Raw genomic sequence first — 42,175 nt, forward strand, 5'->3', positions numbered from 1 at the left:
TAACTTAATTTGGCCTTTATGTCTTTTTATAACTTCCTGAACATAATTTAATCCGAGGCCGTAGCCTTTTACGCTATGTAAATCACCTTCAGGAACCCGGTAGAATTTTTTAAAAATACGGCGTTTTTCTTTATCTGAAATACCGCTCCCATTATCACTTATTACTATATATAAATCATTTTTCTTTGAAAAAGCTTTTAAACTAATAACAGGATCTTCAGCGTACTTTTTAGCATTATCCAGCAAATTGTTTATGGCATTTTCAAAATGGGACAGAGCAACTTTCATATTGTATGGTCCCGGTTCCAAATGGAAGTTGAAGTTAAAATTTTCCAGTTGCGAAAGCAATTTAAAATCTTCACACCATTGTAGAAGTTCCGGTCGCAAGTCTTTTTCTTCGAGTTGAATATACTTTTTCCTATTCTCCAGGCTGGCAAGGTCTAATACCTGCTCAATATGTTTATTTAAGCGAGCTACCTGTTTTCTAATTTGTAAAACTATGGGCTTTTTGCTTTCTTCTATATCTGCTTCCAGGATTTTTGTGGCGACCCCAATTGAAAAGACCGGAGTTTTAAGTTCGTGAGTGAGGTTGTTAATAAAATCGTTGGTAATGGTAATGAGGTTTCTTTGCCAATAAAACAATCGCAACATCCAAATCACCACAAAAATAATAATAGCAAGGAAAAGTAAGCCAGGGATTAGCAAGCCATGCAATTGCGATAAAAAATAGGAATTGAGATTTTTAAACTGAAGTTCAAGGGTGACTTCCTTTTCCAGCATTAGAGGAAGATAACCTTCTAATTTAATCGGGTATTTTATAATAGAATCTTTGCTGCTGAAAGTTGTTGGTGATATTAGCGTTAAACTATCATCTTCAGTGTAAAGATGGTAAGAGAAGTCGGTGTCAATTTTATTGGCGGCTAACCTATCTTTTACAAAATCATTTAAGAAATGACGGGAAGCATCCTGTAAACTGTCACGACTTAAACTAAAGTAGTTTTGGCCGGTAAGCGACTGTGCAATTAAAAAACTAAGCTGATTTTCCGCTGCAAGATCCTTTTTTAAATTGTTTCCGGCCCGTTCAATTTTCTGCTCAAACTGTACTTCAGCGAGGTTGAGTCCAATTCTTAAGTATTGATATTGTACCACGAATAATCCTACCACCGAAATGATAAATACTGCGATATAAATTTTTCTCCGTTTCAAATCGAGAACTATATTACTAAAATTTAGCTTTCAAGTTCGCAATTAGTCTTTTATTAATTCAATTAACCTTTCATTAATCTATTTGATTTTTCATTATCCAAAACCTGTACTAATTAAATCTACTTTGGTTCTTATCAATAATATAAACTACCTGTATGAAGTTAAATTGTAGCCTTTTTAGTGCATTATTATTCGGTTTATTTTTCCAACAAACAATAAACGCACAAGGCTGTGTGGCTATTAGACACTTTTCCTGTAGTATGGGGAATGAACTGGAAAGTAACTTGCTGGGGAAAGGGGATTTTCAGGTGGGGATGAATTACCGGTACTTTAAATCTTTTAGACACTTTAAGGGTACAGAAGAGGAACCGGACCGCGTTTCAAATAATACCGAAGTAATAAACTATTCCCATTCCTGGGATTTTAGTCTTAATTATGGTTTAACAGATAGATTATATGCCGGAATTACTATTCCCACCGTGCTTAACGAACGTTCTTCTTTGTATGAGCACGGACGTGAAGAAAGACATAAAACATTTTCGCGGGGACTTGCCGATATTAGATTGGGTGTTGGATATTGGCTTTTTGACCCCGTGGATCATGTAAATGGAAATTTAGCATTAGGACTTGGCTTAAAATTGCCTACCGGAAATTATAATGCGACTGATGTTTTTTATAACGTGGGTCCTGAAGGTTCGCCACAGGTGAGACCGGTAGATCAATCTATTCAGCCGGGAGATGGCGGTTTTGGGTTTACTGCTGATTTTCAGTTTTACCAGGCAATAAGCACAAATTTGTTTGTTTACGGAGGCGGATTTTATCTCTTTAATCCCAAGGAAACGAATGGAATTAGAACTTTTAGGGAAACCCTAAGTCCTATTTTGGAAAATGAATCCGTAATGTCGGTGCCAGATCAGTTTGCGTTGCGCATTGGTTTAGGTTATAGCTTATCACAAAATTTTTCTGCATCTCTTGGTGCCCGATTTGAAGGTGTTCCTGTAGAAGATGTGCTTGGCGGAAGCGGAGGATTTAGAAGGCCAGGAAACGTGCTTTCTATAGATCCCGGAATTTCTTATATGAAAAATAACTTTTCAATAAACTTAAATGTGCCTGTGGCGGTACGAAGAAACCGGCCACAAAGTGTTACCGATCTTGAAACTCAAATCGCAACCGGAGAACCCAGGAATGGAGATGCTGCATTTGCTGATTATCTAATAAATCTCGGGATCTCCTACCGAATAGGAGGAGGGAAGTCGATTTCAGAAATCGAGCCCGAGTCAAATTTACAGTTTGATTGATTAAGTCCTTATGGTGAATAATTAAACCAGGTTGAAAATAAGGCAAAAGCAAAAGCTCTGGAGTTCCGGGGCTTTTTCTTTGTGCAATAACGAGGGCTCTTACATTAATTTTTAAAGATACTGAAGGTCACAATTCGGGAGTGTAAAATAAATCTTAGTTTAGTACAATTGACTATAAAAGGTTTTCACAAAACTATTCAATTACCTATCCTATGAAAAGAATTTTATTCCTTACCCTGTTTTCTTTATTTTTTCTTTCTTCAGATTTGTTTGCGCAGGAAGCAATTCCTCGTTTACAACAAGTAGGAAATAAATATCAGTTGGTGGTTGATGGTAAGCCTTATCTTATGCTTGCGGGTGAGCTTGGAAATTCTACAGCGAGTACTATGGAATCCATGAAACCAGTTTGGCCAAGGCTGAAAGAATTAAACCTTAATACGGTGTTACTTCCTATTTACTGGGAGTTATTTGAACCAGAAGAAGGGAAATTTGATTATAAACTTATAGAAGATTTAATTCTGGAAGCTCGTAAGTATGATCTTAAACTTGTTGTACTCTGGTTTGGTTCCTGGAAGAATAGTATGTCCAGTCACGTACCTTCCTGGGTGAAGTTAAATCAAAAGAGATTCCCCAGGGCAGTAAGTAAAGAAGGGAAAAGCCAGGAGATTCTCACAGCTTTTTCAGAAAATAATATGAAGGCAGATTTGAATGCATACCAACATCTCCTTAAGTATATTAAAAAAATAGACTGCTCGCATCATACAGTTATACTTATGCAACCTGAAAATGAAATTGGAATGTTGCCCTCTGCCAGAGACTATCATTCCCTGGCAAATCAAAAATTTAAAGAAGAAGTTCCCAGGGAGCTATTGGATTATATAATCAATAATGAAGATATTTTAAATTCTGAATTTTCTGAAATTTGGAAGAATAATGGAGCCAGGGAACAAGGCAGCTGGGAAGAAGTTTTTGGAAAAGGACTTCATACGGATGAAATTTTTATGGCTTATTATTTTTCGCATTATGCCAATGAGGTTACAAAAGCAGGAAAAGAGGAATACCCGTTACCCGCATATGTTAATGCAGCACTAAACCGGCCAAATGTAAAACCGGGAGATTATCCCAGTGGAGGTCCGCTTCCCCATCTACTTGATATCTGGAAAGCAGGATCTCCTAATATCGATTTTTACGCTCCCGATTTTTATAACCCGAGGTTTAAACATTGGAACGATTTGTATGTAAGACAGGGGAATCCGTTATTCATACCCGAACATAATTTTGATAACACTGTAGCGGCAAAAGCTTTGTTCGCCATTGGGCACTACGAGGCCCTGGGATTTGCTCCATTTTCCGTAGAGCAAATACCCAGCGAAGCCTTCACGCCAAAAGAGCAGAAATTAGCGCAGGTGTATGAAATAATTCACCAAATAGAACCGATTTTAGAAGCCAATAGAGGACAAAATCGATTAGAAGGAGTTTTGCTCAATAAGGAAGTAAATGAAATGATATTTACCCTGGGAGACTATGAATTCACTGCAGAACATACCTTTAACCTTGGTTGGGAGCCCAACTCTAATGAGGATGTTTGGGAACCAGCTGGGGCAATTATTGTTCAAACAGCCGATAATGAATTTTTCTATGCGGGATATGGGGTTTCTTTAAAAATGAAAAACCTGAAAAAGCCAAATTCCAGGGTAGGAATTTTAAAAACAGATCGCGGATATTTTGAAGAAGGAAAATGGAAAGTTTTCCAGCATTTAAATGGCGATCAAACCCATCAGGGAAGGCATATTCGTTCTTTTATTGATGATGTTTCTATACAGAGGTTTACTTTATATGAGTATGATTAAATAAAAATTTATCCGATTTAATATGAAATGGAAAGGTGATATTAAACCTATTGGAATTAAAAATAGAAATTATTTCTGCCGATTAAAGAAGGGGGAAAACACCCTTTTTTAGTTTTAACGATCACATTATTATTGTGCCATCAAATGTGAGAATCGCAAAAAGATAATTACTATTTCCATAAACCTGGAGTTTAAATTCTAATTTAAATATGCTCTCTATAGTTGTTTCTTTATTTTTAAAAATTCTAGCTTTATTGTTGGTATTTTTTTAAAATAATAATTTCAAAACTTTTCTTATTGCTTACTTTGAAATTAATTGTTGGGCATCTACATCAGTCTTTCTTCTTAAAAATTTAAAAAGTATTTTAATCATTTTAAAGCTTTTTGACTCATCCCTGAGGAATCTCTTTTTTGATACACTGTCTTTTCAAAGTGGAATTATTAGGGGGGTAAGTGAGTTAATCTTATTGAAATTATTTGGTAGTTTCGGAAGCTTTTTCAGGGTCTAAACAACTCATAATTTTAATTGTAATTTTGGTATATGATAAAGGCAGTAATTATTGACGATGAAATAAATGCGCAAAGTTTACTGGAGAAAACCCTGGACAGGTATTTTCCAAATAAATTTAATATTGTTGAAAAATGCATTTCAGTAGATTCCGGGGTGCTTGCCATCAAAAAATACGAACCAGACCTGGTTTTTTTAGATATTCAAATGCCAGAAAAGAATGGATTTGAACTTTTCAAGCATTTCGAGGTGATAAATTTTGAAGTCATTTTCACCACTGCACATGATAAATTTGGCATTAAAGCAATTAAGCGTAGCGCGCTGGATTATTTATTGAAGCCAATTAATCATTTAGATTTAGCTGAAGCCGTAAAAAAGTTTGAAAAGAAAAATGAAAGGAATTTTGCTCAAAGAAAATTGTCTTTGCTTTTAGAAAATCTGAATGTAAATGACCAAAACGTAAGTAAAATTGCTTTTCCCACCCTTGAAGGGTTCGAACTAATCCATACCAATCAAATACTATATTGCAAGGCAGAAAGTAACTACTGCAGTATTAAAAAAATCGATGGTTCTGCAAAAACAGCTTCAAAGACCTTAAAATTTGTTGAAGAAGTACTTCCGGCTACTACTTTTAAAAGAATTCATAAAAGCTACGTCATCAATTTAAATTACGTGGTTAGATACCATAAGGCAAACAAGGAAATTGAATTAACCAACGGAGAGAAACTTCCTGTTTCTTTTCGAAAAGAAGAAGAGTTTATCAATGCCATTCTACAAAACCATTAAACTATTTCTCATAATATTTTTATGGTTTAATTTCGCCTTTTCTCAAAATTATCCCACTAAAAATTATACTGCAGCCAAAGATTTACCAAATAAGTCGGTTAGATCCATACTAATTGACAGTAAAAATAGTCTATGGATAGGTACTGAAAATGGTATAGTTAAAAAGGAGAATGACGAATTTCAATATTTCTTTGAAGAGGATGGCTTAGCTCAAAACAGCTGTTGGGCCATTGCAGAAGACAAAAACGGCAAATTATGGTTTGGTAGCTACGGAGAAGGGCTTAGTGTGTATGATGGTTATAAATTCAAAATTCTCTCAGAAAAAGATGGATTGGTTCACAACCAAATAACCAAACTGTTTACTTCCGGGAACTATATGTATGTAGGAACCAGTGATGGCGTTTCTCTTATAAATTTAAATACTTTCAAAGTAAATTCTTTAAAGACTCCGGCCGGGAAGGAGCTTTTCAGGGTTCAGGATTTTTTTGAATACCAAAACCAAATCTACGTGGTCACGTATAGATCTGGGATCTTCAGGATTCTAAATGAGGAGGAGCAGACCGCTTTGGTTAAAGTAAATAAGCATAAATTTATTTATTCCGTTTTCCCAGATAATGATAGTATTTACAGCAGTAATAAAGGTTTTTTCACGAAAAGTCATCTTCCCGATTACGTGAGTGAAAAGGATTCTATTCCTTTAGAAAAAAGCGGAACTTCCATTATCTGGGATTATGCAAAAACAGACGACCATAGAATTTTTACTGCGGCCTGGGGCATTTACGATACTAACGGAGGAATTTATGAATTGGTAGAGGAGCGATTAATATCCAGGGCTTCTGAATTTAATATATCTAGCAAAGAAGTTATTTCCCTGGCCTATGATTCAAAATTTGAAAAGTTATATGCAGGAACCCGGGATGCCGGGTTATTTGAAATAGCTTTAAATCCCCAGATTAAAATTCCTGAACTACCGGGTAAGAATATTATTGGATTTGCGAGAACAGAAAAAACTTCCGCAGTATTATTCCACGATGGAATCGTATTAAAAAGAGCTGGAAATGAGCAAAAGATTACTTTATCACAGTTTAAAAATTGGCAGGAAGAATATGTATTGAATACTGCCTTGCCTTTACCTAAACATAAAGATGATTTCTACGAACTGGATTATTCTACAAAGGCTGCCGATATCAATTTTTATGATATAAAAGTTTTTAAGGATACGTTTTGGATAAATACCAATATTGGAGTGTTTGCCATAAAAGATTCGGGGGAATTGCATCGGTATTTACCATTGCATTCAGAAGAGATCAATTTTACAAAAACGGGGAATCTTATAGAAACCAATCCTTACGGCGGCGTTAGAGTGTATAGTGACCTGGAACTTTTTAAATATACCCACTTTGAAAAGGAAAACCCTCAAACTCCTACTATGGTGGTGAGTAGTTTGCAGAGGGGAAATAAAACTTATTTTTTGTCTGTTTTTTCCGGTCTTTATGCCTGGGAGAATAATCGTTTTGAATCCTATTTAGAAAACGGAATATGGAGCGAAAAAAAATTAAAGCACATCACAGGTTTAGGAAGGGATCTCGCCATTTCAAATGAGTTCGGTGACGTGTTTATCGTTAATGATGATGAATCATTCAAAATTCAAAAGAAAATTCCCAGGGCCAAAATTCAGGGAAACTCTATTTCTTTTTTAGAGAATTACCAGGGAACTTTAATTATTGGCACAGAAAAAGGATTAACGCTCTACAAAAATGGCCGATATATATTTTTGGATAAAGAACAGGGCCTCGAGCAACCTTTACTGAGTGCTGAAGTGACTCAAAGCACTTTATCTATAGGAAGCAACAATGGGTTTTATAATATAGATCTTGATGCCGTAAAGGATTCAACTACTCTGGTAGATCAAATAGAACTGAAAGAAATTTTCATCAATAATAATAAATTTTCTTTGGGATCATCTGCTGAAAGAGAGAAGCTAAAATTGAAGTACAATGAAAATACAGTATTGCTTAAATTTAGCACAAACGCGCACCCTTATCCTAATAAATTAAAATATCAATACCGGTTAAATGAGGAGGAACCCTGGAGTCTTTCATTTTCCAGGCCAGAAATTTTCCTGCCTTCGCTACCAACAGATAATTACGAGCTAGAGGTGAAAGTATTAGATGAAAGTACAGGTTTAAGTTATACCCAGGCCTTACTAAATTTAACTGTGCTTCCGCCCTTTTGGAAAACCTGGTGGTTTGCCTTACTTAGTATAAGTATTATAGTTATGGTAGTTTATAGCTTTTATAAATTTCAAATAAGGCAGGCCAGAAAGTTTGAAGCACAAAAAGGCTTGATCCAAAAGCGTTTTGAAGAAACCAAAATGGAAGCTTTACTGGCGCAAATGAATCCGCATTTTATCTTTAACGCGATGAATTCGATTCAATATTATATTATGGAAAGTGATATAGATAAGGCCACTATATTTTTAGGAGATTTTTCAAAATTGATCAGGTTAAACCTGGATCACTGTACCAAGCCAACTATTTTATTGAGTGAGGAAATTGAATATTTGCAATCCTATATTAGGGTTGAAAATACACGATTTAATAATCGAATTAAGGTAATATTTGAAACAGATCCTTTAATTGATCCGCAGGCGATAGAAATCCCTACTATGCTTTTACAAACTTTCGTGGAAAATGTTTTTGTTCACGCTTTTCCACCTGGTGTAAGTAATCCAACCTTAAAAATTTCTTTTAAGATGCTTTCAGAAGATGTTCTGCAATGTAAAATAGAAGATAACGGAATTGGATTTTCTGAAAATTCATCTAATAAACTTCACGAGTCCAAAGGAGTTTCCCTCGTAAAAGAGCGATTAGCACTACTGGGTTACAATGTGAAGGAAGCAGTTGAAATAATTTCCGCTAAAAATGAAGGGACTTCTGTCTCCATTAAACTTGAAGTATAACGATAACTTTAAGATTCCATACGTTTACTAAACAAGCATGCGCCGCTTTAACAAAATCTTTAGTTTTATAACAAATTAGAGTAGGTGGCAGCTACACCTTAATTGGGTGGTTTTCAAAGAAAATATTATGAGTAGGGTCGTTCTATTTTTGAAGCTACAGTAGAGGTCACTTCTCTAATCTTTTTTTATTCTTTCTGATTGAAGTGCGTCTAAATCACTAGATCGCAAAATTTGGTTAGTTACTTATTTTACTTTGTATAGCGTTGTAACCAAAATTCCTTTAAAGCCGTGCGACTTAATTGATAATAACTGTTTCTCTTCCTCAACTAAAAAGTTAAACGGCGGCGCTAAAAGGTTTACACCACTTTGCTTTTTTAGTCTTATTCCCTGTCCTGAGATAATATCTTTATTGGGTTCAAAATCTTCTTTAGGTAAATGCTCTGTTAGAATAACATATTTATAGTCATATAACTTTTCCACTACACATTTTATTTCAGCATTCGATAAATGTTGTAGCACCTGTCTTAGAATTGCACAATCCCCTTTAGGCAAATTATCTTTTGCAATATCCAAAGTATGAAATTCTAAGTTATCGGCTTTAAACGCCTGTTTGTTATGAGTTATAAGATCTGGAACTATATCTATAGCTATATACTTTTGAGCGTACTTCACCAATTTTTTACCAATATTAAAATCGCCGCAACCCAGATCACAAACAACCGCTGGTGTTTCGATTTTTTCTAAGAAACCGGATACTATAGTTATATAGGGATTTACTACCTCAGGATGATGTGAGCCCAAACCAGAGTGAAATTCATATTTATTACCACCCCAAAGATTGTTTTCATAAATCTGCGCCATGGCAGCCTTTGTTGGCCACGGCTTTTTTATTTTTTTATTTTTTGTCATTTTAAATGATAAAAACCTGGTTATTATTCTATGGAATTGTATAGATCAAAGTAAAGAATAAAAACTGGGCCAGTTTATAGGTTTTTGGCTTTAAAATACCTTTTTTATCTTCATAATTTACTGGCGGTCTGTTATAAAGAAATTCTTACTTCCTAAGTTCTTATTTTTCATATTTTTTGTTTTGCACAGAAACCTATAGAAACCAAATGGCAGACCGAAGATTCTCTGAAGATCCTGGGACTTACTGAAATCCGCCAGAGAGATAGTTTCAGAAATAATCGATTAATCCCAACAGAAAATCAAGAAAAATACTAAAACGTTTTAGTATTTTTCTTAGTTTTATTGTTTCCGTTTAAAAATCAAAATAAAAAAGACAGAGGAGACATCATTAAAACTTGCTTTGCAGCAGAACTTTGAAGATTTACTTTTAGATCGTACTGTAATCCTCATAAAAACATTTCGGTAAACCAGCAAATTACCGGGAAACGTATTAGCCCAGGGAACTGAAATCCATAATTCAGAGGTTTGTTTCTGAATTTATTACTTATATAATTTAATTCAATTGAAAATTACCGAATAATGAAAAAAAGTATATTTTATCTATTTACGTTTTGTATCGTTTCATTTTGTATAACAGGGTGTAAGGTAAAGCAGGAATCATCTTCTTCGCCTGCTGAAGTTGTTATTAAGTCATTTCCTAAATTTTTAAATGAAGCTCATAGAGGGGCAAGCGGCCTTAAGCCTGAGAATACGATTGTTGCAATGACTAAAGCTATAGAAGAGGGAGCAAACGTAATTGAATTGGATGTACATATAAGTAAGGATAAAAAGGTAGTAGTGACCCATGATCCTCGTATAAATCGGTCAATTAGTTTATTGCCTAATGGTGAGGAATTGGAAGAGGGAAATGCTGAAGAATATGCTGTCTACCAGATGAATTATGCTGATATTCGAAAGTATGATGTAGGTAGCAAGTTTTACTCAAGAAATGGTCAAAAGACAACAAAAGCTCACATACCATTACTCAGTGTACTTATAGATTCGGTAGAGCAATTTGCTGCGGAAAATAAATATCCGAAAGTGATCTATAATATTGAGATTAAAGCAACTCCCGAAAAAGACGGGATTTATCAACCTGCTCCCCCAGAGTTTATAGACCTGATAATGGAAGTTATAAGAGAACAAGATTTAGGCTATGACAGGTATTATTTACAATCGTTTGATTTTAGACTGCTTCAGCAAATTAAGAAGGATTATCCTCAGGTTATAACTGCATTCTTAACCGGTAATAAAGAAAATTCACTGGAAGAAAATATAAATAAACTTGGGTTTACCCCCCAGATTTATAGTCCAAATTTTAATTTGGTAAAGCCAGATCTTGTAGAAAAAAGTCACAAAGCCGGGATGAAGCTTGTACCGTGGACAGTGAACGCGGAAGCTGATATGGAAAGATTAATTGACCTTGGTGTAGATGGAATTATTACTGATTACCCTAATCGGTTAAATCAATTAATACAACACTCAAAGTAAAAAAGTTCACATTTCTTCTGAATAAATAATTGAGGCTCAAATAATTTAAAACCCGTTTATTATCCATATTTTGATTAAATATTTCGGTTTTAGTTTAATAAATCATAACTCCTAAAATTAAAAATTATGAAGTTGATAAAAGTAAGTGTTTTCTCCTTTTTAGTACTATTCTCATATTCTATGTTTTCCCAATGGCAGCCTGCCGGGGATAAATTAAAAACGGAATGGGCGAGCGAGCTTGATCCTGAAAATATCTTACCAGAATATCCACGCCCAATTATGAAGCGTGAACAATGGAAAAATTTAAATGGCCTTTGGGACTACAGTATTACAGATAAAAATAGTGCTCCTTCTAAAATTAATGATGGAGAAATATTAGTGCCATTCGCGGTTGAATCCAGCCTATCTGGAGTAATGAAAAGGGTAGAACCGTCACAGGTTTTATGGTATAAAAGAAATTTCACCATACCAACAGAATGGGATGGTCAACGAATTAATTTAAATTTTGGTGCGGTAGATTGGAAAGCCGATGTATGGATAAACGATATAAAAATTGGAAGTCATACAGGAGGATATGTACCGTTTTCCTTTGATATAACTCCTTTTTTAACAAAAGGAGAGCAGGAAATAAGTGTGAAAGTGTGGGACCCTACAAATGAGGGGCCGCAGCCTAGAGGAAAACAAGTTAGAGAACCAGAAGGAATATATTATACACCTGTAACGGGCATATGGCAAACCGTATGGTTAGAACCAATGAACCCTAAAAGCTTTAAAAAAATCAATTTCACTCCTAATATTGATAATAACACGGTTAAATTGGAGGCCGAGACTACAAATTTAGAAACTGGAGATATTATTGAGGTTATAGTTTTAGAAGACGATAAAGAAATTACTAGGGCAAAATTCGCCGCTGGAGAAAGTTTAGAGATCCTATTGGAGGATCCAAAACTATGGTTTCCTGAGACTCCTTTTTTATACCGAACTATTGTTAAGCTAATAAGTAATAAAGAGACCGTAGATGAGGTAAAGAGCTATTTTGCAATGCGTAAAATTTCTAAAAAAAGAGATGAAAATGGGATAGTTAGAATGCAGTTAAATAATGAAGATTACTTTCATTTTGGGCCTTTGGACCAGGGTTGGTGGCCAGATGGTCTCTATACAGCTCCTACCGATGAAGCTTTGAAATACGATATTTTAAAGACAAAGGAGATGGGGTATAATATGATACGAAAACACGTTAAAGTTGAACCAGCTCGTTGGTATACCCATTGTGATGAACTGGGCATCTTAGTATGGCAGGATATGCCAAGCGGAGATGAACAAAAAGACTGGCAAATGCGGAAATATTTTGAGGGTAATGAATTGGTAAGGTCTAATGAATCAGAAGAAATTTTTAGAAAAGAGTGGCAGGAAATCCTTGATTATCTTATGCCATATCCAAGTATTGTTGTTTGGGTTCCATTTAATGAAGCCTGGGGGCAGTTTAAGACAAAAGAAATTACAGAATGGACCAGTAATTACGATTCAACCAGACTTATAAATTCTGCTAGTGGGGGGAACCATTTTCAAACAGGAGATATTCTGGATTTACATCAATACCCAGACCCGCAATTATATTTATACGATGCAAATAGGGTTACTGTTTTAGGCGAATATGGCGGAATTGGATTCCCTATGGAAGACCATCTTTGGGCAAGTGATAAAAATTGGGGTTATGTAGAATTTAAAAGTAGTAAGGAAGTTACTGATAAATATATTGAATATGCAGAAACCCTAAAAGATCTTGTTCGTTCCGGTTTTTCTGCTGCTGTATATACGCAAACCACAGATGTGGAAGGGGAGGTAAACGGTTTAATGACTTACGATCGTAAAAAAGATAAAATGAATATTAAAAGAATTAGAAAAGTAAATCAGGAAGTGATAAATATCCTGAAAGATTAGTTTTATGGTTTTCATAAAACTTGCTTTAAAGAAATAACATTTTGGAATTTGACTTTAAGAAAATATCGGTTTTTTAAATAAAGAGCCGAAATTTTCTTTTTATATCCTAATCGTAAAAATATGTAAAAAGCAAATTTTTCGGTTTTTTTCTTTATTTTACTTAAAGATTCTAATCAAAAAGGCATATTGATAGAGTTTTATTCCTCTAATAATAGTAATTTAATTAATTATTCTTATTTTCTTTGTTGAACAGTGAAATTTAATATTAATTAAATCCGGCTTAAGAAGATTTCAAGCCAGGGTGCATATTATTAACAGGGGCATATTTATGAAAAAAGCTAAAAAACATTCTGTAAAAGGAATTGCAGAAAAATTAAACATTTCACCTACTACTGTATCTTTTGTTCTTAATGGGAAAGCTAAAGAGAAGAAGATATCTGATGAGATGATAGAAAGGGTTTTAGCTTACGTAAAAGAAATAAATTATAAACCCAATCAACTTGCACAAAGTTTACGTACAGGAAAATCCAAGATTATAGTTTTTATGGTAGAAGATATTTCAAACCATTTCTTCGCCAGTATAGCCCGAAAAATAGAAGATCTGGCCTACGAACAGGATTATAAGGTACTCTTTTGTAGTAACGAGAATAAAGATAAAAAATCCAGGGATCTTATTCAGCTTTTTAAAGATAGACAGGTAGATGGGTATATTATAAACCCTAGTCCTGGGATAAAAAAGGATATAGAAGCTTTAATCCAGGAGGATATCCCTGTGATATTATTTGACCGTTATTTTCCAGGTTTAAAAACTCATTTTGTGGGTATAGATAATGAAGAAGCCTCCTACAAAGCGACGCTTCATTTAATTGAGAATGGTTTTAAAAAAATTGGGTTTATTACTCTTGCCACTACACAAACTCAAATGGCAAATAGAAAAAAAGGTTATTTAAAAGCTACAAAAGAGCATGGGCTCTCAGAGAGGGTTCTGGAAATTGAGTTTGAGGCAGGGAACCCCCAGAGTAAAAAAGAACTTATCAAAGAATTTATATTTAAGGAAGACCTTGATGCTATTTATTTTTCTACAAATTATCTAACACAAAGTGGATTGGAAGTTTTCAAAGAGAATTCACCAGAGCTTATTGATAAATTTGGTATTCTGACTTTTGACGATCACGAATTTTTTAAAATCCACACCCCTACAATTTCAGCAATAGCTCAGCCTAAAGATGCGATGGCTTCAGAACTAATGAAGTTAATGTTGATGCTACTTAAGAAGTCAACTAAAGATTTACCTCCTAAAGAGATTATATTAAAAACGGAGTTATTACCGCGTCAATCCACCCTTCTAAAAAATCATTAGTTAATTCCTTAGGAAATTTTCAGTCAAATTAACATTTTTTTAAACTAAAACGATTTAGTATATTAGCTTCAATCTTTTAGAAAGTATTATTGATAGCCGCATTAAATGCGACATAAAAATTATGTTATTATGAGAATTTTAGTTTTTGGAATCTTTTTTCTGAGCAGCCTTTTATTTTTAATTTCCTGCTCCACAGATAATGATAATCTTGAGGATATTCAGGAAGAGGAAGAAGAGGAACAACCTGTAGACCCTGGGGATGAAGAGGAAGATGAGGTAGATAATTGGGCAGAAGTTGCAGAAAACCTACAGGAAGAAACATATAGTGTTTATTTGGCCTCCAATGGAACTTTTCGGCAGGATAATGAAGGTAATGAGAACTTTAACTATTGGTGGAATGCTCATATGCTGGATGTTCTAATTGATGGTTACCAGAGAACAGGAGATGAGTCTTACCTTCCAAAAATGAAGTCTTTGCTGGAAGGAATTAAAATTAAAAATGGGAATAAATATGAAAACGTCTTTATAGACGATATGGAGTGGCTTGGGATTGCCTGTCTACGTGCTTACAAGCTTACGAATGATGAGCAATACAAGGAAGTGGCAGATTTGCTATGGGAAGAAGTGAAAAAAGGATGGAGTGATGTACACGGCGGAGGTATTGCCTGGAAAACAGATACTCCCAATAGTAAAAACGCCTGTTCTAACGGCCCAGCTGCAATATTTGCTCTTTATCTTTATGAAATTGACCAGGACCAGGAAGATTTGGAATGGGCAAAGAAAATTTACCAGTGGTTAAACGATACCCTGGTAGATCCGGAATCAGGTTTGGTATGGGATAACATAGATTACCAGGATGGAGAAGCAGTTATAAATCGTGACTGGATATTTACTTACAATGTGGGAACTTATATTGGTGCTGCAAACTTATTGCACCAGGCCACCGGGGAAGAAATGTACTTAGAGGATGCTATAAAATCTGCGAGTTCAGTTGTAGGACCCGGTCAAATAACTACGGGTGGAGTTTTAAAAAATGAAGGCCAGGGAGACGGCGGACTTTTTAAAGGAATATTAGTTAGATATTTCACGCAACTTACCCTTAATCCCAATACTCCAGATGATAAACAGGAAGAATTCAAAGAGTTTATTCAATTTAATGCAGAAACTCTGTATCACAATGGATTAACCACTGCAGGGCTTGCGGGGCCAAATTGGAATGACGAACCCAGTGGTCGTGTAGATTTATCTACCCAACTAAGTGGCGTTATGCTCATGGAAGCTAAAGCCCTTTTAGATAGACAATAGAATTTTAAAATAATATACATCCTAAAATGAACCTAGTACAACCCCTTTATTTCCAGACAGGAAAGTTTCTTTTATTTTTCTTGTCTTTTTTATTTATCTCCTGCAATTCTACTAATCAGGATAATGAAGAAGTAGAAGATGATGAGCCTCAAAAATCTTATACTTCAATGGTTAATCCATTTATAGGAACTGCTCCTTTAACCGATCCGGAATTTATAGGTTATACACCTCCAGAAGGATGGCGGGTTTGGGCGGGATTAGTGTTTCCGGGTTCTTCTTTGCCTAATGCAATGGTTCAACTTAGTCCTATAACTGAGTATGGTACCGGTGCTGGTTATGAATATGAAGATACCGAAATACTTGGATTTACCCACACCAATAAAGGGCACTGGAATTTATGTAATATTCCAATTCTTCCGGTTTCGGGGAATGCTAAAGCTCCATTTAAATCTTCATTTTCTCATAACACAGAATCTGCATCTCCTGGGTATTACGAAGTTAACCTGGACGATTATGGAATTAAAGTAAGACTTACCTCTACGTTGAGAAGCGGATTTCACGAGTACACTTATGAAAATGAAACGGATAGAAAGATCCTTTTTGATTTGGCTAAAGCAAATCACGGGGTATCTAACTGGGAAATAACACAAGAAGATGATTATTCAATATCCGGTTTTCAGCATGTGGGAGGCGATAAAATTCATTTTTATGCAGAAAGTAATGTCAATATAAAAAAGCTTGACGTGCAAAAAATGGGAGAAAAAGATGGCTACGCTATTTTAAGTTTAGAAGATGGGAAGAATCCTGTGAGCCTAAAAATTGGTTTATCTTATGTAAATACTGAAAATGCTGCTCAAAATTTAAAAGAAGAAATTGGTAAAGCTGATTTTGAGGAGATTAAAAAACGTGCGAATAATACCTGGGAAGATTTACTTAAAACTATTGAAGTTACAGGAGGAAATGAAAAACAAAACGAAATGTTTTATTCTTCATTTTACCGTTCTTTTTTATGGCCGGCACTTAGAAGCGATGTGAATGGTGAATTTAAAGATGTAAAAGGAGAAATTCAGAAAAAAGATTTTAATTACTATACCAACCCTTCTTTTTGGGATACTTACCGAAATAAACTGGTACTTTTAAGTATTGTTTCTCCTGAAGTAACTACCGATATTATTAAAACCTTAATTGATAAAGGTGAAAAAACAGGTTTTATCCCCACATTTTTTCACGGGGATCATGCAGCACCTTTCATTGCCGGGACTTATTTAAGAGGAAATTCAAGCTTTGATGTAGAAAAGGCTTATGAACTCTTACTGAATAACGCTTATAAAGATGGTGGTCCCAGGCCACATATTAAAGAATACATTGAGAAGGGTTATATTTCAGATCCAGACGTGAAGAACCCTGAAGTAGAAACCAAAGCCAAAGCTGGAGTTTCAAAAACTTTAGAGTATGCCTATGATGATTACTCTGTAGCACAATTAGCCAAAGCATTGGGCGATGAAGAAAAATATGAAGATTTAATAAAACGTTCTGAAAATTATAAAAACGTTTTTGATACTTCAACTAATTTTATGCGTGGAAGACTTGAAAACGGAGATTGGATTAGTCCATTTGATACCGAATATCCTTATTATGAATATATGTACCGTGAGGCCAATGCTTGGCAGGTTTCTTTTTTTGCGCCACATAATATGCCTGAATTAGTAAAACTATATGGAGGGGCAGATAAATTTGAAGAAAAATTAGATTCTTTATTTACGTTGCCCTGGAATCCAGACCATATAGCGAGAAATGTTGCCAGTTTTATAGGTCAATATTCTCACGGCAATCAACCTGCACATGAAGCGCCATTTTCCTATTATTTTGTAGATAAACCTGAAAAATCTCAGGAGATTATTGATGAAATTCTTGGAGATTTCTACGGAGTTGGGGAAGATGGCCTGGCGCTTTCAGGAATGGATGATGCGGGTGAAATGTCTGCCTGGTATGTTTTTTCAGCAATGGGACTATATCCCTTATCTCCTGCAGATCCCGAATATTTAGTGACAGTTCCAATTTTTGAGGAAGTTAAATGGAACCTTCCTAACGGTAAAACACTCACAATAGATAGGGCAAATTCAGGTAGAAATCTAAAGCAAATAATGGTAAACGATGAGGAGCTGAAAGGCTACTTTATATCTCATGATTTGTTTAAAAGTGGGGGAGAAGTAGAGATAATAACAGAATAAAATGTAACTTTTGTTGAATAGGTCCCGGCGAAGTATCTAATGTTTTTCCGGGACCTATTTTATTTCCATTAAGAATTAGACGTTATAGCATTCGGTGATGAATTATCCTTGCTTCAAAAAGTTTGATAAGCTTAAAACTACACGTTCAAAAATTAATTTATGTGCTTCATCATTTAAATGTATGCCATCTCCACTATCATAATCCTTTTTAATAAGATTTTTTTCTGTAGCAAAACAGGTCCATAGATCAATGATGAATTCTTTATCAAAGTATGCATAAGTAGCATCTACCATATCTTTTTGAATATTAACTTTTGCCTTTTCAAAATTTCTGGGTTGTGGAGTGGTTACCCATACCGGAATTTCATTTTTAATAGAATTAAATATTTTCTGGTAATTTTCTAATTGTTCTGGAGTATTGCGGCCTTCTGCAGCATCATTAGATGGTAAGTTAATTATAATAGCTTCGGGATTATAAGAAAGTGCCTTAGAGATATTTTTATCGGGGTGGCCATCAGGAAGAAGATCTGCTGTGGTGAACCCCCCCTTTGCCAGGTTAATAACCTTAAAATTAGTATCGCTTTCCTGAAGGTAGTCTATAAATCTTGGTACCCATGCATTTTCTTTTTTGGTGGGTCCTATTCCTTCCGCTGTAGAAGATCCAAGCACTACAATTACAATTTCTTCTTTAGATAAAGTTGTAAAATGAGGCTTTTTATAAATTGCCTCGTTTTGTTGGCAATACCTTTTTACATTTTCTTGTTTCAAATTTAACCTGGCAGCCATTTCCATCATCATAACCCCACTCAATTGGGTTGAAAGATCTGTTTGATTCTTCGGTTTTTGTGCCCAATTAGGACTTACTACCATTTCTTTCTTATCTAATCCAAAAGTTCTTAGAGTATTTGCATTAAAAGCTAAAAAATCTAATAGGAGTTCTTTTCTTTGGTTTGCCAGCGCGGGATTTTCTGCCAGAAGAGTTAGGTTTCTTACCAAAATCCCTTTAAATAATCCGCCGTCACCCTGGCCTTCGCTTCTTAGAATACCTTCGAAAGTAAGTTTAGGGCTCCTCATTAAAGTGTTTGTAGTTTTCCAGGCTTCCTCCAAATATTCTTTATTTCCGGTATGGTTAAACAATTGCGTAGCTGCTCCTATATAAGTTCCCTGGTTATAAGACAACACCAGATCTTTATTTATTACTGCTTCTTCATCTTGATAAGATATATTATCCCAAACCAGCCCGGTTAAAGGATCTACCAGCGTATTTTTTTGCCATTCAAAAATCTTTTTAGCCCATTCAAGTTCATCTTCGTTACTATTAATAGCATATAAATTAAGTGCTAGCAAAGCGCCCGGACCGTTAGAACAGGCATTTTTTTCTTCTGGTGTATCTGTTCTCCACATAATTCCTCCGCCGTGTACATCTGTCCATCCTTTTTTTACCTCTTCCCAAAGGTATTCTGCTACCTGTTTGTATTCTTCATCTCCCGTGGCTCGATAAGCCCTTACACAGGCAATTCCCAGCCATTCCATATCATCATTAAAGTAAATTTGAAAATTATCCTGATTGGAATTTTTTATTCCCCTAACCAGATCTTTAATCTTTGGTAAATAAGATTCGTCCTTTGTTCTTAAATAACCATCAATTAAAATGTCTACCATATGAGCATTCCACCAGTAATGAAATTTATTTTGTTCCTTATTATCCTGAGTAAACACTCCATTTTCTCCCAGGTAATTTTTATAGGTAGTCTCCTGAAGAGAATTGGCAAGGTGAGACCATTTGTTATTATTTTCTAGAGTAACCAATTTGGAAGGTACTGAAGTTGGTTTTTCTTTTCCAAAAACCAGGCTATGAGCGCCGAGTGTAATTAATATGAAAATTGGTGCGAAGGGTTTTAAGAGCCCAGCTAAACTTAGATTTGAAGATGTAAATTTCATAATAGAAGAATAAATAATTTTAGAGATTTCTAACTTTTATATAATGAAAAACCTCTAAACTCACTGGTTTTTACCAGGAGTAAAGAGGTTCTTTTGAATTTATAATCACCGTAGGAAATGCTTATAAATTAGCTATAATTTTTTAATCTTAATGTTTCTAAACCATACATCGTCACCGTGATCTTGAAGGCCTATATAGCCTTGTTTATCTTCTCCTCCAGCATTTAAGAAGTTTTCCCAGTCTTTAAATTTACTGTCCGCTACCATTTCCTTCCACTTATCAGTCCATAGATGGTATTCTACCACATTTTCTCCGTTTTGAGAGTGAACTACCGTGCCTCTATATACAATAATAGAAGCTTTATTCCATTCTCCAACTGGCTTGGCATTTTGAGGTTCAGCGGGTATTAGGTCATATAAAGAGGCTGACTGTCTATTTCCATTTTTTCCCAATCTTGCATCAGGATGTTTTTCATTATCCAATATCTGAAATTCAGGAGCTGAGGTATAAATAGGTTCGCCATCAATTTCTTCCGCCAGGTAAAAGATCCCGCTATTTCCACCTTCAGAAACCTTCCATTCCAGGGAAAGCTCAAAATCTTTAAATTCCTCTTTGTAAATAATGTCTCCGCCACCACCGGCTTCCCCGGCTCCACTTCCCTGCACTTTTAAGGCACCGTCTTCAATAACCCATCCTTTAGGAAAGGAATCTTTTCCATAACCTCGCCAGCCATCTGTACTTTCTCCATCAAAGAGTAATTCCCAACCTTCTTCTTTTTCTTTTGCTGAAAGTTCATTTAAACCTGCTTCATCTTCTAATTCTTCTGAGTTAGCTTCTATTTGAGCATTGTCCTGGTCTTTATTTTCTTCTTTTTGATCTTTACAACTAGTAAAGATAGCGCCAAGAAGCAAGAGGGGTAGTGCGATGTTTTTCTTTTTGATTTTAGGTAAATATGTCATAGTATTTGTGATTTAAATTGTGTGATAAATTGTTTAGTTGAATGGGTTATAATTTCCAGCCTTCTCTGTAATTATGTTTAATATATTGTTCGGCTGCTTCTCTCGCATTAATGGTAGCATACTGGGTATTAAATTTTGGATCGCCATCTACCACAGTGAATTTATCGGTAGTTACTACCTTAATTTCTTCACTTTCTCCAATATTGGTGATTTTCATATTTTTTCCATCCCAATTTAATTTCTTATTCAGGTCCTGTAAACGAACAGCTAAATTCCCCATTACTACCACCTCATTAAATGGTCCCGAATAACCGAAGTGAGAACTTGCCTCACGGCGGTTGTTTTTAGATTCTTTACATGCTCTTACCCAATCCATCTCATGGCTGGTTTCAACACGCGGAATCACTTTTTTAGTTTGAGGTGGATTGTCTTCTCTTCCTATTATATAAGGATCACGACCATAGGTTCCGCAAATAATGGTTCCTTTGGTTCCAACTACCATAGCTCCGCCATCATTATCACCAAGCACTTTTCCTGGTTTAATACCTTCTGGTCTCTCAGGCAGTAATCCGCCATCATACCAGGTTAATTTTAATTCAGGTCTATTTATTTTATTCAGTTTAGATTGTTCAGGGAAGTAATAAATTACTTTTTCTGCTATGGGAGCACTTTCAGTATTTACCTGGGAAGAGCTACCTTGAAAGGCTGTAGGATGATCCAAATCTAGCGCGAAATATACCGGGTCCATAATATGACAGCCCATATCACCTAATGCGCCAGTTCCAAAATCCCACCATGCTCTCCAATTCCACGGAGTATAAGCTGGATGGTAAGGTCTGTATTCAGCCGGTCCTATAAAGAGGTCCCAATCTAGGGTAGAAGGGATAGCAGGTTCGTTTTCTGGTCTTTCTAATCCTTGTGGCCAAATGGGACGGTTGGTCCAACAATGTGCTTCTATAGGATCACCAATTTCGCCATTCCGAATCCATTCCGCAAAAAGCCGGGTGCCTTCGCCCGAATGTCCCTGGTTACCCATTTGGGTAGCTACACCTGTTTCCTTTGCCAGTTCTGTAAGATATCGAGATTCATAAATAGAATGGGTAAGGGGTTTTTGCAGGTAAACATGTTTACCCATTTTCATACTTTCAGCAGCTGTAACTGCGTGAGTATGATCGGGGGTTGCAATTACTACCGCATCAATATCATCACCCATAGTTTCTAACATCTTACGATAATCTTTAAACTTTTTGGCTTTGGGATAATCGTTAAAAGCTCTTTGAGCATATTTCCAATCTACATCACAAAGGGCTACAATATTTTCCCCGGCCATTTCTCTTAGATTAGCTCTTCCCATACCACCTACACCAATTCCAGCAATATTTAAAGTATCACTCGGTGCTTTGTAGCCAACTCCCCCAAGTACGTGTCTTGGAACAATAGAAATACCGGCGGCAACTGTGGCGGTACGGCTTATAAACTTTCTTCTTGAAAGTTTATTTAAATCCTTATTTTTTTTATCCATTTTAATTGGTTTAAAAAGTTAATCGTTTAAACTATTTGTATTTAAGTTTGTGAAAATCATAAGGGAATTAGAGCTTCCATCAAGATGAGAAAAGTTCTTTGTGTAGTATCTTCTTGATAAATAGTGAGAATATTTAAGAAGAATGTTCATTTTCTATCGGTTAAATAGGTACTTGCCTAAGTATTTACGGCTAATATACTAAAACGATTTAGCAAAACAAGAAATGGTTTAAAAAAAATCTGAGGGGGTAGAAGGGCTATTTTATTGAAGGTATATTTTTATAATATTATACTCTAATCACTTTTAGCATTTTTTGAAGCTATTAATTATGTGACTTAGGAAACTGTTGCTATATAATAGTCCGCTTATTATATTAGAAAGGAGGAATAAAAATCCCTGGCAATTATTTAAATAAATATTTCTGAATTTATATCTGTCAGAATAAAATGTTTAATAAGAGAAATAATTATTAAAATAATTGAATCTCTTTCTGGTCTTCCTTTCAGATAGTTACCATTTTATCCCTGGAAATAGAACTTTTCTTAATCTTTTTACCCCTAAACATTTATTTCACACCTACATAGAATGTTAAAATTACTAAAATTTTAAATATTATTTTTTTAACTAAACCGTTTTAGTATATTAGCTTTACTAATTTAATGTTAAATACTAACTAAACTTTAAACTAATATGGAAAAAAAGACTAGCCTGTTTGTTCGGTCTATTTACCTTCGATTGAATCTCAAATATTTTTTGTTTTTCTTATTAATGGTATTTCAGATTGCCCAGGCATATCCTTATGCGCTGAATCAAAATACGGTGACAGGAACTGTTACTGATTCTAACGGATTACCTCTTCCCGGGGTGACTGTCCAGGAAAAAGGAACGAACAATGGAGCACAGACCGATTTTGATGGGAATTACTCTATTACATTAGAAAACCAGGATGCGGTGCTGGTATTTTCTTTTGTTGGAATGCAAACGATTGAGCAAAATGTAAATGGACAATCTTTGATTGATGTTCAAATGGAAGTTAGCCAGGAATCTCTGGATGAGGTAGTATTGGTAGGGTATGGTACCCAAAATAGACGGTCTGTTACTACTTCTATTACCAAGGTGACTGAAGATGATTTTAACCAGGGAGTAGTAACTAATGCTTTATCTCTTATTCAGGGTAAAGTACCCGGATTGTCAATTACCCGACCTGCCGGAAATAACCCAAATGCAGGGACATCAATTCAGCTTAGAGGGGTTACCTCAATAACTGGTAATACAGAACCTTTAATCGTTATAGATGGTATTCCAGGTGGTAACTTAGACCTTGTACAGCAAAATGATATTGAGTCTTTTGATGTTCTTAAGAGTGGTGCTGCTTCAGCAATTTATGGAACCAGAGGAAACAATGGTGTTATACTAATAACTACCAAAAAAGGTAAATCTGGAGTAACTAGTTTTGATTATTCTACGTTTTTATCAAGAGATTTTGTAAACGCTAAACCAAATTTTTTATCTGCAGCCCAGTATAGGCAGGCTATGGAAGATGGCGTTTTCTCTTCAAATGATTTCGGATATTCTACAGATATATTTGATGAACTTGTTAACGAAGCAAACCTTAGTCAGTATCATAATTTTGTTGCTTCTGGTGGAGGCGAAAATAGTAATTACAGGGTTTCCTTATACTATAGGAATCTTGAAGGAATTGCATTGGAAAATGAAAGAGAAGAATTTGGGGTTAGAGCTAGTTTTAATCAATCCGCTTTTGACGATCGATTAAATTTTCAGTCTAGCATTGTAACTAACTTTAATAATGCTAATTTATTAGGAGGAGGTCAATTTGGTATTGTAACCGATTGGAACCCTACTGCACCTATATATGCTCCTTATTCCGTTGAAGAAGGAACCGAGTTGTATAACGAAGGAAAATTCGGTTTTTATCAGCCTCAGCGAGGATACAATCCTTTTTCGGAATATGAAAACAGGTTTAATAAGAGACAGCAGCAAACTTTTTCTGGTGATGCTAAAGCTTCCTTTGAAATTACAGAAGGTCTAATAGTAGCTGCCTTTGGGTCTTACCAACGTAATACCTGGAATGACAGGCAGTATAGATCTATTCAGGATTGGAACCAGTACAACGATGGAAGTCAGTACCTGGGAACTGGTTATGCTTATAAATCAAACTTACTGGATCATACCACTACTTTTGAGCCTACCTTAACCTTTGAACGGGAAATAGGAGATCATGCTTTTGATCTATTAGGAGGCTATAGTTACCAGTATACTACTTTGGAAACTTTTGATATGAATAACAGTGGTTTTACTACTGATGCATTTTTAGACTGGAATTTTGGTGCTGGAAACGCAATTATTGATACCGATTTACCCCGACCTGGTCTAAACAGTTTTAAAAATGATAATACGCTAATCGCGTTTTTTTCCAGAGTAAATTATTCTTTTAAAGATCGTTATTTCCTACAGGCATCTATGCGTAGAGAAGGTTCTTCTAAATTTGGAGCTAATAATAAGTGGGGTAATTTTCCTGCTGTTTCTGCTGCCTGGTTAATCTCAGATGAAGCTTTTATGGAAGATACAGACTTTGTTTCTAATCTTAAACTAAGAGCAGATTATGGTATTACCGGTAATCAGGGTATTCCCAATTATCAATCTCTGGTAACACTTGGGACCGGTGGGCGTTATCCAATTTACCCAGACTCTCCAAATGCCGATGGACAGTATATTCCAACGTTCTATCAAACCTACGGAGCTAATAAAAACCCTAACCCAGATTTAAGATGGGAAAGGAAAAAGGAATGGAACTTAGGATTGGATTTTGGGCTGTTTAATAATAGATTAACTGGTGCTTTAGATGTTTATAACCGCCGCACCGAAGATTTACTTCTAAGTTATGAAGTGCCACAACCGCCGTTTGTTCAGCGTACTATTTATACTAATGTTGGTACCATAACTAATAAAGGGGTAGAATTAGGAATGACTTTTAGAGCTATTAATTCTGAAGATTTTAGCTGGACTATAGATATGGCTGGTAGTTATCAGGAAAATGAACTAACTACACTTTCTAATGATCAATTTATTGCCAGTGAAATTTATGGAGGAAATATTGGAAACCCAGGAAATTTAGGAGATGCAATTAGAAATACCGAAGGAGGGCCAATTGGAAATTTCTACGGAAAACGTTTTGCCGGCTTCACACAAGATGGCCAATGGCTTTTTTATAAGGCCGATGGCTCTGTAGTGCCAGCCAGTGAGATTAGTCCGCGAGAAGATAATGCTATAATAGGAAACGGAATGCCTAAGTACAATGCATCCTTAACCAATACCTTTCGCTATAAGAACTTTGATCTTACTGTTTTCTTAAGAGGTAAATTTGACTATGATATTTTGAATACAGTAGACTTGTTTTATGGCAACCCAAATATTGGAGGCAATGTTTTGACTTCTGCTTTAGACCAGTATAGCCATATTAGTGAGCAGCCTCAATATTCAGATTATTACCTGGAAAGCGGCGATTTTGTAAAACTGGATAACGTAACTCTTGGATATAACTTCAAATTTGGAGAAAATAGTCCTTTCAATGCCCTTAGGGTTTATGCCAACGCACGTAACCTTGCTGTAATAACTGGATATACAGGTAGAGATCCGGAAGTTCAGGATACCGGGCTTTATCCTGGTGTAGATGATAGAAATTTCTATCCTAGAACTACTACGATTACTGCTGGTATGAATGTTAAATTTTAAACAAACAAGAAATGAAGAATTTATTAAGTATAAAAAATTTAGCCTGCTTCGCGCTAGTATTTAGTTTCTTCGGCTGTATGGATTTGGATGAGAGTCCATATTCTGAACTAGAGGAATCAAATTTCTATAATAATGAATTAGAAATTATTCAGGCTACACTAAGACCTTTTACACACATGCAGGCCTGGTTGTCCTGGTCTGGCCAAAATGGCTATTATTATCACAATGAATTATCAGCTGATCAGGTAGCCTGGCCTCAAAAAGGGCCTCATGGATTTGATGGTGGAGATCATATTAGACAACATTATCACACCTGGACTCCTCAGGAAGGGAGACTGGCCAATACCTGGAGTTTAATGTGGACTGGAGTAGGATATGTAAACTCGGCCATTACTGATATCCAAAATATTGATCCTGAATCTGCAAATATATCTCAGGAGCGTTTGGAATCTTTAGTAGCAGAATCAAAAGTTTTAAGAGCCTACCATTATATGAAATTAATGGATCTTTTTGGTAATATTCCAATTGTTACTCAAGTGGGCGAGCCCCAGAATCCAGCTACTGCATCCAGAGAAGAGGTTTTTGCCTTTGTAGAAAGTGAATTGTTGGAGAATGTAGAAAGCCTTCAGCCGTTGTCACAATCCTTACTTGGTAGAGTATCTAAAGCTGTTGGATACGCTATGTTATCTGAACTTTATCTTAATGCCGAAGTTTGGAGTGGAGAACCAAGATGGCAGGAAAGCATTGAGTATGCCGATAAAGTAATTAATGGAGAAGGTGGGGCACTCATGGGAAGTATGGCCTTAGACCAGGATCCATTAGGTCCTTTTAGTAACCAGAATGAACTTTCTCCAGAGAATATTTTCCAGTTTCCATTTAGTAGAGAAAATGGATTTGGCTATGATTGGCGCGCTTTTTATTCAGGATTCTCCAATATGGCCCCTGCATTAGATGTAAATTATTCAGGTTGGAATGCTTTTGTTGTAATTCCTTCAGCTTTTGATGAATATAAAGAGAGCGATATTAGAAAACAGGAGTGGTTTTTATTCGGACCTCAATATAGATTCGGTACAGATCAGCCAATTTTAGGATCAGAAGAATATAATGGACAGCCTTTGGTTTATGTAAACAATATTAGAAGAAATACTGAAGGCCAAACGGGAGAAGGAAGTATGACAGATGGAGAAGAGAACAGTGGTGCTCGTTTTCATAAATATCGTTCGGGAACACAAACAGATGAAAACTATTTAGAAAACGATTTTGTGATTTACAGGTTAACCGAAATGTATTTTAACAAAGCTGAAGCTTTAATGCGATTAAATGGTGGAAGTGCAACCGCTGAAGCGGTAGACCTTATTAACGAAAGTAAGAGTCGTTATTTTAATGATGAAGACTGGACTGAGGCTTCTTATACCACGGCTACTTTAACATTAGATGAGTTACTGGAAGAAAGAGGTCGTGAATTTATTTTTGAAGGGAAACGTCGTACAGATCTTATAAGATTTGGTGAATTTACCACGGGAACATGGTGGGATCACGAACCTAGTGAAGATTTTAGAACATTATATCCAATACCTCTAAGACAGGTGCAAACCAATCCTAATTTAGAACAAAATCCAGGTTATTAAAAAAATATAATATGAAGACAAAAATTTTCAATTTAAAGAATATCATCCTCGCTACTATTTTAGTAGGCCTGTTTTCCTGTGAGGGGCGCAGGGATTTCCCAGATTTGGTGGAGACTGGAGTTACTCTAGACAATACTGATATTTTACTTATTTCAGGAGAAACAGAGGAGATTAAAGCAAGATTTGTACCCAATATTTTTCCAGCCAGGGACTATGTTTGGGAGATTGGTGATCCTAGTGTTGCCGATCTTGTTATGAACGAAGATAAGTCAGTAACTATTACTGCCGTAGGAGCTGGAGAAACTGTTTTAAGAATAGTTTCTCAGGACCAGGAGAGTATAAGTGCTGAAGCACAATTAAAAGTGATTGCCTCTGCCCCGGTAGATATTACTGATGAAGCGGTAATATCTGTAAATAGAGAGAATGGCGGTGGCCCAGAGGGCAATGAAGGCTCCCTAAAATTAATTGATGGAGATTTAAATTCGAAATATTTAGCCGGTTACGAGCAACCGTTTTGGGTAAACCTTGAGTTTGAAGAAGAGAAAGTAGTGAGTTTTTATCAATTAACCTCTGGAAATGATGCACCAGATAGAGATCCGCGCGATTGGCAAATTCAGGGTTCTAATGATGGTGAAAACTGGGAAGTTTTGGATGAAAGAGTTGATCAAACTTTTAGCGGAAGAAATTTAACCAGGGAGTTTTATTTTGAGAATGAAACGGCTTATACTCATTATAGGTTTAATGTAGTAAATAATAATGGCGGAGGTCTATTCCAAATGAGTGAGTGGCGCCTATTATCAATTCCAGAATAAAGTTTTAGCCAAAGAGGTCAAACTAAGTATTTTGACCTCTTAATTTTTATCTGGTAATAATAATCCAGGATTACCTAAGAGTGAATCAATTTAAATTAAAAAGAATTTATAAATAGAAATAGTGGAGGTGAGGCAATCATGTTTTAATAGTTTTTTCATATTTAGTTGTTAGCCTAATTAATTCCACCTCCGCTTTTTCTTATATAAATTTAATACCTATTTGAAAGTATTGACAAAGCTTAGCCTTGTAATACATTAAATCTTTTCCTCTAGAAATCTTTAAAGAGAATAAAGAGCTTGGAATAGAATTGAAAGAAATTAAAAAATGAAAAATACCTGCCTGCTTATCACCTTGTTTACCCTCCTTGTGGTAATCGAAATGCAAGCTCAGCAACCTGAAGTTTTTAAGGAAAAAGATAAAACTCTAATGTTTACCAACGATTCGCCTTTTTTAGATAGCGAGGTAAAGAACGGTTTAGTAAAAACCTTCTTTAAGGTTTATCCAAAAATGGTAAAAGATTTTAATCCTGAAGCTAAGGATACCATTTATGTTAAAATTGATACTTCCTATACCGGGGTTGCCTTTGCGAACAATGGTAAAATCACAATAAGCTCCCAATGGCTTGAAAAGAAACCAAACGATTTAGATGTAATTACTCACGAAGCCATGCATATTGTACAATCCTATCCACATCAAGCGGATCCAGGGTGGCTTACCGAGGGAATTGCCGATTATGTACGTTATAAATATGGTGTTAATAATGAAGGTGCAGAATGGTTTCTGCCAGAATATTCACCCGATCAATCTTATAAAAATAGCTATAGAATAACCGCCAGGTTTTTAGCCTGGATTTCAAATAATTATAATCAGAATCTTGTTGTAACTCTGGATAGAAATATGCGGGAAAATACCTATTCCGAAGTATTATGGAAAGAACTTACGGGTGCTACACTCGATGAGTTATGGGAAGCTTACGCAGAAAATCCTGATAATATTTAATGAAAAAAAATAGCGTATATACAAGAGGAATAAGAACTATCACTATTAAGTCCTACAGAAATTTTAATATATGAAACGTAGAAAATTTATACAAAATACTGCATTAGCAGGCGGTCTAACAATGTTGGATCCATTTCATCTTAATGCTTCAGAAATAAGCGATTTTTTTAAAAAATTCCCCGTGGTTAGAACTCCTAAGGGAGATCGAAATTTCGAAAGTAAAATAATTGAAAAGGTTATTGCAGAATTTCAGAAAAATGTAAAAGACGAAGAACTGGGATGGCTTTTTAATAATTGCTTCCCTAATACTTTAGATACCACGGTAACCTATTCAGAAATAAATGGCAAACCAAACACCTATGTAATAACCGGGGATATCGATGCCATGTGGTTAAGGGATAGTGTAGCGCAGGTTTGGCCTTATATGACTTTTGTCGAGGAAGATCAAAAACTTAAAAAACTTATAGCGGGTGTTATAAACCAGCAGACTCAGTATATATTAAAAGATCCGTATGCTAATGCTTTTTATGATGATTCTGAAAAGAAAGGTGAATGGTTTAGCGATTTAACCGATATGAAGCCTGGTGTACACGAGCGTAAATGGGAGATTGATTCCCTATGTTATCCTATTAGGTTAGGTTACCATTACTGGAAATCTACTGGCGATACCAGCCCTTTCGATGATAATTGGATAAAAGCCATTGATTCTATCCTTAAGGTATTTAAAGATCAGCAAAAAAAGGATGATAGAGGCGCATATTCTTTTCAAAGAGAAACTCCAAAAGCTACCGATACCCGTGCGTTGCAGGGGTATGGCTATCCAGTTAATCCAGTAGGCCTAATTTGTTCGGCATTTAGACCTAGTGATGATGCCACGGTGTTTTCGTTTTTAATTCCTTCAAATTTCTTTGCAGTGGTTAGCCTGGAGCAAGCTGCAGAAATGTTAACAGAAATCCATGGAGAGACCGATAAAGCAAATGAACTCCTGAAGTTAAGAAAAGAGGTGAAAGAAGCTTTGGATGAGTATGCCGTTGTAGATCATAAAAAATATGGTAAGATCTACGCTTTTGAAGTGGATGGTTTTGGCAACCAATTGTTAATGGATGATGCTAATGTTCCTAGTCTCCTTTCATTACCTTATCTAGGCGCCGTAGCTGCAGATGATCCTATTTATCAAAATACAAGAGATTATATTTGGTCTAAAGACAATCCTTTCTTTTTCGAAGGCACTGCAGCTGAAGGAATAGGTGGCCCCCACGTTGCGCTAGATATGATTTGGCCTATGTCTATTACCATGAAAGGTTTAACCAGTAAGGATGATAAAGAAATTAAATGGTGTATAAATACACTTAAAAATACTCATGGAGATACTGGCTTTATGCACGAAACCTTCCATAAAGACGATCCCACAAATTTCTCCCGGGAATGGTTTGCCTGGGCCAATACGCTATTTGGAGAATTTCTTTGGAAAACTTACCAGGAAAAGCCGCATTTGTTGAAATAACAAAATTATAAAAACCGAAAATCTTACTGCTAAGTTTGCAAATGAAAATATTTCAAGACGAAAGAATAGTTTTAACATTAGATGCAGGTGGGACTAATTTTGTTTTTTCCGCTTTAAAAGGAGGAAAACCAATTACTCCACTTATCACCTTACCATCCAACTCAACAGATTTAGAAAAATGCCTGGAAAATATTATTGAAGGTTTCAAAAGAGTAAAAAAGCTTTTATTGCCAGAAAAGGCAGTGGCTATTAGTTTTGCTTTCCCAGGACCTGCAGAATACGAAAAAGGGATTATTATAAGCCCTCCAAACTTCCCCTCTTTTAAAGAGGGCGTGGCCTTGGGACCAATGTTGGAGGATTATTTTAACTTGCCTACTTATATTAATAATGACGGAGATCTTTTTACCTATGGAGAGGCTATTGGTGGCTTTCTTCCAGAGGTTAATAATGGTTTTAAAGAATTCGGAATAAAAAAAGAATTTAAAAATCTAATAGGTATTACTTTAGGAACCGGTTTTGGCGCCGGGGTTGTTATAAACCAGGAAATATGTGCAGGAGATAATTCTGCGGGGGGAGAAATTTGGTTGATGAGAAATCTCTTAGAGCCAAAAATTATTGCCGAAGAAAGTGTAAGTGTAAGGGGAATCCAATCTTACTATAAAGATTACTCTAAAGAAAGCTTTGAGTTAAGCCCAAAAGATATTTTTCAAATTGCCGTAGGAGATAAAAATGGAAATAGGGAAGCCGCAGTTATGGCTTATGATAGTGTTGCGAAAGTTGCCGCAGAAGCACTGGCCAATGTTATGAATATAATTGATGGAGGTGTAGTTATTGGTGGGGGCATAGCAGGTTCTTCTAAATTACTGTTGCCACAAATATTAGAGCATCTTAATGGAAAAATTGAGAATAGGAACAAAGACAGGTTTAATAGAATAGTATCTCAGGCTTTTTCTTTTGAAGAACAAAAAACTAAGCAGGCATTTTATAAAACTGCAATGAAAAAAATTAAAGTTCCATTTTCTACCAGGGAAATTGAATTCGTAGAAGATAAAAGAGTCCCGGTGGGTATTTCCAGGTTGGGCACCAACAATGCTACTATGTTGGGAGCTTACGCAGTAGCTTTATCGAAATCTGGAAGAGTACTGGAGAAGAAGGAGAAGGTATAACCACATAAATTGAATTAATGTCATTTCAAATAAAGAAGCAATCAACTAAATATGATGTCTGCATAGTAGGCTCGGGTGCTGGTGGCGGTATGGCGGCCAAACTACTTGCTGATGCCGGGTTTAAAATAGCATTGCTGGAAGCGGGACCAGATTTTGATCCTGCTAACAAAGAACAGCGCACCCAACTTAGGTGGCCCTGGGAGTCTCCACGTAGAGGAGCTTCTACTACAAGGCCTTTTGGAGATTTCGATATGGCCTATGGTGGCTGGGAATTAGAAGGGGAGCCCTATACCCAAAATGCAAATACAGAATTTGCCTGGTTTAGATCAAGGATGTTAGGTGGAAGAACCAACCATTGGGGGCGTATTTCTCTTCGCTTTGGTCCCCTGGATTTTAAACGAAAGGATTTTGATGGAAAAGGTGATAACTGGCCAATAGTTTACGAAGACGTAAAACCATATTACGATAAAGTAGATAAATTAATTGGGGTTTTTGGGACTAAAGAAAATATACCAAACGAACCAGATGGGTTCTTTTTACCACCTCCAAAGCCCAGATTACACGAGTTATACATCAAAAAAGGGGCTAATAAAGCAGGAGTTCCTATGATTCCTTCTCGCTTATCTATACTCACAAAACCGGTGAATAAGGAGCGTGGCGCATGCTTTTTTTGTAACCAGTGTTCCCGTTCCTGTATGGCTTATGCCGATTTTTCTTCTTCATCTGTTTTAGTGAAACCAGCTGTAAAAACTGGTAATGTAGACCTCTATGTAAATGCCATGGTTAGAGAAGTCTTAACCAATGGGGAAGGGGAAGCTACCGGGGTTTCTTATATAGATAAAGACGATCTAAGAGATTACGAAATCAAAGCAAAAGTAGTAATCTTAGCCGCTAGCGCCTGTAGTTCGGCACGTATTTTACTTAATTCAAAATCGGCACAGCACCCTAACGGACTGGCAAATTCCAGCGGAGTGGTAGGGAAGTACCTTCACGATTCAACGGGATCTTCCAGGATGGGATTTATTCCCCAACTGGTAGATAGAGAACGTTATAATGAAGACGGCGTAGGCGGAATGCACCTTTATACACCATGGTGGCTAAACGATAGTAAAGACCTTGGTTTTACTCGTGGATATCATATTGAATATTGGGGCGGAATGAGTATGCCTGCTTATGGATTTGGGTTTAATACCCAGGCCTTAAAAGAAATTACCGGTGATACTTCACGAAATGCTTATGGCACGGGCCTCAAAAAAGATGTAAAAAAATTCTATGGAGCTACCTTTGGAATGGCCGGACGTGGAGAAAGTATTCCACGAAAAGAAAATTATTGCGAAATTGATTCAAATACAGTAGATAAGTATGGAATCCCGGTGCTAAAATTCAATTACAGCTGGTCTGATGAAGAAGTAAAACAAGCCAGGCATATGCAAGATACTTTTGAAGAGGTGATGCATAATATGGGCGCAGTTCCATTAGGGGACAAGCCTGGAAAAGAAAAAAATTACGGACTAGAAAATCCTGGAAAGATTATCCACGAAGTGGGAACCACAAGGATGGGTAAAGATCCTAAAAGTTCTGTTGTAAATGAATTTAACCAGGCGCACGATGTACCTAATTTATTTGTTATGGACGGCGGTCCCTTTGTATCCCAGGCAGATAAGAATCCAACCTGGACGATCCTGGCACTGGCCTGGCGTGCTACTGATTATTTGACCGAACAGCTTAAAAAAGGGAATTTATAAAATTTATAATTATGGATAGAAGGGAATCACTAAAAGCACTGGTTCTGGGAGGCGTAGGCTCTAGCTTGTTCCTTAGCAGTTGTGTGACCGATAAAAAATCACCTATTGCTGCAGGAGATATAATTGAAGAAAGAGAGGGGTACGGAAGAACTCCGGCGGAAGAGGAAAGAGATGAAGATTTATATTCTGAGACATTTTTCTCTGAAGAAGAGATGGCTACTATTTCTATATTATCAGATATTATTATTCCTGAAGATGAAGAATCGGTTTCCGCTACTGAAGCAGGCGTACCGGAATTCATCGAGTTTATTGTAAAAGACATTCCCGAGCATCAAATTCCAATGCGTGGTGGTTTAATGTGGATTAATAGGGAAAGCAATAAACGTTTTGAAGCAGCTTTCAATGAGATTTCAAAAGAAAATCAAATGGAAATTATAGATAACATGGCTTACCCCAGAGCTTTTGAAGAAAATTCTCCAGGCCCTGTATTTTTTAGGAATATCAGGAACCTGGTAGTTACCGGCTACTTTACAAGTGAGCCCGGATTTAAATATCTCGATTATCGCGGGAATACTCCCAATGTTTGGGACGGTGTCCCAGCGCATGTGCTTGAGAAACACGGAATGAAATACGATGAAGATTTATTAAAAGTAGCTATGGATCCAGTGACTAGAAATGAGGTAATGGATTGGAACAAATACGAAGTTTAAATTAAAATGCTAAAGATGAAAAATTCTTATAGAAACCTTTTATTATTGATGTTTGCAGCGCTTGCCGTTACAAGTTGCAAAATGAATGCAGAAGATAATAAAGAAAAAGAAGAGAAAACAGAAGAAGAAATTGTTCAAAACAATAATCCCGTCTTTCCCGGTTGGTATGCCGATCCTGAAGGAATCGTTTTTGATGATAAATACTGGATCTTTCCTACTTATTCTGCTCCTTACGAGGAACAGGTATTTCTTGATGCTTTTTCTTCAAAAGACCTCGTAAACTGGGAGAAACACGAAAGAATAATTGATACTGCTGAAGTGAAGTGGGCTAACCGGGCTATGTGGGCTCCTGCTATTATTAAAAAAGATAAAGATTATTTCCTGTTTTTTGGAGCTAACGATATTCAAAGTGATGAAGAGCTTGGAGGTATTGGTGTAGCTAAAGCTTCCAGTCCAGCAGGGCCCTACAAAGATCATTTGGGGAAACCTTTAATTGGAAAATTCCATAACGGCGCCCAGCCTATAGACCAATTTGTTTTTGAAGACGATGGAGAATATTATATGTTCTACGGGGGTTGGCAACACTGTAACGTAGCAAAATTAAATGATGATTTCACCGGGTTCAAAACTTTTGAAGATGGTGAAACTTTTAAGGAAGTGACCCCGGAGGGTTACGTAGAGGGACCGTTTATGTTTAAGCGAGATGGAAAATATTATTTCATGTGGTCTGAAGGTGGCTGGACCGGTCCAGATTACAGCGTAGCTTATGCCATTGCCGACTCACCTACCGGCCCTTTTAAAAGAATTGGCACAATATTACAACAGGATCCAGAGATTGCCAATGGTGCCGGGCATCACTCGGTAATAAAAACACCAGGTAAAGATGATTATTATATTGTGTACCACCGCCGTCCGGGAGGGGAAACCGCACGTGACTCCAGGATGACCTGTATAGATAGAATGTATTTTGATGAAAATGGGTATATAAAATCAGTAGTTATTACTCACGAGGGAGTTAAACCAAATCCAATAAATAAATAAAATATTACTATATGAAAACTAATTTTTTTGTCCTTGCGTTTTGCTTTTTTGCAACGTTTGTCAATGCACAGGACTATCTTGTAGAAAAGGTTGAAAACCCTGTAGATTGGGTAAAACCGTTAATGGGAACAGATTCTAAGCCAAGCATGTCAAATGGGAATGTGTACCCGGCCATTGCGCGGCCCTGGGGAATGAATTTTTGGACTCCACAAACCGGTAAAATGGGTCATGGTTGGGCCTACCAGTATACTGCCGATAAATTGCGCGGATTTAAACAAACGCACCAACCCTCACCATGGATGAACGATTATGGCCAGTTTGCTATTATGCCCATAACCGGAAAAATTCGTTTCAATGAAGACACCCGGGCCAGTTGGTTTTCACATAAATCTGAAAAAGTAAATCCGCACTATTATAGCGTATATCTTGCCGATCATGATATAACTACCGAAATTACCCCAACATCAAGAGCTGCCCGTTTCCGCTTTACTTTTCCGGAATCTGATAGTTCGCATGTTGTTATAGATGCATTGGATATGGGTTCTTATGTAAAGGTTATTCCTGAAGAAAACAAAATAATTGGGTATACCACTAAAAATAGTGGAGGAGTACCAGATAATTTCAGGAACTATTTCATTATAGAATTCGATAAAAAGTTTACCGCTTCGCATACCTTTAGTGGTGAAGAAATTTCAGAAGACCTGGAAGTTGAGGCTGAACACGTTGGGAGTGTGATCAGTTTTAAAACTGAAAAAGGGGAAGTTATTAATGCAAAGGTAGCTTCATCGTTTATAAGTTATGATCAGGCCGAATTGAACCTGAAAGAAATAGGAAATGACGATTTTGAAACCGTAAAAGAAAAAGGTCGCAAAGAATGGAATAAGGAACTTTCCAGAATTAAAGTGGAAGGTGGAACTCCAGATGAAGTAGCAACATTCTATTCTGCTTTGTACCGTTCCTTACTTTTTCCACGAAAATTTTATGAATATAATGCTGAAGGCGAAGTAGTGCATTATAGCCCGTATAACGGGGAAGTTTTACCTGGTTATATGTTTACCGATACCGGTTTTTGGGATACCTTTCGCTCTTTATTTCCATTCTTAAATTTAATGTACCCCGAACTAAATGCTAATATCCAAAAAGGTCTTGCTAATGCTTACAAAGAAAGCGGTTGGTTGCCAGAATGGGCGAGCCCGGGTCTTAGGAATATTATGGTAGGAAATAACTCGGCCTCAGTTGTTGCAGATGCTTATTTAAAAACCGATGGGAAGTTTGATTATGATATCGATTTATTATATGAAGCACTTCTAAATGGAGCAAATAATGAAGGGCCAATGACTGCCGTAGGCCGTGCCGGCGCTGAATATTATAAAGATCTGGGTTATGTTCCTTATGATGTTGGTATTAATGAAAATGCCGCCAGAACTTTAGAATATGCGTATGACGATTTTGCTATATATCAACTGGCAAAAAAACTGAATCGCCCTAAAGAAGAAATTGAACTTTATAAAGAACGAAGTCTTAATTACAAAAAACTTTATGATCCGGAAACTAAACTAATGCGTGGTAAGAAAGAGAACGGGGAGTTTGTAGAAGATTTTAATCCGTTTAAATGGGGAGATGCATTTACTGAAGGTAACAGCTGGCATTACTCCTGGTCAGTATTTCACGATCCACAGGGATTAATCGATCTAATGGGAGGTAAAAAAGAATTTGTAGATCAATTAGATAAAGTATTTGAAATGCCACCGGTTTTTGATGAAAGTTATTACGGTGGGGTTATCCATGAAATCCGGGAAATGCAAGTTGCCGATATGGGGCAATATGCACACGGAAATCAGCCAATTCAGCATATGATTTACCTATATAATTATGCCGGGGAACCGTGGAAAGCTCAATATTGGGTTCGAGAAACTATGGATAGAATGTACCAACCTACACCAGATGGTTATTGCGGCGATGAAGATAATGGACAAACTTCAGCATGGTATGTATTTTCTGCAATGGGCTTCTATCCTGTCGCCCCGGCTACAGATGAATACGTAATGGGTGCTCCGCTTTTCAAAAAAGTAACTGTAAAACTTGAAAATGGAAATGAGCTTATTATTAATGCTCCTCAAAATAGTGATTCCAACAAGTATATTCAGAAAATGGAATTAAACGGCAAAAATTACACAAAGAATTATTTAAGTCATAAGGAACTTATGAAAGGCGCGGTAATCGATATAGAAATGGGTGATACCCCTAATAAGAATCGAGGGACTAAAAAATCAGATTTCCCGTATTCTTTGACTAATGAATTATAATATGTGAGATGAAGCTTTCAATCTACATAAATTAAAAAAGAATGAAATTCAACAATAATTTTATTACTTCAACAGGAGCATTTTTAATGTTCCTGTTGTTTTTTTCCTGCGGGAAAGAAGAAAAAACCACTCAAGCGAATAATTTATCTTCTAAGGATGATATAAAAGATCTCGCTCAATTTGTAGATCCTATGATTGGTACAGCCAAAATGGCACATACTTATCCTGGCGCTACGGTGCCTTTTGGAAGCGTGCAATTAAGTCCAGATACCGATACCATTCCTTACGCGGTAGATGGCAAATACAACCCCGATGTTTATAAATATTGCGCGGGTTACCAGTATGATGATTCTACGATTGTTGGTTTTAGTCATACCCATTTTAGCGGGACCGGCCATTCCGATTTGGGTGATTTCTTAATAATGCCCACCACAGGAGAATTAAAATTGAATCCTGGAACAGAAACCAATCCCGATAGCGGTTATCGTTCCCGTTTTTCCCACGAAAAAGAAACAGCCGAAGCTGGATATTATAAAGTTTTATTAGAAGATTATAATATTGAAGCTGAAATGACTGCTTCAACTCGTGTAGGAATGCACCGTTACACTTTTGCAGATAAAGAAGAGGCGCATGTAATCCTGGATTTAATGTCTGGTATTTATAATTACGACGATAAAAATGTATGGACCTTTGTTAGGGTAGAAAACGACACCTTAATAACAGGATTTAGACAAACCAATGGCTGGGCTAGAACACGTAAAGTGTTCTTTGCAATGAGCTTTGATAAGCCAATAAAAAATTACGGGCGGGCACGCTACGATAAACAACCTTATAATGGTTTCTGGAGGAAGTTTGATCAGGATGAGAATTTCCCGGAAATAGCAGGAGAAAAAATCAGGATGTATTTTGATTTTGATATGGAAGCCGAAGAAAAACTTCAAATTAAACTGGCAATTTCCCCGGTAAGTTCAGAAGGAGCGCTTAATAATATGAAGGCTGAAATTCCACATTGGGATTTTGATAAAGTTAAAAATGATGCTCGCGAGCAGTGGAATAAAGAATTAAATAAAGTAGTGGTAGATGCTGAAAATGATGCTGAAATGACCAACTTTTACACCGCTATGTATCACTCATTTTTGGGCCCAACCGAATATATGGATGTGGATGGAAAATACCGCGGGATAGATATGAATATTCACCAGGCAGAAAATTTTGTCAATTATACCAGTTTTTCACTTTGGGATACGTACCGGGCTTTACATCCGCTGTTTAATATTTTACAACCCGAGCGTAATAGCAATATGGTAGAAGCAATGCTGGCACATTATGACCAAAGTGTTCATAAAATGCTACCGGTTTGGTCACATTATGCCAATGAGAACTGGTGTATGATTGGTTATCACAGCGCTTCGGTAATCTCTGATGCGATAGTTAAAGGCAATACTGGTTTTGATGAAGAACGTGCTTTAGAGGCGATGGTACAAACTGCAAAAACTGGGTATTACGATGGCCTGGAGTACTATATGGAAAAAGGATATGTTCCTGAAGATAAAAATGGTGCTTCAGTATCTAAAACCCTGGAATATGCTTACGATGATTGGGCCATTGCTCAAGCCGCTAAAAAATTAGGAAACCAGGAAGTTTTTGAAGAATTCAGCAAAAGATCTGAAAATTATAAAAATGTTTATGATTCGGCATCTGGCTTTATGCGCCCAAAATTGGATAATGGTGAATTTAAAAAGGAATTTGATGCTCTAGATACACACGGGCAGGGATTTATTGAAGGAAATGCCTGGAATTATAGTCTCTATGTTCCACATCAGCCGGCCGAAATGATTGAGATGATGGGCGGAAAGCAACAATTCTCCCAACATTTAGATTCTTTGTTTTCAATGGAATTACCCGATAAATATTTTGAAAACACAGAAGATATTTCGCGTGAAGGAATAATTGGCAATTATGTACATGGAAACGAGCCATCGCACCATGTTGCTTATTTATACAATTGGACCGATACTCCCTGGAAATCTCAGGATAAAATAAGAATGATTCTCAAAGATCAATACCAAACCGGTGCAGATGGTTTAGGTGGAAATGATGATTTTGGCCAAATGAGCGCCTGGTATATTTTCAGTAGTTTTGGTTTTTATCCAGTAGCACCCGGCTCTACAGAATACGCGTTAGGGAGTCCGGCTATTAATAGGGCAACAATAAATCTGGATAATGGGAATACTTTTACAGTAATTGCCAATAACCAGTCTGCAGAAAATGTATTTGTTTCAAAGGTAGAACTTAATGGAGAGGTCCTAAAAGAGCCTTTTATAGACCATACAGATATTATGGACGGAGGAGAATTAAAATTTTATATGAGTAGCGAGCCAAATAAAGAAATTTACAGAGAAAATAAGTAGAACATGAATCAAAAGAAATCTTATCGTACAGCTTTTATATTTGTTACTATCCTCTTTTTTCTTTGGGGTTTTATTACCGTGCTGGTAGATTCACTTATACCAAGATTAAGAGAAGTTTTTACCCTTTCTTATTTCCAGGCAGGGATGGTACAATTTGCATTCTTTGGCGCATATTTTTTACTTTCTATACCTGCAGGATATATTTTATCAAAAATTGGATATAAAAAAGGAATTATTTTAGGTTTGGTTACTATGGCTGTTGGCTGCTTACTTTTTTACCCTGCAGCTTCCTATCGTATCTTCGGAATTTTTATGTTTGGGTATTTTACCCTCGCAGCCGGGATTACCATATTGCAGGTAGCAGCAAATCCTTATGTTACTATTTTAGGTCCTGAAAAAACAGCTTCGAGCCGACTTAATCTATCACAGGCTTTTAATTCCCTGGGTACGGCAATTGCACCAGCTTTAGGAGCTTTATTCATTCTTCAGGATAAAGTGAAAACTACTGCCGAGATTGAAGCCCTGGATCCTACTGCGCAAACAAGCTATTATATTTCTGAAGCCTCTGCTGTGCAAACACCTTTCCTTGGTATTGCCGCTTTTATAATAATAATTGCAATTGTTTTCTTTTTTGTAAATCTCCCCAAAGTTGGAGATAAAGAAGCTTCTAATGATTACCGGGGAGTTTTAAAGAATCGAAACTTAATCCTGGGAGCTATTGGCCTTTTCTGTTATGTAGGGGCAGAAGTTGCATTAGGAAGTTATATGGTAAATTATTTTTTAAGTCTTGATTTGGCTGAAACTGTAAGAGAAACATCTTTTATGCGCACCATAGCAAGCTGGATTTTAAGCACTGGTATTTCAGCGTCAAGTGATATGGCGGTAGTTGGTGTTTTTGTGACCTTCTACTGGACAGGAGCTATGATAGGAAGGTTTATTGGTTCTTATTTAACCACTATTTTTAACCCGGCGCGGGTTTTAAGTGTATTTGCAGTAGGAGCAATAAGTATGATACTTATATCTACCTTTTCGGTAGGTCTTGTAGCTATGTGGACGATTATTGCCGTGGGCTTATTTAATTCTATTATGTTCCCAACAATTTTTAGCCTTGCTTTAGACGGCTTGGGAGATGATAAAGCCCAGGGGTCAGGTGTACTTTGTACAATGATAGTTGGAGGCGCGATTATACCACCGGCTTATGGATTTTTAACCGACTCCTATAGCTTTAAAATTGCCTTAATTTTAGTGATGATCTGTTATGCTTATATATTTTATTATGCCTGGACTAACAAAAGGAGAGCAGTTATAATGAATAATTAAACTTTTATTAAGCTGCCGATTTCAGAAAAAGCGAAAATCGGTTTTCTGAAAAGTTTTGTGAAATGCTAAGAGTTTACGAAAATAGCGAGACGCAACGTTAAAAAGCTCCTCAATTGAGGAGCTTTTTTTGTTTGCCCTGCATGCAAACAATTCCGAGGCTTGAAAGAAAGCCCGCTCACCTGATCGGAGGGAAGAGCAATGTAAAGTCAAGTGCGTCACTGGCAACGGTGGTGTGTGAAGGAAGACCTAGCAAGTTAGTGGAACATAGAGAAATCGAACCGATTCTGGCATATATTGGGGGTAAGGTTGCAAAAAGTGCCGATGCCCAAAATCCGAATAGCAATATATGTTAAAACGGATGGCTTCACTAACAGGAATGTTTGCTTAACGGGGGAAGCCTGATTATTCGCCTTTCCAGGCTAAGCAGAAACAAGTCGAGAGACAAGGATTTGTTATGGAAAATCAGGTGG

Annotated in this window: 26 protein-coding genes (1 of these 26 running past the window's edge); 21 read left to right on the forward strand and 5 right to left on the reverse strand. The window is 36.4% G+C overall.

What is annotated here, in order from left to right; translation table 11 throughout:
* A protein-coding gene (locus BM084_RS09260; protein ID WP_093304459.1) for a sensor histidine kinase crosses the window boundary here: on the reverse strand, positions 1-1,206 show its 5' portion. 63 nt of this gene lie to the left of the window's left edge; the window shows 1,206 of its 1,269 coding nt (coding positions 1-1,206); the start codon lies at positions 1,204-1,206; the stop codon falls past the left edge of the window.
* Positions 1,207-1,361: 155 nt separating this feature from the next.
* Between BM084_RS09260 and BM084_RS09265 the strand changes: the two genes are divergently transcribed.
* The 4 genes from BM084_RS09265 to BM084_RS09280 all read left to right on the forward strand — a co-directional run bounded on the left by BM084_RS09265 (position 1,362) and on the right by BM084_RS09280 (position 8,610).
* Positions 1,362-2,504, forward strand: a complete 1,143-nt coding sequence (locus tag BM084_RS09265; protein WP_075325025.1) for a transporter family protein — start codon at positions 1,362-1,364, stop codon at positions 2,502-2,504.
* 212 nt (positions 2,505-2,716) lie between these two features.
* On the forward strand, positions 2,717-4,354 hold the full coding sequence (locus tag BM084_RS09270) for a GH35 family beta-galactosidase (RefSeq protein ID WP_075325024.1): 1,638 nt from the start codon (positions 2,717-2,719) through the stop codon (positions 4,352-4,354).
* 541 nt (positions 4,355-4,895) lie between these two features.
* Complete coding sequence (locus BM084_RS09275) at positions 4,896-5,648, forward strand: LytR/AlgR family response regulator transcription factor (RefSeq protein WP_075325023.1); 753 nt, start codon at positions 4,896-4,898, stop codon at positions 5,646-5,648.
* Positions 5,626-8,610, forward strand: coding sequence for a sensor histidine kinase (locus BM084_RS09280; protein WP_093304461.1), 2,985 nt, complete (start codon positions 5,626-5,628; stop codon positions 8,608-8,610). Before BM084_RS09275 ends, BM084_RS09280 begins: the two co-directional genes overlap by 23 nt.
* Before the next feature lie 243 nt (positions 8,611-8,853).
* Here the strand turns inward: BM084_RS09280 and BM084_RS09285 are convergent, their stop codons facing one another.
* Positions 8,854-9,519, reverse strand: a complete 666-nt coding sequence (locus tag BM084_RS09285; RefSeq protein WP_075325021.1) for a class I SAM-dependent methyltransferase — start codon at positions 9,517-9,519, stop codon at positions 8,854-8,856.
* Positions 9,520-10,098: 579 nt separating this feature from the next.
* On the opposite strand from BM084_RS09285, the gene BM084_RS09290 reads away from it, so the two are divergent.
* The 5 genes from BM084_RS09290 (at position 10,099) to BM084_RS09310 (ending at position 17,886) form a co-directional block, all read left to right on the forward strand.
* A complete protein-coding gene (locus tag BM084_RS09290) occupies positions 10,099-11,049 on the forward strand; it encodes a glycerophosphodiester phosphodiesterase family protein (RefSeq protein ID WP_093304463.1) in 951 nt (316 codons plus the stop codon).
* A 126-nt stretch (positions 11,050-11,175) separates the two neighbouring features.
* On the forward strand, positions 11,176-12,990 hold the full coding sequence (locus tag BM084_RS09295; protein WP_075325019.1) for a glycoside hydrolase family 2 protein: 1,815 nt from the start codon (positions 11,176-11,178) through the stop codon (positions 12,988-12,990).
* Positions 12,991-13,318: 328 nt separating this feature from the next.
* Positions 13,319-14,350 carry a LacI family DNA-binding transcriptional regulator gene (locus tag BM084_RS09300; protein ID WP_093304465.1) on the forward strand — a complete coding sequence of 344 codons (1,032 nt, stop codon included), beginning with the start codon at positions 13,319-13,321 and terminating at the stop codon, positions 14,348-14,350.
* 129 nt (positions 14,351-14,479) lie between these two features.
* Positions 14,480-15,655 (forward strand): glycoside hydrolase family 76 protein, encoded by a 1,176-nt coding sequence (locus BM084_RS09305; protein ID WP_075327860.1) that lies wholly within the window; start codon positions 14,480-14,482, stop codon positions 15,653-15,655.
* Between the two features lie 26 nt (positions 15,656-15,681).
* Positions 15,682-17,886: a GH92 family glycosyl hydrolase gene (locus tag BM084_RS09310; RefSeq protein ID WP_075325017.1), complete on the forward strand. Its 2,205-nt coding sequence runs from the start codon at positions 15,682-15,684 to the stop codon at positions 17,884-17,886.
* Between the two features lie 102 nt (positions 17,887-17,988).
* Here BM084_RS09310 and BM084_RS09315 read toward each other — a convergent pair whose 3' ends face one another.
* The 3 genes from BM084_RS09315 to BM084_RS09325 form a co-directional block, all read right to left on the reverse strand.
* The gene (locus BM084_RS09315) at positions 17,989-19,827 is read right to left on the reverse strand and encodes a glycoside hydrolase family 76 protein (protein WP_093304467.1); all 1,839 of its coding nucleotides are present in this window, start codon (positions 19,825-19,827) and stop codon (positions 17,989-17,991) included.
* A 132-nt stretch (positions 19,828-19,959) separates the two neighbouring features.
* On the reverse strand, positions 19,960-20,787 hold the full coding sequence (locus BM084_RS09320; RefSeq protein ID WP_083634118.1) for a 3-keto-disaccharide hydrolase: 828 nt from the start codon (positions 20,785-20,787) through the stop codon (positions 19,960-19,962).
* 46 nt (positions 20,788-20,833) lie between these two features.
* Positions 20,834-22,309, reverse strand: a complete 1,476-nt coding sequence (locus tag BM084_RS09325) for a Gfo/Idh/MocA family protein (RefSeq protein WP_093304469.1) — start codon at positions 22,307-22,309, stop codon at positions 20,834-20,836.
* A gap of 690 nt (positions 22,310-22,999) precedes the next feature.
* Here BM084_RS09325 and BM084_RS09330 point away from each other — a divergent pair.
* The 12 genes from BM084_RS09330 to BM084_RS09385 all read left to right on the forward strand — a co-directional run bounded on the left by BM084_RS09330 (position 23,000) and on the right by BM084_RS09385 (position 41,705).
* Positions 23,000-26,062, forward strand: a complete 3,063-nt coding sequence (locus BM084_RS09330; protein WP_075325014.1) for a SusC/RagA family TonB-linked outer membrane protein — start codon at positions 23,000-23,002, stop codon at positions 26,060-26,062.
* A gap of 11 nt (positions 26,063-26,073) precedes the next feature.
* Positions 26,074-27,690: a RagB/SusD family nutrient uptake outer membrane protein gene (locus BM084_RS09335; RefSeq protein WP_093304471.1), complete on the forward strand. Its 1,617-nt coding sequence runs from the start codon at positions 26,074-26,076 to the stop codon at positions 27,688-27,690.
* 11 nt (positions 27,691-27,701) lie between these two features.
* Positions 27,702-28,502, forward strand: coding sequence for a discoidin domain-containing protein (locus BM084_RS09340; protein ID WP_093304473.1), 801 nt, complete (start codon positions 27,702-27,704; stop codon positions 28,500-28,502).
* Between the two features lie 325 nt (positions 28,503-28,827).
* Positions 28,828-29,502: a basic secretory protein-like protein gene (locus BM084_RS09345; protein WP_177195686.1), complete on the forward strand. Its 675-nt coding sequence runs from the start codon at positions 28,828-28,830 to the stop codon at positions 29,500-29,502.
* Between the two features lie 70 nt (positions 29,503-29,572).
* Positions 29,573-31,006: a glycoside hydrolase family 125 protein gene (locus BM084_RS09350; RefSeq protein WP_093304475.1), complete on the forward strand. Its 1,434-nt coding sequence runs from the start codon at positions 29,573-29,575 to the stop codon at positions 31,004-31,006.
* A 41-nt stretch (positions 31,007-31,047) separates the two neighbouring features.
* The gene (locus BM084_RS09355; RefSeq protein WP_037317837.1) at positions 31,048-32,172 is read left to right on the forward strand and encodes an ROK family protein; all 1,125 of its coding nucleotides are present in this window, start codon (positions 31,048-31,050) and stop codon (positions 32,170-32,172) included.
* Between the two features lie 17 nt (positions 32,173-32,189).
* The gene (locus BM084_RS09360; protein WP_093304477.1) at positions 32,190-33,917 is read left to right on the forward strand and encodes a GMC family oxidoreductase; all 1,728 of its coding nucleotides are present in this window, start codon (positions 32,190-32,192) and stop codon (positions 33,915-33,917) included.
* A gap of 11 nt (positions 33,918-33,928) precedes the next feature.
* Entirely contained in the window at positions 33,929-34,627 is a 699-nt protein-coding gene (locus tag BM084_RS09365) for a gluconate 2-dehydrogenase subunit 3 family protein (RefSeq protein ID WP_075325009.1), read from the forward strand.
* A gap of 15 nt (positions 34,628-34,642) precedes the next feature.
* Positions 34,643-35,668 (forward strand): glycoside hydrolase family 43 protein, encoded by a 1,026-nt coding sequence (locus BM084_RS09370; protein ID WP_083634117.1) that lies wholly within the window; start codon positions 34,643-34,645, stop codon positions 35,666-35,668.
* A gap of 11 nt (positions 35,669-35,679) precedes the next feature.
* On the forward strand, positions 35,680-37,974 hold the full coding sequence (locus BM084_RS09375) for a GH92 family glycosyl hydrolase (protein ID WP_093304479.1): 2,295 nt from the start codon (positions 35,680-35,682) through the stop codon (positions 37,972-37,974).
* Positions 37,975-38,015: 41 nt separating this feature from the next.
* Positions 38,016-40,385 carry a GH92 family glycosyl hydrolase gene (locus BM084_RS09380; RefSeq protein ID WP_262506675.1) on the forward strand — a complete coding sequence of 790 codons (2,370 nt, stop codon included), beginning with the start codon at positions 38,016-38,018 and terminating at the stop codon, positions 40,383-40,385.
* Between the two features lie 3 nt (positions 40,386-40,388).
* Positions 40,389-41,705 (forward strand): sugar MFS transporter, encoded by a 1,317-nt coding sequence (locus BM084_RS09385; RefSeq protein ID WP_075325006.1) that lies wholly within the window; start codon positions 40,389-40,391, stop codon positions 41,703-41,705.
* Positions 41,706-42,175 lie beyond the last annotated feature (470 nt).

This window comes from Salegentibacter agarivorans (assembly GCF_900113135.1).
Classification (GTDB): domain Bacteria; phylum Bacteroidota; class Bacteroidia; order Flavobacteriales; family Flavobacteriaceae; genus Salegentibacter; species Salegentibacter agarivorans.

Bases quoted from the DNA above. Each gene is read 5' to 3' on its own strand.
- BM084_RS09265 (WP_075325025.1), top strand. From the start codon at position 1,362: ATGAAGTTAAATTGTAGCCTTTTTAGTGCATTATTATTCGGTTTATTT.
- BM084_RS09270 (WP_075325024.1), top strand. From the start codon at position 2,717: ATGAAAAGAATTTTATTCCTTACCCTGTTTTCTTTATTTTTTCTTTCT.
- BM084_RS09275 (WP_075325023.1), top strand. From the start codon at position 4,896: ATGATAAAGGCAGTAATTATTGACGATGAAATAAATGCGCAAAGTTTA.
- BM084_RS09280 (WP_093304461.1), top strand. From the start codon at position 5,626: ATGCCATTCTACAAAACCATTAAACTATTTCTCATAATATTTTTATGG.
- BM084_RS09285 (WP_075325021.1), bottom strand. From the start codon at position 9,519: ATGACAAAAAATAAAAAAATAAAAAAGCCGTGGCCAACAAAGGCTGCC.
- BM084_RS09290 (WP_093304463.1), top strand. From the start codon at position 10,099: ATGAAAAAAAGTATATTTTATCTATTTACGTTTTGTATCGTTTCATTT.
- BM084_RS09295 (WP_075325019.1), top strand. From the start codon at position 11,176: ATGAAGTTGATAAAAGTAAGTGTTTTCTCCTTTTTAGTACTATTCTCA.
- BM084_RS09300 (WP_093304465.1), top strand. From the start codon at position 13,319: ATGAAAAAAGCTAAAAAACATTCTGTAAAAGGAATTGCAGAAAAATTA.
- BM084_RS09305 (WP_075327860.1), top strand. From the start codon at position 14,480: ATGAGAATTTTAGTTTTTGGAATCTTTTTTCTGAGCAGCCTTTTATTT.
- BM084_RS09310 (WP_075325017.1), top strand. From the start codon at position 15,682: ATGAACCTAGTACAACCCCTTTATTTCCAGACAGGAAAGTTTCTTTTA.
- BM084_RS09315 (WP_093304467.1), bottom strand. From the start codon at position 19,827: ATGAAATTTACATCTTCAAATCTAAGTTTAGCTGGGCTCTTAAAACCC.
- BM084_RS09320 (WP_083634118.1), bottom strand. From the start codon at position 20,787: ATGACATATTTACCTAAAATCAAAAAGAAAAACATCGCACTACCCCTC.
- BM084_RS09325 (WP_093304469.1), bottom strand. From the start codon at position 22,309: ATGGATAAAAAAAATAAGGATTTAAATAAACTTTCAAGAAGAAAGTTT.
- BM084_RS09330 (WP_075325014.1), top strand. From the start codon at position 23,000: ATGGAAAAAAAGACTAGCCTGTTTGTTCGGTCTATTTACCTTCGATTG.
- BM084_RS09335 (WP_093304471.1), top strand. From the start codon at position 26,074: ATGAAGAATTTATTAAGTATAAAAAATTTAGCCTGCTTCGCGCTAGTA.
- BM084_RS09340 (WP_093304473.1), top strand. From the start codon at position 27,702: ATGAAGACAAAAATTTTCAATTTAAAGAATATCATCCTCGCTACTATT.
- BM084_RS09345 (WP_177195686.1), top strand. From the start codon at position 28,828: ATGAAAAATACCTGCCTGCTTATCACCTTGTTTACCCTCCTTGTGGTA.
- BM084_RS09350 (WP_093304475.1), top strand. From the start codon at position 29,573: ATGAAACGTAGAAAATTTATACAAAATACTGCATTAGCAGGCGGTCTA.
- BM084_RS09355 (WP_037317837.1), top strand. From the start codon at position 31,048: ATGAAAATATTTCAAGACGAAAGAATAGTTTTAACATTAGATGCAGGT.
- BM084_RS09360 (WP_093304477.1), top strand. From the start codon at position 32,190: ATGTCATTTCAAATAAAGAAGCAATCAACTAAATATGATGTCTGCATA.
- BM084_RS09365 (WP_075325009.1), top strand. From the start codon at position 33,929: ATGGATAGAAGGGAATCACTAAAAGCACTGGTTCTGGGAGGCGTAGGC.
- BM084_RS09370 (WP_083634117.1), top strand. From the start codon at position 34,643: ATGAAAAATTCTTATAGAAACCTTTTATTATTGATGTTTGCAGCGCTT.
- BM084_RS09375 (WP_093304479.1), top strand. From the start codon at position 35,680: ATGAAAACTAATTTTTTTGTCCTTGCGTTTTGCTTTTTTGCAACGTTT.
- BM084_RS09380 (WP_262506675.1), top strand. From the start codon at position 38,016: ATGAAATTCAACAATAATTTTATTACTTCAACAGGAGCATTTTTAATG.
- BM084_RS09385 (WP_075325006.1), top strand. From the start codon at position 40,389: ATGAATCAAAAGAAATCTTATCGTACAGCTTTTATATTTGTTACTATC.